The following is a 44,259-nucleotide window of genomic DNA, read 5'->3' on the forward strand; positions in this document are numbered from 1 at the left end:
TCTCCTTTGCTCTTTCACTTGATAGTATAGGTTGTTCAACTTTTTCTGTCCACACTTATATACTAACACCATATTGACAAATACCCGACAGACACAAAGACCTATGCGATCATGAACACAAGACCGGAGGAAAGTGTAAAGCAGGAGGAAACAGAGTGAGGATAGGGCTGATTGATGTGGACGGACACCGTTTCCCCAACCTCTGCCTGATGAAGCTGTCCGCTTACCATAAGGCAAGAGGGGATACGGTGGAATGGTACGACAGTGGGAAATGGTATGACCTTGTTTATATGAGCAGGGTATTTACGGATACTTATTCCAAAGATTATGAAGGGAGCATAAAGGCTTACCATATCATAAAAGGCGGCACAGGGTACGGTCTTGACAATAAGCTGCCGGATATTGTGGAACATATGCACCCAGACTATGGGCTGTACCCGGAATTTGCGGGAACAGCCTACGGCTTTCTTTCCAGAGGATGCCCCCGTGGGTGCGGGTTCTGCATTGTGGGAGAAAAGGAAGGAAGAAAGACAGAAGCGGTGGCTGACCTATCAGAATTTTGGGACGGGGAAAAAGAAATCAAGCTCTTGGACGCAAATATTTTAGCCTGCCTGGATTGGGAGCGGCTCTTAGGACAGCTTGCGGACAGCGGGGCAGATGTTGATTTTACGCAGGGGCTTGACGTGCGGCTGATTACACCGGAAAAAGTGGCGGCATTAAATAAAATCAATACAAAAATGCTGCATTTTGCATGGGATAACCCGGAAGATGACCTGATACCGTATTTTAAGAAGTTTTCAGAGCTGACAACGGTAAAGGACAAACGGAAAAAGCAGGTCTATGTCCTTACAAATTATGGAAGCACCCATGAACAGGACTTATACCGTATTTATACCCTGCGTGATTTGGGGTACAGCCCGTATGTGATGGTGTATGAGAAGCCTTCTGCACCGGAGGAAACCCGGAAGATGCAGAGGTGGGTAAATAACAAGCGGCTGTTTTATTCCGTCAAAGATTTTAAGGATTATGCACCAGGCGGACACAAAAAGGAAGATATTGGATAATAAATAATGGATAAATATGGAGGATTATTGATGGCAGAAAAAAAGAAAAAGCGGGCGGCTGAGTTTGCAAAGGATAAAAATGCTTTTGCGGGCGGCAGTTCCACGAAACGGGGCAGCGATACCAAAAAGGCAAAGCAGAAACAGTCCGGCGTACATCAGCCGAGGGATGCAGATGTAACTTCTGGACATGATGTCAATCCTTCTGCTCAGCAGAAGGATTTGAAGTCAGAACAGTCAAAAACTTTTGGACACGATGCCAGTCCTTCTGCTGTGCAGAAGAATTTGAAATTAAGGAAGAAGCCGGACAGCGGCAGTTTTCAGGAGAATCAGAACAGTTTTCAGCGTGCTGAAAAGAAAACATCAGGACAGAAAACCATGTCCGGTCAAAAAGCAAAATCCGTTCAGAAAAGACGCAAGCCGGGGCAGTTCCAAAAGGAAAACAGTTTTACGGGAAATAAGGAAAAACCGGACAGTGATAATGCGGGAAGTAAAGCGCAGGACGGTTTTTCTAAGGAACAGAATACCTTTACGGAGGATGTCGGAGAGGAACAGACCGGGGAAACAAAAGATTTCAGGGACGATTACCGCCGCAGGGACACTTACCACCAGAAGGACTTGGAGAGCCAGTTACAGATGGCAGAGGATGCGGAGAAAATGAAATTCATTGAGAAGAATAAGATTTCTCTGGACCGCCTGATCCTGCTGAATAAAGTCAGCGAGGAAGAAATTTTAAGCCTGCTCAGGAAAAAAGAGCAGGAGGAACAGCAGACACAGAATATAGAAAGGGAGGCAGCAAGCCATGAACAAAAAAACGAAGTTACGTTATAGGGCGGTGTTATCGCTCATTTTATCCGCAGTATTATTCTGTATGCCTGCAATGGCGTTTTCCATGAACGGGAACAACGCCATTGACGTTAGGGCAGAGGACAGCGGGGAAAGTAGCACAGAGGAAGAAACAGAGAGCAGTACGGAGGAAATCACTACAGAGGAAAGCAGTACAGAGCAGGAAACAGAGGGCAGTACAGGGGAAACTACAGAGGAGCAGACAGAAAGCGGCACAGAGAGCGATACGGAGGACGGAACCGTATCAGGAAATGATGTGCCGGAGCCGGTGTGTACCTGTGAGAAAAAGTGCAGCGCATATGACTGTGACAAGGATTGTGAAGTGTGCGCCGCTGATTACAGGAATTGCGAGTATAAGACACCAAATGTGGTGATCCATATCAACAGTCCGGGCGGGTGGTACAACGAAAAAGCAGCCGTGACATTTTCCGTATCCGATACAGCGCATACAGGCAATTTTGAAGCGGTACAGATACAGGCAAAAGTCGGGCAGAACGGGAGCTGGACGGACGTGACGGAAGATAAAAAACTGGAAATCTCCGAAAACTGTACAGTTTATGTGCAGGTCACAGACCAGAAAGGCAATACATATGAAAGAAGCAGGGCTGTCCGTTGTTTTGACACCACGAAGCCCACGCTCAATGCGGCTGTCAGTGACGGGCTGTTAAGCGTCCAGGTGCATGACACGGATTCCGGTGCAAAGGCGGTCTATGTGAACGGGTATGAGTTTACGGAGCTGACAAACGGCACACTGAATATCCGCTTACAGCAGTTTGACGCAGGGTATGAATATTTTACCATTTCCGCAATGGACAATGCCGGGAATATGTCGGAGGTATATAAGACCAAAAACCCATATTACAAAGACCCTGCGGATGAGAGTGACGAGAACCCGGCAGAGCAGCTCCCGGTCAATGCCGAAGCCACCAAGCCGGGGAACGCCACAGCCACTGTCACGGAGCATACCAAGACAGACGGTGACGGGAATACTGTTTCACAGACACCGGAGGAACAGAAGAAACAGGAATTTGCCAAAGCGGATGCCGCAGAAAAGGCAGAAAGTGGAAATACGGAGAAAGAGCAGTCAGAGCAGGGAAAGGAATTTTATACAATCCAGACCGCATCGGACAAGGTTTTCTACCTGATCATTGACCGTGACGGGGAGGAGGAAATGGTGTATTTCCTTACGGAGATTACGGAAAATGACCTGTTAAATGCAACTTCCGACAACAGCGAAACCCTGCCGAAAAATTCTGCTGCATTAGAATCTGCAATCCCGACAGAAGATAGCGCCCTGCCGAACAATAACGGGGAAAAGCCGGAAGATACAGAGCAGACGGAGGAAGATACCGAAGAAACGGAGAATACGGAAGATACAGAAAGCACAGAGGAAACCGAACCGGAAGAAAAAGCGGAGGAGCCGAACCCGGTCATTTCCTATATCCTCATGGGCGCACTTGCAATAGCCTTTATCGGCGGCGCTTATTATTTCAAAGTAGTCCGCAAGAAAAAAGAGGATTTCATTGAGGACGAAGATGAGGACGAGGAAGATGAGGAGGAATTAGAGAACGAAGATGACGAACCGGAGGACGGTTCCAAAGATGATTTTTTTGAGGATGAGGAGGAGTAGCTGGCAGCATGGGAGAAAAGAAATATTCTGTTATTCTGGCGGACCCTCCCTGGCATTACAGGGTGTATTCTAAAAAGGGTATGGGAAGAAGTGCAGAGAGCCATTATCCCACTATGGACATAGAAGATATAAAGGCGCTTCCGGTTGCTGACATTGCAGACAAGGACTGTGCCTTATTTTTATGGGTAACATTCCCCTGCCTTTTGGAAGGACTGGAAGTGATAAAGGCATGGGGATTTACCTATAAGACAGTAGCGTTTGTATGGGTAAAGCAGAATAAAAAGAGTGACTCGCTCTTTTGGGGCATGGGATACTGGACACGCAGCAATGCAGAGCTTTGTATCTTAGCAACAAAAGGCACACCAAAGCGTGTTAATGCAGGGGTGCATCAGGTAGTTGTGTCACATATTGAAGAACACAGCAGAAAACCAATAGAGGTGCATCACAGGATCAGCCAGCTTATGGGAGATGTGCCAAAGATAGAACTGTTTGCCCGGAGAAAAACAGACGGGTTTGATGTATGGGGAAACGAAGTAGAATGTGATATTGAACTGACAGGAGGTAAAAAAAATGCAGTTAGTGGTAACTGAAAAACCGGGCGTGGCACAGGCAATTTCCCGTGTGATCGGCGCAGGTGAGAGAAAAGACGGGTACATGGAGGGGAACAATTATATTGTTTCATGGTGCATCGGGCATCTGGTTGAGCTTGCACAGCCGGATGCCTATTCTGATACATGGAAAAAGTGGAGTTATGAGAGCCTGCCCATGATACCGGAGGAATGGCAGACAGAAGTAAAAAGCGGTACAGCGGCGCAGTACAAGGTGTTAAAGGGGCTTATGCACAGGGAAGATGTGACGGCTGTGATTTGTGGGACTGACGCAGGGCGTGAGGGAGAGCTTATCTTCCGCCTTGTGTATGAGATGGCAGGGTGTGACAAGCCCATGAAGCGGCTCTGGATTTCCTCTATGGAGGAAAGCGCAATCCGTGAGGGTTTTGAAAACCTGCGTCCGGGAAGCGATTATGATAACCTTTACCATTCCGCACTTTGCAGACAGAGGGCAGACTGGCTTGTAGGACTGAACGGCACAAGGCTCTTTACGGTTTTATATGGCGGAAAAGTATTAAAGGTTGGCAGGGTGCAGACACCGACGCTTGCAATGCTGGTGGAGCGTGAGGAAAAGATCAGGAATTTCAAGAAAGAGCAGTATTATATGGCGCATATCCTGATGGACGGGATTGATGCGGCAACGGAGAGGGTTGATGACAAGGCACAGGCAGAAGCTATTGCTGCAGCGTGTGAAAGCAAAGCCGCCACGGTTCTTTCTGTCATAAAGGAAAAGAAAACGGTGCAGCCGCCGAAGCTCTATGACCTCACTACATTACAGAGGGACGCAAACCGTTTATTCGGCTTTACCGCAAAGCAGACTTTAGAGTACACACAGAGTCTTTATGAGAAAAAGCTGGTCACATATCCCCGTACTGACAGCCAGTATTTATCAGACGATATGGAAGATACGGCAAGGGCTGTGATCGGGGCGGTTTACAAAGCGGTTCTCTTTGAGGAACAGACCGGGGCAGAGCCGGATATAAAAAGAGTAATGGACAGTAAAAAAGTGACAGACCACCATGCAATCATTCCAACAATGGAGATTACAGTCACTGACCTTTCCGCCGTGCCGGAGGGGGAAATGAAGATACTTTCCCTTGCCGCAAACCGCTTACTCTGTGCCACAGGGGAAAAGCATGAGTATGAAACGGTCAAAGCAGAGTTTGGCTGTAACGGCGCTGTCTTTACAGTTTCAGGGAAATCCATAACAAGAAATGGCTGGAAAGACTTTGAAGCAGCTTTCAGACGTTCCTATAAAACATCGGAAGATAAGGAAAAAGAGGAGAAAAAGCTGCCGGAGCTTTCGGAGGGAATGGTCTTTGAAGGAGTGCAGACAAAGGTAACGGAGCATTTCACGCAGCCGCCGAAGCATTTTACGGAAGTGATATGCTGTCAGTGTGGGGCGTGGAAAGCACCCCGAAAGAAAGGAGCAGGATAAAATGAAGAACAAGGACAGCTTAAAAATTACAGCACTTTACGAGAGATTATCAAAAGACGATGAGCAGAGCGGGGAAAGCAACAGTATCACAAATCAGAAGAAGATACTGGAAGATTATGCGGAAAAGAACGGTTACGCCAACCTCTCCCACTACACTGATGACGGTTGGAGTGGGGCGAGTTTTGACCGCCCGAACTGGAAACGCCTTGTTGAAGATGTGGAACAGGGCAAAATCGGCACAGTGATTGTAAAGGACATGAGCCGGGTAGGGCGTGACTACCTGCAGGTAGGATTTTATACCGAGGTATTGTTCCGAGAAAAGGGAGTGCATTTCATAGCAATTTCAAACGGAGTGGACAGCGAAAAAAGGGAAAGTGCGGAGTTTGCGCCATTTTTGAACATCATGAACGAATGGTATGTGCGTGACACAAGCAGGAAGATTACCACTGTCTTACGGGCAAGGGGAATGACGGGAAATGCCCACACATCTAACCACTGCCCTTACGGTTACAAAAAGGACACGCTTGACAGCACCCATTGGGTAATTGATGAACCCGCAGCCGAAGTTGTCCGCAGGATATTCCGATTGTGCATTGCAGGAAAAGGACCGTATGACATAGCGAGGATACTCCATGATGAAAAAGTCGAAAGACCGTCCTACTACATGGGGAAACGGGGATTAGGCACGCACTGCACCACCTATGACACCGAAAACCCTTATATGTGGCGTGGGAGTACAGTTGCCACTATCCTCTCCAAACCCGAATACATGGGGCATATGGTCAACTTCCGCACCTATAAGGAAAGCTATAAGGACAAGAGGGCAAAGAAAACCCCAAAAGAAGAACTTGTAATCTTCAAGAACACCCAAGAGCCGATTGTTGACGAGGAAACATGGAACATGGCGCAGGAACTCCGCAAGACAGTCCGCAGACCAGATATTTTAGGGGAGGCAAACCCACTGACAGGCAAGATGTTTTGTGCTGATTGCGGGGCGAAGATGTATAACCACCGCCACAGGACGGCGAGGTATAGGAAAGACATCTACACCAAAGGCAAAGGACGCTGGATTGCTCCCGAAGATGATTATAACTGCTCCAACTACAACTTAGGCAGGCAGAAATACAGACAACAGTGTTCCTCACATGGAATACAGACAAAGGCGGTCAATGCGCTTGTCCTTGAAACGATAAAGGAAACGTGCAATTATGCGGTAGCCAACGAGGGCGAGTTTAAGGCGGTTATCTGCAAACTGTCCTCTGACAGAAAAGCAGACGCAGGAAAGACCGTCAGACAGCGGATAAAAAAGAATGAAAAGCGTTATGATGAAGTGAACCGTCTGATAAAGAAACTCTATGAGGACAACATCAGCGGAAAACTAAGCGACAAACGTTTTGACGCAATGCTGAATGACTATGAAACCGAACTTGCGGAACTGGAAAACAGCCTTGAAACGGACAATGCGGAACTGGAAGAAATCAACACCGACAGGGAGAACGCAGACCTCTTTATGGAGCTTGCAAAAAAGTATACCGATTTTGAAGAACTTACTCCTGCCATGATTAACGAGTTTGTATCAAAAATCGTAGTCCATAAAGCCGAGGGCATAGGGGCGGACAGGACACAGGAAGTGGAGATATTCTTAAACTATATCGGCAAAATCGAGATACCCCATGAGGAAACTGAACTGACCGAGGAAGAAAAGGCACAGCAGGAAAAAGAGCGCATACGGTTGGAGAAAAAGCGGGCGTGCAACCGTAAATATATGGCGAGAAAACGGGAGGAAATACGCAGGGAACGGGAAAAAGAACTTGCTGAAAAAGCAGATTAACAGAGAAAAGGAACTTCCCCAAAGAAAAGGCTATGACATTAACGGTTATAGTCTTTTTTCGTGCGGTAATTACCGTATGAAATGAACCCCTATTCTCCCAAGCGGAGAAATATCCGTCAATGATATTCCGCAATCCAATCTCCCGACAATTAGCGGGAGAAAATCATTTATCAGCACCGAAACCAATCAATCATATCAATCAATCCATATCACAGGAGGGCAAAGACCATGAATAAAAAGCAGGAACAGCAGATTTTGGGCTATTACAGCACCACCGACAAATATATCCGCAGCAGGACACACTCAAATGCGCATCAGACTGTATTTACCAAAAAAAACGACAAATACCAGTGGCTTGTGTTGGAACAGAAAAGCCAGTGCGAAGTAGAGGTAAGGCAGACCGACAGTCATGGAACAATCACAGCGAGGGATAATTACGAACTGACAAGGAATATCCCTAAGTGCGTGGGCGTGGAGCGTTTATGTGAGGGTGCAAATTTTCAGATACCTTTCAACGCTGATGAAATCAATTTAATCTATCAGTTTGGGGAACAGAGCAAATCGGAAACGTGCGCCAGTTTATCCGCTATTCTTCCGCAGGTAAAAGACAGTAACACAAAGCAGACAGTAAGCGATACATTAAAGAAATTAAATGCTTTGTCAGAGGAAACGTGTGCGGAACTGACCGCCACCACCAAAAGACGGAAACTGACCGAGCGTGACCATTCCATAATGGCAAGGTTAGCCAGAGCAAAGGAACAGGCAAAACAGCCGACAGTTGCCGAGGGAAAACAGCACAGAACCCACAGCAAAGGAAAGGGGGATATGGCATTATGAAACTTTCACGATACGAACAGGAAACGGTTGTCAATTACAATGCAGGAGAACAGACCGCCACCCTCTATACAAGGGATAAAGCGGTTATGAGAAAACTTGACACGCTTACTGCCGACTTCCCCGACACATACAAGCTGACAGGGCAGGACGAGGTATCTAAGACCTATTCATTTCCAAAATCATATGTCAGCTACCGCAAGCCGAGAAAATTGAGCATGGAACAAAGGAAACAGGCACAGGAACAAATGAATAAAATAAATATGAATAACTGAATGATGATTTCATGAAAAATCTTTAATCGTTTCCTTTCTGTTGACTTTCATGCGCATGTTAGTGTATGATATATATGCGCATGAAAGTGAGGTGATAAAGTGGCGCAAAAGAAAATGGGACGTCCACCTAATGGCGATAAGCCCATGAAAGACAGGATATTTGTCTTAGTCGATGATGACACAAAGGAAAAACTGGAACAGTGCAAAAAAGCACTGGAAACCACAACGTCTGATGTTGTCCGTCGTGGTATCGACAAGGTGTATGACGAACTGGAAAAATAACGGAGGCGGCGAACCCCTGTAAAGAATTGCGCCACCTCACACTGCGCCCACCTGCAAGGCAGACCGCGTAAATATTATACACTACACGTTTTTGTCTTGCAAGTGGCGCATGGAGTAAAACAGAAAGGAAACAGATAAAAGTATGGGAAAAATTTTAGACGCATTTTTAGATGACCAGCTTCATGTAAACGCTGTAACCGCAAAAAGAACAAGACACCACCAGTATCTATGTGAACAGATTGAAATACTCCATAACAAACTTGCAGAAAATCTGAATGACGAGGATAAGGCACTGCTACAAAAATTTGCGGACACATACTTTGATGAAAGCTGTTGCGATGCGCATAGCTACTTTGTCAGAGGGTATCGGTTGGGTGTCCTTATGACTATGGGGGTATTTGAGGGGCAGGACAGTTTCTTAGGAAATGATGAATAAAATAAACTGAATATCGGTGCTTATGGTGGCGGTTTATCCTAACGGAAAATCAGCCACCTTTTTATTTTCAGAAATTACCAACACAGCATAGAAAGAATGAGGTATCAGAAATGATTGAAAGCAAAAACGACACAAGCAAAAACTTAGAAAAGGCATTGCAGGCATTGAAACAGGCGCAACAGCGTGTAGCCAACGAAAAGAAAAAGCAGAACGAGAAGAAACGCAAAGCAGAGAACCACCACAAGTACATCATGGGCGGTATTATCGTGAAGTATTTCCCCGACTGTTACAGCTATGACGAGGGCGAATTAAACCGTATCTTATCGGTTGCCTTGCAGACAAGGGAGTGTCAGCAGATTATATCTAAAATCAAGTCAGAGAACCGAGAAACCACTCCCCCACAATCCACTATTGCTAATGCCGAGAACGAAAGCGAGGGCGATACAGAATGACAAAAGCGGGGACACTGGAAAGCCGAGGTAACGTATTCACCCAACTTGTTGGGTGCGCACAGATATACCACCAGAGGTGGTATGTGCGCTCTCCGAGGGGCAAGTTTCACTTGCATGGACTCCTGCGGAGGGCATTGTCTGTCTTGCGACAGCCAAAAGGGGAAACGACAATTCCCCTTCGCAGGCTGCGCCTGCTACCCTTTAGTGAACTTTGCGTTCAGACAAAAGCCAAAGTGCGGCTTTTATCTGCCCACAAAGTCTATGGGTGCGTCCCACTACCCTATCGGCGGAATGTAGGTGCTTTGTATGGGTAATGTCACGAAACAGGCAAGCACACGTTTCTCCATAGTCAAGCGGAGCAAGGGGCAGTCGGCAGTTGAGAAAGCGTCCTACATCAGCAGGAGCGTTCTTGTGAGTGAATATGACGGGCAGACCTACCGCCCGAAATACCATGAAGATTTAGTCCATAGCGAAATCACTCTCCCACCCAACGCCCCCAAAGAATATGCAGACCGAGCCACTTTATGGAACGCTGTTGAACTGTCAGAGAAAGGGCAGAAATCACAGCTTGCAAGAATGTTAAAAGCGTCACTCCCCAACGAATGGAGTTACGAACTTGCAGAGGAAGTCGTGAGGGATTACGTTCAGAGGAATTTTGTTGACAAGGGTATGTGCGCTGATTGGGCAATCCATGACAGCGAGAACGATAAAGGACAGCGCAATCTCCATATCCATGTTTTACTTACCATGCGCCCTATTGCGGAAAACGGGGAATGGGGAGCAAAGACAAAAAAGGTTTATGTCCTTGATGAAAATGGGGAGCGTGTTCCCCTTATTGATAAAAAGACAGGACAGCAGAAAGTGGACAAGCGAAATCGCAAACAGTGGAAGTGTCAGACCGTAGAAAGTACCGACTGGAACAGCCAAGAGAACGCCAAGAAGTGGCGCAAGGATTTAGCCGACACAATCAATGCCACCAATGAGCAGTTGGGGATTGCAGTTCACTGGGAACACCGTTCTTTTAAGGAGCAGGGAATTGACAGAGAGCCTACAATCCATATCGGGGCGGTTGCCAACGCTTTAGAGCGCAAGGGAATACAAACCGAGCGGGGAAATATCAATCGGGGAATCATCAAGAACAATATGCTGTTGGAACAGGCAAAAGAAATGCTCATGCTTGCCAAGCAGGAACTTCACAGCGCACAGTATGCCAAGATTAAAAATACGGCGGTCAGCGTAAAGAATGAAGTCATGGAAATGATTGCAAAAGTGAGGGAGCGTAAAGGCAGGCTTGACTTGCCGATTGTCAGCGGAAAGCACCTAAGAAGAATATCCGATAGAACCGCCTTGCAGTCAGCCGACAATGCGGAGAAATTCATCACGACAAGGAAGATAGACAGTTTTGAGAGCCTTGCGAAATTTACAGCGGATAGGGAGCAGAAATACCAACAACTTGAAACAGTACATCTTTCAAAGGGGCAGAAACTAAACCGATTAAAGGAACTGTCAAAAATGTATGCCCTCTTTGCGCCAATCCAAGCCACCTATAAAGAAAGCCAATCGCTCAAAGGATTTGCGAAAATGAAATACGATAAGGAGCATAAGGACAGCCTATCGAAGTACCCCGAATTAAAAGAGCGTATGCAGAGCCTTTTACAGAACGGCGAGAAGATAACGCCGAAACAGTGGAAAGCGGAAATACAGTCCTTACAATCCGAATATGACAATATCGGCAAAGAGCAGACCAAGACCGTCACAGAGTTAGCCTATGCCGAGGTAATCAGCTATAACAGGAAGAACCTTGAGAGGGAACTTCAGAACGAGAGCCGACAGCATAACAGACAACAAAGCAAGACTAAGCGGAGGGAGGAAGAAATTTAATGAAAATCTGATAGAAAAATGAGTGTGATTGTGGTATTCTATTAGCGATACAAATCGGAATTTATCAGAAAATGAGGAATAGTTGAAATGGAGGCGCTATAATAACATGAAGATTGAAGGGAACCAGAAAGAACTGGATGCAATGGTAGAATTTCATAAGGGAAACCGTGTCGAGGGACTGAGACTGCAAGAAGAATTTGCAGCGGAATTTCGTAAGGAGTATAAAGACAAAGATCACTGTCCTTGCCTGAAAGCCTGTCGTTATCACGGAAACTGTAAGGAATGTGTAGCAATCCACAGAGCGCATCAGGAACATGTTCCTAATTGTATGCGACCATTGATTAATAAAAAATTGAAATTGATGTCAGAATTAACAGAGCATACCTTGGCAAATGAAATAGAAGCTCCACATGAGATTTTAAGAAAATAGGCAAGTCAAATTCCCGTTTATTGGGAAGTCGCAGAGAACGAAAAATCGGAAGTTTACAGCGAGGTGAAAGAGGATATTATGCAGTATTCAAAGGAAGAAAGTAAAGCAATCTGGAATCAAAACGCTGAATTTTGGGATTGTGCAATGGGGGATGAATCAAATGATTTTCACAGAGAAGTTGTCCGCCCCAAAGTAACAGAGCTTCTAAATCCTGATCCAACAGACTATATTTTAGATATTGCCTGTGGAAATGGAAATTATTCTGCATATCTTGCAGAAAAAGCTGTCTCTGTTTTGGCTTTTGATTATAGTGAGAAAATGGTGGAACTGGCAAAAAAGCGCCAAAAACGGTATGCTGATTACATTGAGTTTTGTGTAGCAGACGCCACGAATGAAACAAGTCTGATGGCATTAAAAAGAAATAAGCCGTTTACAAAAGCAGTCTCCAATATGGCGGTCATGGATATTACCGATATTAAGCCGCTTTTTACCTCTGTTTATAAATTGCTTGAGGATAACGGAGTATTTGTATTTGCGACACAGCACCCCTGTTTTGTAACGCTTACAGAAAAATATATGACGCCGCACAGCTATTACGATATTGCGATTGAAGGACAGCCGCAAAAACAATGTTATTATCATCGTTCTTTACAGGATATTTTTAATCTGTGTTTTGATACCGGATTTGTCATAGACGGATTTTACGAAGAATGCTATTTTAATAAAGAAATCCCGGATATTATCATTGTCAGAGCCATAAAAATTGAGAGGTAGATAGTAGATTTGCCATTTCCTGTAATTGTAAAAAACTTAAATGATGGATATTCCGGGGATGCAGGATGAAATGCGCCGTCCCATGATGCTGATTGTATCGGCGAACAAAAAAGTGGATAGATAGAACTAAAACACCTATAAGGTATAAATGGAGGTAATTTATGTTTAAAGAAAAAATTATTATAGAGATGAAAGAAGTATTCAAAGAAATTCCTTTTGGCATAGAGCATACTCTCAAAGTTTTGAAAAATGCAGAAGATATAATGAAAGGAGAAAATATCGGAGAGGAAGAAAAAGAATTCATCAGTATTATTGCTATACTACATGATATTGGTGCGGTTGAAGCACAAAAAAAATACGGTTCTATTGATGGTGTCTATCAAGAAAAGGAAGGACCAGAAGTAACGAAAGAAATATTAAAAAAGGTAGGTTATAACAAAAATATTGATAGAATATGCTTTATAATAGGCAATCATCATACTCCATCTAAAATTGATGGACTTGATTTTCAAATACAATGGGAAGCTGATTTGCTTGAAAATTTAACGGTTATGGATAAAGAAAAAGAACAGGAAAAGATAAAAAAGTGTATAGATGAAAACTTTAAAACAAACACAGGAAAAAGGATAGCTTATAATCGCTTTATTTTAGATTAGTAGTAGATTATTACAGTTATGTATTTTATATCGCAAAGAAAAAATAGTAGTTAAGTTTAACCCTAGGGTTAAATGATGAATATGTTGAGGGCATTTTTGTTTCTGGTGAAATGCAATCGCAGGGTATAGGTAAAATTCTGCTGAATTATGCAAAGGATAAAAGGAATAAGTCGCACTTGAACGTATACCAAAAGAACGCACGGGCAATATCTTTTTATAAGAGAGAAGGATTTGAGATTCAGCATAGTGGCTTAGATGAGGCTACCGGAGAAAAAGATTATGTAATGACATGGCAACACAAATAGAAATTCTTGTTTATCTAAACAACCATTACCACAATCACAACAGAATAAGTAACACAGCGTCAGAGCGTATAGAAAACAAATCTATGCGCTCTATTTTTATGTAAAGGAGCAGAGAATATGACAGAAACTAAAAACGAGCAACAGTCCCATAGTTTCAAGCGGAAGTTGGGGAATACAACTTATACCGTTAAGGTACATTTCAGTAAAGACACCGACAAAACCTTTAAGGACAGAGTGCAAAAGCTGATTATCAATGAGTGCCTTGAAAAAAATCAGAAATAATCCACATCAACACTTTACACCTCTTATCAGAAGATTCTCTTTTATCTGCAATGGAGCGAGCCGGATCAGAGGATATTGGGGCAGACGCAGAGCGCAAGGGGCTTGGCACACCTGCAACAAGGGCAGACGTGATTGAAAAGTTAGTAAAGGACGGCTATGTAAAGCGTGAGAAAAAGCAGATGATACCCACGGAGGACGGTGTGAAGCTCATCACCATACTTCCTGATGTGGTGAAATCGCCTAAACTTACCGCTGATTGGGAAAATGCCCTGACACTCGTTGCAAAGGGCGAGTATTCCATGCAGGAGTTTATGGGCGGCATAGAAGATCTGGTAAACAGGCTTGTGCAGACCTATCGCAGTGTCAGCGATGAACAGAAATCCATGTTCGGAGGCAGTACGCAGGAATCTCTTGGAAAATGCCCGAAATGCGGCGGTGATGTGGTAAAAGGAAAATTCGGCGCTTACTGTAAAAACAAGTGCGGCATGAACGTATCACGAGCAATGGGGGCAGCGCTTACCGACAGCCAGGTAAAAAGTATGCTGGAGGGGAAAAAGACACTCATAAAAGGCTTGAAAGGGAAGAAAGGTAGCTATGATGCCTACCTTATCCCGGAGGGCGTGGAGGACTATTCCTATACCAAAGACGGGAAGGAGATCAAAGGTTTTCAGTATAAGATAAAGCTGGAATTTCCAAAGCGGGAAAAGAAAGGAGAACATTGAAAATGAAAAGGACAGGAAAAATTTTATTTAGCATAGCTGTGGCGGGAGCTGCCATTTCCGCTGCGGCATTTGCCGTAAAAAAGTACAATGACAGATGTGGGAAGCCTGCATCTGACATGGAGCCGGATGACGGATTTTTGGAAGAATATTTTCCCAATCAGGAAGGAAGCGAGCCTTCCGGAAGTGACGGACCCGGTTCTCCTGACGTGGACGGCGAAGAAAATCCTGCGGCACGGGGGATATACCTGACTGCGAACGAAGCCGGATTCCTCAGATATATCCTCGAAGGGATTGAAAATATCGGGATTCTTACGGACAGCCGGATTGCGGGGGTTGAAAGACTTACACGGAAAAGAAAAATATCAAATACAGACCGTATCAGGGAAATTAAAAATGCCTGTGAAGGGTGGAACAGCGACAGGGAGCTTCTTGAGCAGTGTATCAATGATATCCGGGAGGTACTGGAAGGCGGATTCCCGAACGATCTTGTTGAATATATCAACAGCAGCCGGACGGCTGGCAGTGATGCGGATTTATCATAAGCATGATAAAAGCATACAGGAACCACGGGGCATACGGAAAAATCTGTATGCCCTTAGATTTTATGAAAAATGGAGGATATGGCAATGAGTGAAATTATGGAAAATGCAACAGTAAACGTACCTGCAGAAAAGGCAGAAGAAACGAAAGCGGAGAAATTTATCCGTCTTGGGGAGTACCGCATGAACAAGGCGATTGATGCCATCGGCAGGATTGAAAACCTTGCCAACAGGTCGGCTTATGACTATACGCCGGAACAGGTGGATGCAATGTTCTCGGTTCTGGAGTCTAAGGTGGCAGAAGTAAAAGCGAAGTTTACAGCCACAAAAGCGAAAGAAAATACAGCCTTTTCTTTCGGGAACAGGGCAGAATAGGAGGGACTGGCAATGGGAATGGAAATTTTAAGCACAAGCGATAAGATTTTAAATGTGATGAAAGATATGGATATGGGCATACCGGGTTTGGCGGCGCTTTCCGGAGTCCGTGAGAATACACTGCTGGATATTCTGGCAGGTATCCGGGAAGCAGACATAAGCACACTCTGCCAGATTGCAGATGCGCTTGGCGTCTGTGTGCGTGAGCTGTGTCCGGATCAGGAACGCTATGCGGTCCCGGTGGAAAAGAATACCCTTGCAAAGCTGATTGTGGTCAGCGAGATAAACGGCGTGGAGCTGGATACGCTGGTAGCGTCCATTCTGGAAAAAGGCATTGAGGAAAACGGGTTTTATGATTAAGGAGGGTGCGGATGGCTGAACAATATCTTGTTTCAAAGAAATACCATGAAATCTCCCTGCTTGCGGGGGAAACTGCAAGGCAGGTGTCAAAAAACGGGGAGGAGTGGGCGAAGTACCTGACTACTGCCGCAAGGCTGTACCGGTATCCGTTTGATGACCAGATGCTCATCTACGCACAAAGACCGGATGCGAGCGCCTGCGCCACGATGGAAACATGGAATGAAAAAATGTTCTGCTGGGTAAACCGTGGGGCAAAGGGGATTGCGCTTTTTGACCGGGAGAGCGAGCGCCCAAGGCTGAAATATGTTTTTGACGTTTCGGACGTACATAAATCAAGAAGGCTGGGGAAAGACCCGTACCTGTGGGAGATCAGGGAGGAACACAAGGACGCTGTGCTTGCACAGCTTGAAAAAACATACGGTGCAACCGATAAATACAATTCCTTTGAAAGCAGGCTCATGGAGATTGCAGGGAGGATTGCGGAAGATTATTACGGGGAACTGATGCAGGATATGTCCTATGCAAAGGAGGGCAGCTTCTTAGAGGAATTTGACGATCTGAATGTGGGACTGCGGCTTAGGGAAACGCTTTCCGCAAGCATCGCATACACCCTTTTATCCCGGTGCGGCGCTGACATGGACTTGTGGAAAGACGAGCTGAATTTTGATTATATCAGTGAGTTTAACACCACAAAGGCATTATCCGTGATCGGCAATGCCACCACGGATATGTGCAAGCCCATTCTCATGGAGATCGGAAAAACGGTTGCGGCTTATGACCGCCAAATTGCCCGAAATAAGGCAAAAGAAAAGGCGAACGGGGTACAGATTGACAATATAGAAAAAAATCCCCAAAAAGTGCTTGCAAATACACCAGAGCCACGCTATAATGCTTTAAAGCGTGAAAGCGTTTTGCAGACAAGAACGGATATACCAATATATGTGACAGGGGAACAGGCTGTTAAAAATATAGAAACGGAGGGCATTGCATATGGAACTGACATACGAGAAGAACGGGGATTATCTGATACCCAACCTGATACCGGACAGCGAGCCGGAGGAGCCGCTGACCAAGTACGGGCTGATGCACAGGAATTATCTGAAGGAACACCGGAGGGGGATTTACAGCGGGCTTCTGCTGACGGGAGAACTGAAAGCGCACTGTCTGGAGATACAGAAACAGGCAGAGGAGAGAATGGACTTCCTGACAGAGCAGATGGCGAAAGCAGAGGGAGTGGACGAAGCACTGAAAGCGTCCGATCAGATGAAATGGGTGGCGAAGATGAACAGCATCAGGCACTCGGCGGAGGAAAGCGTACTGACGGAGCTGGTTTACAGCCTTTAAGCAGCGGATTACAACAGAATAAGGAAACAGGGAAGCCGGATAATGACCGCACCAGCGGGGAAGATTCATTGTCCGGCTCTTTTTTGGATAATCTGGAGTTTGCAGAGAAAGCGGTAGAGATACAGAAAGGGATTTTGTGTTCTGATGATTTCCTTATCCATAAAAGACCGGAGATTGCAGGATATTTTGCAATGGAGCAGGACACGGTGCTGCAGACGGAATATTTTAAGAACTGTTTCCATTTCGGTACATATTACGGGCTGGAGGTGGCGGGTACTTCCATAGGTTTCCATGCTGATGATGAAGGACTTCACATCAATATGACTGGCAAAGCAGGTACAGAAAATGAAACTCTTTTATCATGGGAGGACGCCCGTTTCTTTGTAAATTCCTATATTGAAGATGGCGTATACCTGCTTCCGGGGGAAAAGGCGGAGCAGATCGACACAAGCGGGATGTACCAGCAGCTTGACCTCTTTTCCATGTTCACGGAGCAGGTAGGCAGCATTGCCATGAAAGAGGCGGAAGCTGGCATTATCCTGGCAGAAAAAGCAAGCCCTGAACCGACAAAAGAAGTAATTACAAAAGAGCAGCTTGACACGATCCTGCGGAGTGGGGGCGGCAGGGAGAACAGCCGCAAGCGCATCTATACCAAGTACCAGCAGGGCAAGACACCGGAGGAAATGGCAGAGTTTCTGAAAAAAGAATACAAAACTACCGGGAAAGGTTTTGAGTTTGAGGGAAAACAGATAGCCGTCTGGTTTGACGGGCAGGGCATGACAGCGGGGGATGGCACATCAGCGATAGAAAATCCTAAGTTTACCATGAGCTGGCAGGAGATTGAAACACAGATACGCTCACAGGTGGAAAACGGCACTTATATGGGTGCAAACGAAGCCTACCTTGTGGATGAGGTGGAACGTGACCGCATTGCTACCTATACTGCATATTTTTTCTATGACGGCATGGGGGAAATGCCGGAGGAAATATTTGAAAAAGTCGGGAACCGTTCGGATGCACACGCAAAAATGGTGGAGCTTTTATCATCGCCGGAGGGGATTGATCTGGTCGCTTCCTGCATGGATAAAGCAATGGCACAGCTTGAAAGCGGCGAAAAGAAACTGCGTTTCCGTTCTGTCATGCCAAAAGAGGAACTCAGGGAAGAACTTGACAACCTGCTCTTACAGAAGAAAACATTTCCGGTATCTGACCGTGTGGAAGTGAAGAAAGAAGATTTTATTACACAGGACGAGATAGACCACAGGCTTGGCAGGGGAAGCGGCTTTGAACACGGCTCTTTCCGTATCTATGATTATTTTATGGAGGGGCATGACAGCAAGGAAGCGGCAGCATTTTTGAAAAAGGAATACGGAATAGGCGGAAGCTCCCATGCGCTTGCCGGAGCTGACCATAGCTGGGAAGATCACGATTCTAAAGGTATCAGTCTGAAAAAGGGAGATTTATCAAAACCTTATGCCGATGTGTTGTTGCCGCGGAAAGCTGTGGAGAAGCGTATCAGGAAACTCATTCAGGAAGATAAATATTTATTCCCCGAAGGAAAAGAAGCCTATGCGGAATATAAAGAGGAACAGGCGCAGAAAGAGCTTGAAAAGGCACAGGCAAAGATAGAACGTGACACAAAGGTTGCCTGTAAAGATGCCGTTGACAGGGCTATCGCAGAAAACTTTGACGGATACCGTCTGCCAAAGGGAACGGCGGAGGGTGTCATAAAGGAATACGGCATAGAGCGTGTAAGCTATGTGCTTGCAAATACCGTCATGCACCGCAGGCAGGAGGAAAGGATTTCCCCGGAAAATAAGGAATGGGCAAAGTCCATTGAACCTTATGCAATGTATGAAAGCCGGGATATTGTTGCCGCTTCCCACCCTGCTGTACTGAATGGTTTTATTAACCAGGCAAGAAGATATATCGAGCATGAGAAGGAGCTTGCGGCACAGGCAGAAGCAGAGCAGGAGCCGGAGAATGATGTACCGGATATTCCTGAAGGAGAATTAGACTGGCATATCGTACATGACATGGACGATGATAACGGACAGCCTGCGGAATGGAGCGCAAAGCTGCCTAACGGGAAATTTCTCTGGATTGATAAGGAAACGGAAGGTTATGCCCTTTATGATACCCACAATACGGATGCAAGCCCGATTTCCGTGTCGGAAACACTGGACGGGGCAAAGGAAAGCGGGGAAGATTATGCTGCCTTAGAGCCTGCCCATGTTGAAGCAGTGGAGAAAACCAAGGTAGCGCTGGAATCATCAGAAGATTTTTCAGAACCGTCGATAGGCTTTTACACCCATCAATATGCCGATGGCAGGGAGGGTATGCGTTACCGCCTTGTGACAACGGCAGAGGACGGGCTTCTGATACCCTATCCGGAACACAGCCGATTTTTCCTCAACCGTGAGTTGGCGCAGGAATACATAGATACCCATGCGGATTTGATTGATGTGATTGGATATGATGAGATGGTATTCAGTTCCATGCAAAAACAGAGCGCATACAAAAGGGAGCAGATACAGGGGGAAACTTCTGGACATGATGTCCAGAAGTCCGAAGATACCATTTTTATTGACGGGCAGGAATGTATAAAAACAGATGAATGGAAGTCCGGCAATGATATATATGTGCTTGGCAATTCCGTAGAGGACAGTGATTTCTTCTATGCAGAGGTAAACGGAAATACACGCTTTGAGTATGACCATAAGCCGGACAGGGCGGAAATAGAAGATGATTTCATAGACATCGAAGCCATGCGGGATATTGACCGCCACGAAGCGGAGGTGTTTTCACGATTTGAAGGAGGCGGGGAAGTATCAGAATTTTATTATGCCATTTCACTTACCTCGGACGCTTTTGCAGACAGTTATTGTATTTCTGTAATGGATGGCAGTACAGGGGAGGAAGTGCAGCCTTACCGTGACAGCCACGGGGATATGCCAACATTTAAAACTGTCGATGAGGCTGTAGATTACTGCCACAAAAACGGCATTGATTTCCAAAATGCGGGTGAGGTGGATCAGTGGCATACCATAGAGATCGAACGTGCAAAGGCAGTTTCCGATGGGCAGATACAAGAGGATTATGCAGAAAAGCCGCTGACCGCAGACGATATACAGAATCTGGTCTTGACTGGCAGGGAATATTTTGCAGGTTCCCGGACTACGGTATATGATTTTGAATGTGATATTCGTGGGGAGCATGATTCCCTGCAATATACTCTGGAATACCACGATGACGGGGAAGGCTTTACCATTCATACGGAAAAGGACGATATATGGGAGCGTATGTCAGAGCCGGAGCTGGAGCGTCTGGAAGGGATTCTTGGCAGGGAAGCGGTGTACTTTAAATACCATGAAAAGATAACCGGGGCAGAAAGCCTTGAAAATTTGAAGGAGATTGAGTATGAAATCATGGAAGATGAATCTCCTTATTTTTCTGCTGTTTCGGAAAGGGTTTGGGAAGCGTACTCACAGAAAGAGCAGGAGCTGTCAGTCCCGGAGCAGGAAACTTCTGGACATGATGTCCAGAAGCCGGATTACCGGGTTGGAGTTACTGTATATCTGGACAATAAGCCTTATGAGATTACCCGAACCGACGATTGGAATGTCGAGATTATGGATCGCTCCCTGTTCAATCCCCCTCGCCGCTTGGAGAGCAGGGAGAACTTTGAGAAGCTGCTGCGGCAGGACGAACGGAATGCACATCTGTTTACGCCGGAAGAAAAAGAGCCTGACCAGACGGGTTACACAACTGAAACTGTGGCGGTCTATCCGGGCGAAAAAAACAATCTGCCCTATGACGTGGTTGTTGAGAAGCTGCATTTTGAAGAACCGGAAAAAGCGGTGCAGACTGACAAGTCCGGGGCTGTTAATTTCCATATCACAGATGATGCCCTCGGTATTGGCGGTGCAAAAGAAAAATTCAAAAGGAATATAGAAGCAATCCGTACCCTTGAGAAGATTGAGGGAGAGAACCGTATTGCCACACCGGAGGAACAGAAGATTTTATCACAGTATGTCGGGTGGGGCGGTCTTGCCGATGCCTTTGACGAAAGCAAAAGCGCATGGGCGGGGGAATATCAGGAATTGAAAAGCCTGCTGTCTGATGCAGAATACGCTTCCGCAAGGGAGAGTACCTTAAATGCCCACTACACAAGCCCGGTCATTATCCGCAGTATCTATGAAGCCTTAGAAAATATGGGCTTTGAAAAAGGGAATGTCTTAGAGCCTGCAATGGGCATCGGGAATTTCTTTGGTATGCTGCCGGAAAAGATGCAGGAGAGCAGGCTGTATGGAGTAGAGCTTGACGGGATCACCGGACGGATTGCAAAACAGCTCTATCCAAAAGCGGATATTAAAATCTCCGGCTTTGAAAAGACAGACTATCCGAATGATTTTTTTGACGTGGTGGTGGGCAACGTGCCTTTCGGTCAGTATAAGGTGGCAGACAGGCAGTATGACAGGAACAACTTCCTGATACACGATTACTTTTTTGCAAAAACTCTGGATAAAGTGCGTCCGGGAGGTGTGGTTGCCTTTGTGACAAGCAAGGGTACAATGGACAAGAAAAGCCCCGAAGTAAGAAAATACCTTGCACAGAGGGCAGAGCTTTTAGGGGCGGTCAGACTGCCGAATACCGCTTTTAAGGAAAATGCAGGGACGGAAGTTACTTCCGATATTTTATTCTTAAAGAAGCGTGACAGGGTTATGGACTTGGAGCCGGACTGGGTACACCTTTCGGAAGATGAAAACGGCATCGCCATGAACAGCTATTTTGCCGGACACCCGGAGATGATCGTGGGTAAGATGGAAATGGTTTCCGGTCCCTATGGCATGGAAAGCACCTGCCAGCCCGACACCACAAGACCCTTTGCGGAGCAGCTAACGGGCAATCCCTATATAAAAGAAAAGATGGACTTGGATATTCAGGTATCCAAGCTAAAGCTGATGAAAGCGAACCATACCAGCCAGAAATACCGCCTTGAGGACAATATCGCAAAGCACTATCCACAGCAGATAGTTATTCTGAAAGAGCGGATCAGCGGAATGACAGCGGACATTCAAACCGCAAAGATAAATCTTCCGGCAGATAAAGAGCAGTTTTTTATGAAAGTCGGGGATAAGGCTTATACGGATAAAAAGGAAGCCGGAGCCGCACTCGTGGAAATGTGCAAGGAGATGAAAACCGTCAATGTGCCTGCCACAGTCGGAGAGTATTCCGGGTTTAAGATGGCGGTGTCCTTCGATTCGTTCAACCACAAATTTGTGATGAACTTAAAAGGGCAGCTTTCCCATAACCTTGAGATTGGCTCAGACCCTCTCGGCAACATTGCCCGTATCAACCATGCGCTGGAATCCATGCCGAAACAGCTTTCCGAAGCGCAGACAAAACTTGAAACGGTGGAGCGTCAGCTTGAAACCGCAAAAGTGGAGGTCACAAAACCATTTGCACAGGAAGCGGAGCTTGCGGAGAAGCTGGAACGCCTTTCCGCTTTAAATGCCCTGCTTAACATGGACGAAAAGGGCGATGATGTGCTTGGCATGGACGATGCGCCGGAGAAAGAAAATGAAGGACAGGAAACTTCTGGACATGATGTCCAGAAGTTGGGGCAGGAGGAAAAACCGGAAACAAGGGAAAGCGTTGCGGATGCACCAACACCGTACCCGGTAGAAAATGCAAGACATAATTATGCAGTGGATAATGGCAATCCGCAGGGGCTGAAACTTACGGCTGGAATGGCTGATAAGCCTGTGCAGAGAGCATCATTAAAGGAAAAGCTGGAAGCGTTCAAAGTGAAAGCTGCCGGGGGAGATGCAGAGAAAGCCATGCCGAAAAAGGCAAAGGAGAAAACAGAAACTTTATAAATTTTTTGAAACGGGCAGCTACGGCAAAGCTGTCCGTTTCCAGAAGGCAGTCAGTGAAAGGCTGTCTTTTATTATGCAGTCAATAAAACAAACGGAGGTAATAAGAAATGGAAACAGCAGAACAGAGTACCAAACAATTTGCGGAGGAAAATGATGTGTTAAAGCAGTTCATGGAGCTGCTTAACCAGCAGAACATGGGAGAGCAGTCACAGGACTTCATGGAGCTTTTCAAGTATGTGGCAGGTATGCAGCTACAGCTTGCGGTGATGGCGGACGAGTTACAGGGTGTCAGACAGCAGCTTGAACAGTTGCAGGAAAACCAGCCGAAATCGGTCAAAGAGAACCTTATGGCTAAAGTGGAGCGGCTTCAGGAGAAAATCACAGATTTATCAGAGCGCCTTTCTGCAATAAAAGACCATTTAGTGGAAACAGCGGCGCAGGCGGTCAATGCCTTTAAGGAAAAAGGGAAATCGGAAATGTGCAGTGTTGTCCAGAAAGGAATTTCCGGTATGAAGTCAGCGCTTGCGGATTACCGTGAGCGGCTGACCGAGGTAATGCTGGACTACCAAAAGACAGCCAACCAGATAGACAGCATCGGTGATGAATTAAAGCAGATCGGGAACAGTGTTTCCAACGTGGGCAGGCTGTTAGCCGGAAAGGGAACGAAGGAAGTATTGGACGAAAAGCCGGGTGTCGGTCTGACAAGGGTAATCAATAAGCCTGTGAAAAAGGCGGTGGAAAATCTGCGGAAAGTGATTGCTTCCGTGGACAGGGCATTTGAAAAGCTGGATCGGCTGTCTGAGCGTTTCAGTGTCGGAAAAGAGGCGGAGAAAGGCAGTCGGGCGTCCTTAAAGGATAAACTTTCACAGATGAAAGCAAAAACAGACCAGCAGAAAAAAGTGCCAGAACCGGACAAGGCAAAAACAAAGAGCAAGGCGGAATGTTTATAAATATCAATAAAAATATCCAGAGCGGGAACAGATAGGGAAACTTATCTGTTTTCTGCTTTTATGGAGGAAAGGGAGAAATAACCATATGGCAGATGCAAAAACAGAAAAGCAGAAAGTAAAAGAGATCACTGACAAGCTGGAGGAGGGCTTAAAGGAGCTTTTTGAGAGCGAGAAATATAAAAGCTACCTCTCTACCATGTCAAAATTCCATAATTACAGTTTTAACAACACACTTCTGATTGCCTTACAGAAGCCCGAAGCAACCTTAGTTGCAGGATACCAGGCATGGCAGAAGAATTTCAACCGCCATGTAAACAAGGGGGAGAAGGGAATCCGTATCCTTGCCCCTGCCCCTTATAAAATAAAAGAGGAACGGGATAAATTAGACCCTGTGACCGGGGAGATTATGCTTGATAAGGACGGTATGCCGCAGACGGAGGAAGTCGAGATTAAAATTCCCGCTTTCCGTGCCGTGTCGGTGTTTGACGTATCGCAGACGGACGGAGAGCCGCTTCCAGAACTGGAAGCAAAAGAGCTTTTTTCCACGGTGGAGGGTTATGAGGATTTTATCAAGGCAGTCACCTATGTTGCCCCTGCTCCAATCGGTTTTGAGGACATTCCCGGTGATTCAAAGGGATATTTTAACATAGAGGAAAACCGGATTGCGGTGCAGGAGGGCATGAGCGAGAGCCAGACATTAAAGACAATGGTGCATGAAACAGCCCATTCCATGCTGCACAATAAGGAAGTAAACAAGGAAGATATGGGTTACCCATTTGGGGGATGACAGGTCGGAGGAAGTAGAGGAATTTCATGTAGATTACATCTATGATACCGACACCCATGCGATAACAGATGTCAAATATGCGATGGAGATGGACAGAAAAGCCAATGAGCCGATTAAGGACAGTGATGTGGTTCTGAAAATCATATACAGGGAAAATGACGGATATGAGATTGACAAGATTACCAACATGACACGGGAGCAGGCGCTTGACCTTGCCCATAAGCTGGCGGCGCTGGAGGAGAATGAGTGGGACGGAAATATTCAGGATTTTATGGAGGAAAACGGTGCTGAGTATGTGCCTATCATCGTAAAAGACGGCAGGAACAGCGGTATGCCGGAATTTTTTGATATTGCGGTAGACCTAAAAGCAGAGGAAGTTTCCCTTGAAAAAGAGTTATCCGGAATGGAATATGCATCATCTATCATACACCGTCTGGAACATGGAAAAGGCGTATTTTCCCCTGATGAAAGAAATTTGATTGTAAATTACGGGTACAAGCTGGACGATTACGAGAAAACAAAAGAGCTGGCGGAGGTACTGGCATACAGGATTGAAAATGAGCCTGCCAATGCAGCGCTGACGGTCATTGACGCACAGGCGGAAATTGATGCACTTCCCGATGGCATGATTGGTCTGTCGGAAATGCACGAATACGGTTATACATGGGAAGAAATGCTCCCGCTTACAAAAGAAACGGCATTAGAACTGTTTGACAGTGACCTTGCCGTGTACCAGCTCCATAAGGACGGTTCGGAAACCTTAATAGAGGATAAAGAACAGATTACGGGGCATGAGGGTATTTTTGGCATTGAAAAGAGCGATTGGGAGAATGAGAGGGGATTGCGCTCCATGCAGGCAGAGCTTGCGGAAAGCGGCGCAAGCAAGGAGGCACCACTTTTATATGGCGATACCGATAAATACGGAATCTATCAGTTAAAAGACAATCCAGAGCTTCGTGATTTCCACTTTGCAGGCACAGAATCCCTAAAGCGCAGGGGCATCATAAAGGACAATCTGGATGCCATAAAATCGGAAAACTATAATCTGGTCTATGTGGGAGAACTGTCGGAATTATCGAAGGACTTCATAAGGTTGCAGACACAGGGGGATAAGCTGGAAGCGCTCTATGAGAAATTCAATATAGACCACCCGGCAGATTATAAGGGGCATTCCCTTTCTGTCAGTGACATTGTGGTGCTGCATGAGAATGGAAAGAACAGCGCACACTTTGTGGATTCGGTTGGGTTTACCATGCTTCCTGATTTTCTGCGTGAAATGGAGGGCATAAAAGAACAGGAGGCGGATAAAGCGGAAAAAGGGCTTACCGACGAAGAAAAACAATTCCTTGAAACAGATAATGCGCCTTTGATTGCGAAAAAGTTTCTTGCATGGGACGAAATTGAAGATTTGGGGTATCGTTTTTTTGAAGATGGATATATCGACAAATTCAAGCCGAGCGAAAAAGCATTGTACGGCGATGGCATGGTGCCGGAGCCAAAGATATATGATTTAGCCCGCCGTATGCAGGGCGGCGAGGATATCCGTGAGGAGCTGGCAAAGGCTCTCATCGGCGGTCATGAGAGGGTAATAGAAGCAGACGAAAATGATGATGTTGCAGTATTATTTGGCAGGGATGCTGTGACTGTTACTTTTGGGAATGCCGAAAAGCAGATTTCCTATGAAGAAATGGGGACGGCTTTTCTCGGTCTAATGGAAAATGAGTACAAAGACATTGAGCAGGCAAGAGCCGCTGAGGAGCAGGAGGAAGAAATTGCGGAAAGCACCACTTCTGGACATAATGTCCAGAAGTTGGAACCGGAACAGACGGAAATGGAACAGACAGAAACAGAAAAAACAGAACCGCAGAAAGAGCAGAGCGAGCCGAAAAAGCCGGCTGAAATGCCGGAATTTGAGGATACAGAGGACGGTGACGAGATCATTGACCTCGGAGATGAAAAAGACCAGGTGCTTGCAGAGATGAAACAGTCCTTAGAAGGCTTTCAGGACACTTCTGGACACAATGTCCAGAAGTTAGAAACGGAACCGAGGAAAGCGGCGGAAACAGAGCTTGCCTTTCAGATAGCAGACCGCTTCATCAGCATACAGGAAACAGACAGCGGTTATGACTATTCCATTATGAATATGGACTATAAGGAGATTGAAAGTGGTGTGTATGAAAAAACCGGTGTGAATATTCAAGAGATAGCTGATGATATCGTAGATGATTTACGAGAAGTTCCATTTGACAATGGTGTAAAGGGCAGCATTGGCGATGATGATGAGCTGATACCGATTGATTATGATGGATTGATGGAAAAGGTGGAAGCGGCAGACCATATCGAACCGCAGGCACCGGGAAATGTGGTTGAAAATTTCAAGGCAAAGACAAACGAGCTGTTCCATGAAATCAGCGAAATGAACCCAGCAGAGATTGAGGAAACTATAAAATGCCATGTGCAGGCACAATTAGATGAACATGGCATAGATGCAGAGATTGTGGATGTGGCAGTAGTCGGGAGTCGGTGCCGGGGCTTGGAGCGTGAAGGCTCTGACCTTGATGTGGTAGTGGAGCTTTCCACGAATGAGCGTGAAGATGTGCTGTTTGATACGTTTAATGAGGACGGGCTTCACATCGGCGGGGTAAAAGTGGATATTAACCCGATCACAGCACAGAGGACGGGAAGCCTTGAAACGTATCTCCCGCAGGTGGAGGACTATCTGGAGGGAGTGCGTGAAGCAAGGGAGAAAGAGCCGGTCAGTATTTTTAATATCCGCATGAATGACGAGGAACGGTGGTTTAAGAACACCAGCGGGCTGGATGCGGAGGGGCTGTGTAAAGCCTATGCGGAATGTGACAAGCCTTTTGTGGAAATGGGAAAATACGGGGAACGGATAGAAGCGGCAGACCATGCTTCTATTGAGCAGGGGGACAGGCTGGACTTCTCCATAGAGTTTAATGAGGAAACTGACCAGATCACCATATTTGACGGGGAAAACTTTGCATACAAAGGTCTGCGGGAAACTTTATTCCCGGAACAGGCAGAGCCGGAAGTGACGCTGACCGTAGCGGAGTGCGGCGAATTTCACACTATGGGAGAATTTTATGAGAATATCCCTACTGTGGAGGAAGCTGTCGCAATCTGGAAGCAGATACCGCCGGATCGCATGAACGGTATCCCTGCAATCGGCATCAATATCCATACACCGGGAACGGAGGCGTTTGAAGATGTGGAAGCTGACATTTTATCAGGGAACAGGATTGACCTTGATATTTTAGAGTTTATCCCTGATATAAAAGACAGTCCGCAGGCGATGGAAGTGATTGCGGAGCTTGTGGCGAAACTGCCGGAAATGGAGATAGACGGCAATATGGGCGAGGAACTTGAAGCGAAGGTATGGGAGAAGCGTATGCCCGGTCTGACACCTGCAGAACAGCTTGCAGTGGAGATTGACCGTTTTACATATGATTACGATGTCGCTCTTTACCATGACAACAGCCAGAGCATGACGGAGAATGTATCAGAGCTTGCAGATACCTTAAAGCAGAGGGATACACATGATATTGCACTGTGGCTTGCTGAGATAGCTGCGGACGGGACAGAGCCGGAGGAAAGAAAGCGGGCTGTGGAGCTGCTTGAAAAGCTGTCAGAATACAAGCCCCTTGCAAAGATTGAGGAAATGGAAGAACAGAATTATAACATGGTCGATAATGTGCTGAATAACGGAGCAGGGGAAAAAGCGGGGAGGGAAGAAAATAAAAAAGAGCAGGAACGCCCTGCGGCAAAGGCTTCCTTAAAAGCCCGCCTTGCAGAGAAAAAGGCACTTGTTTCCGGTCAGGGAAAAGACCATGAAGCACAGGAAAACATAAAAAATAATCAGAGGGAGATGTAAGGATATGAACCATAATTTTACCGTGGAAGAAGTAAATTTAATCTGCGTATTTGCAGGAGAGAGCAGGAGCGAGGTTATAAAGGATATTGAAAGAGCCTTGCCATATTTGGAAGATACGTACATGGAGGAATTGTCCATCAGTGTAGTCAGAAAACTGCATGACATGACCGATGAAGAATTTGAATGGCTTGAGCTGGCAGAAGCCGATTAAAACAAACAAAGAAAAACAGGTTGTCCTGTCCGTTCTATTTGCGGACGGGGAAGCCTGTTTTTTTGTAGCATGAACCAATCAGGGAGTATATCAGCATAATCCGTGTATGCTTTTTTCAGATATGCAGCTATTTAATTTTTTGTAGTTAGAGTTTATTCACTTCCAACATAAGCCGTATGCCATCATGCAAGCCCAATCTGTAAGCAACTTTTCCGTATGCTGTCCCGTTTGCATTTAGAGCGGAGAGTGCCTTGTCAACAATGTGTTTCTGTTCTTTGTTCAGTCCTGCTTTTTGTAGTTCGTCATACGCTCTGTCTTGCTCTTTTAGAGTGGCGCGGTAATACCTGTTTTTTTCAGCCGCTCTGTCCAAGATTTTGTAAGTCCTATGCCTTACAAATAAATCCAACAGGCTTTTTGTTTTTTTCATGTGCTTATCTGCCCTCACTCCCCGAATATATTTCAGACGCAAGCATTGCGCCCAGTCTAAAACCCTGTGCAAATCTTTTATAGTTTGCTATATCCTCATGACGAAAAATCATCATGTTCCATTCTTCAAACCGTTCCTTGTTTTCTTCTGACAATATTCCCTCAAAATAATGGCGTTCCGTCCTGATTTTGTCTAACAGGGAATGATAGTCTGTGTCATTGCAGACGCTTTCTTCAAGGGGGCATAATTCTCCCATATACAGGCGCTCCAAAATGCTCATTTTGTTTTCCACGCTTTTCTGTGCGGTATCCCCAACACCTGCCTTTTCTGCAAAGCGTTTCCTCATATCTGAAAGTTCCTGCTGTTTTTCTGGCGGCAGACATTTCAGTATGTCCTCATAATCCATTTCCTTCATGGGTGTGTCGCTTGCAATATCGAGAAGCTGCGTGTCAAGCCATTCTGCCCAAAGGTCATTGAACAGACTTCTGCTGTCATTGAAGGAAAATGCGTTGTCAAAGCCCATATGAGTTCTGTAATACTGTAATTTTATAAAACCGTACTTGCCAGCATTGACAACGGTTAGATCTTGGTTTTCAAATAATTCTGCAAAAGCGTCCACAACCTTTTGACAGTTTTCTCTTTCCTCGTCAGTGATATAGGTCTGTTTTTTATTCATAGTACCTCCTTTAGCTGATTAATTGCTTTCAAGCTGTATATTCGCTTAAAGAAATGTGTCCTGCGCATAATAAATTTCTGACGTTATCAGAACGCCCAGTCGGAAACCGCGCTCAAATTTTGCCTGTTCAGCACAACAGCTTTCCTCGAATTTTGTTTCCGCTAATTGTGCCAATATCGCCTTTTGTTTGTCGTTCAGCGTTTCGGCTAACTGATTTTGAAGTGCCATGCTTTTTTCACATAGTGCCTTATGTTCGGGAGTGAGCTGTTCCGTTCCGCTGTCTACATGAAGCTGGTCGGTCAAAAATGCGTCCAAAATCTTTCCCATTCTGTTATCCCTCCTTTCCGCTTTTTAAAAAAAATTTTAGTATTTCGAATTTCGTAATCCAATAATACTGATATTATTCAGGCTGCCTATTTACTTATTCAAAATATTTAAGGATGTTTTTTATTATCTGTTTCCTGTCTTTCCTTTTTCCTCCCCAATTCTCTGACACCATATCAAGTAGCATGGAATTGGAAATATCTTTCACGTATTTTTCCTTTCTGTGTACCATTAAAAGTACAAATATAATTTCATACAACTGTTCCTGTGCTAAATGTTTTATCAGCATATTCATCATGTTTATATTCATATGTTCATCATTCGGGGTACAGATTAATTGCCACCAACCGGGGTATTTATTTATCCATTTTAGGAACCGGATTGTTTGTTTATCCCTCTTTGTTATTTTCTTCATGCCCATGCTCCTTTAACGGATTTGATTTGAGGAGTTCAAAAATCAGGTTTGCTCCCAGCCTTATTCCTAATTCTGTGTAAACTTCCTGATTTGTAATTATAGCTTTACTGAGCAGATCGTAAATTTCGTCTTTTCTATCTCCATCAGGATAGAGATTTTCAAGAAGCTCCCATATAGGTGCTTCCCCTTTTTGCAGTCTATCCTCATAGCTTTCCTCAGTCGGTTTATCATTCCAACCTGTAAGGTCAATGCCATCTAACATAAAAGAGCATATTTCTTGTATGTGTACCCTGTTGATTATCTCTTTAAAATTTCTCATTGCATGTTCACCAACTTTCTTATTAACAATTTAAAAAATTTGTCTATGGAATGAATACATTCCAATTTTACTCTATTTCTTCACTAAAATCAATATTGGAATGATATTATTCCAAAAAAATCAGGAAGGAAAACAAGTATGTCATCTGTTATTAATCAGGATATTTCCATAGGTTCTAATTTGAAAGCCTTGCGCCTGCGAAACAAGTTATCTCAAGAGGCTGTCGCTGCACGACTACAGGTAATGGGATTCATTATGAGTCGGGAGATTATTTCTCAGATAGAGTTGGGACATCATAATATTAGGGTAAGCGTCCTCTTGGCTCTTAAAGAACTTTATCACGCTACCTTTGATGAAATTTTCGCTGATTTATCTTTTCGGATAAACGAGTAGTTCACTTTCCAGAATGTCGTTAAAATCAGTAGGAAAAAACAATAGTGAATGATCATGTAACGAAGAATTTGTCTGTGAAAAACGGAGAAAGGCAAAAAGTCAATGCCATCTAACATAAAAGAGCGTATTTCTTGTATGTGTACCCTGTTGGTTATCTCTTGAAAGTTTCTCATTGCATATTCACCAACTTTCTTATTAACAATTTAAAAAATTTGTCTATGGAATGAATCCATTCCGATTTTGCACTATTCCTTCGCTAAAATCAATATTGGAATGATATTATTCCAAAAAAATCAGGAAGGAAAACAAGTATGTCATCTGTTATTAATCAGGATATTTCCATAGGTTCTAATTTGAAAGCCTTGCGCCTGCGAAACAAGTTATCTCAAGAGGCTGTCGCTGCACGACTACAGGTAATGGGATTCATTATGAGTCGGGAGATTATTTCTCAGATAGAGTTGGGACGTCATAATATTAGGGTAAGCGTCCTCTTGGCTCTTAAAGAACTTTATCACGCTACCTTTGATGAAATTTTTGCTGATTTGTCTTTTCGGATAAACGAGTCTGATATAGAGTAGTTTACTTTCCAGAATGCCGTTAAAATCAGCAGGAAACAGCAAAACGATAGTGGATGATCGTATAACAAAGAATGTGTCTGTGAAAAACGGAGAAAGGCAAATGGTGGGAATATTTGTGAGTGAAGTTGACGTTGAGTTATTCTTATTTAATGTTTTCATTTGAATTCTTTCTATAATAACCCAACCATATTGTTGTAGAAAAAAGCAGATTTGTTTATAAAAAATTAGAAAAAATATATTGACAGAATTACTAAAAAATATAAGATATTTCTTGAAAAGGGAAAAAAATGGTATAATGTCTAAAGTTGAAAATTTTTCTTTTATGGATACTTGGATTTGTTTCGTGAATGGTCTTGTTTGGTGTAGTTAAAGGAAGTAAAAGAATAGTATCTGTATGGGAGGGGGTACTGCATTTTATAATTTGTGTGAGTGCAGTATGCCCTTCAATATGTGAGAAGAACAAAAGTATATAAACTATTGTCCGGCATGGCAATCTGCCAATAGTTTTGATATGCTAATGGAGATTGTTATGATAAAGGGCTATAGGAAAGTACGAAAGTGTACAAAGAAAAACGCAGGCGGATTGCCGCACAATAAAATGGTAAATCGTGATGAAGTGGGAGCTTCTAAACGATACACCTTTTTTAATGTCGAATGAAACTGACCAGATCACCATATTTGACGGAGAAAACATTGCATACAAAGGTCTGCGGGAAACTTTATTCCCGGAACAGGCAGAACCGGAAGTTACACTGACCGTGGCGGAGTGCGGCGAATTTCACACTATGGGCGAGTTTTATGAGAATATTCCTACTGTGGATGAGGCTGTCGCAATCTGGAAACAGATACCGCCGGAGCGCATGAACGGTATCCCTGCAATCGGCATCAATATCCATACACCGGGAACGGAGGCGTTTGAAGATGTGGAAGCTGACATTTTATCAGGGAACAGGATTGACCTTGATATTTTAGAGTTTATCCCTGATATAAAAGACAGTCCGCAGGCGATGGAAGTGATTGCGGAGCTTGTGGCGAAACTGCCGGAAATGGAGATAGACGGCAATATGGGCGAGGAACTTGAAGCGAAGGTATGGGAAAAGCGTATGCCCGGTCTGACACCTGCAGAACAGCTTGCGGTGGAGATTGACCGCTTTACATATGATTATGATGCCGCCCTTTACCATGACAACAGCCAGAGCATGACGGAGAATGTATCAGAGCTCGCGGAAGCCCTAAAGCAGAGAGATACACACGATATGGCACTGTGGCTTACTGAGATAGCTACGGATGGGACAGAGCCGGAGGAAAGAAAGAAGGCTGTGGAGCTACTTGAAAAGCTGGCAGAATACAAGCCCCTTGCAAAGATTGAGGAAACGGAAGAACAGAATTACAACATGGTCGATAATGTGCTGAATAACAGTGCAGGTGAGAAAGTAAGTAAGGAAGAAAACAAAAAAGAGCAGGAGCGTCCTGCAGCAAAAACTTCCCTAAAAGCTCGCCTTTCAGAGAAAAAGGCGCTTGTTTCCGGTAAGAGAAAAGATCATGAAATGCAGGAAAACATAAAAAATAATCAGAGAGAGATGTAAGGATATGAACCATAATTTTACTGTAGAAGAAATAAATTTAATCTGCATATTTGCAAGTGAAAACAGGAGCGAGGTCATAGAGGATTTGGGAAAAGCTTTGCCATACCTTGATGATCCGGATATAGAGGAATTATCCCATAGGACAATAGGAAAGTTGCAGAACATGACCGAGGAAGAATTTGAACAACTTGAAATGATCGAGGCGGAGCAAAATGTAACAGAAACAGGCTTCTCTCCCACTTAAAATATGGGCGAGAAGCCTGTTTTTTGTACTTGTTATAGGACGATGTTAATTAGTAAATTATAACCAAGGTTTTAAAATTTGGCATATAGCATAATATGAAAAATGCCGTTATCCAAATAACAACCTACGGTGCCGCCAATTTTTTTAGAGAAGGACAATATGCTCTGCATTCCCCACCCGTGGTTCTCATTCTTTTTACTTTTTGGAAGTTTTGTGATGGAATCCAGAATGATTTCCCCTTCGTATTCGTTTTTTGTCTGGATGAATAATTGATTGTTCATGCAATTGATTTCTATCTCTATATATCTTTTTTCCTTTTCAAAAGGTTTTACGCACTGGATGGCATTTTCAAATAAATTTGCGACAACAATAGTAAGTTCATAATCATTTACTGGTATTTCTTTTGGTATCTTGGCGTTAAGGTCTACTCTGATATCAAGCGAGAGGGCTTTGTCCATCATGTTTGAGAGGATGGTATTGACAATGAGATTACTACAGTATTCCTTTACTTTATTTTCGTCTGCCATATGGCTAATTTGTTCATTTATTTCTTTAATTTCTTCATATCTTTTCTGTTCTAACAGGGAATCAATGATTTGGGAATAATGTCGTATATCATGATGTAATATTTTAAGGTTCTGCTCTGCCTGCTCCACAAGATAATGCCGATTTTCCAGCCCCTGAATATACGATTCCTGAAGTTTATTTTCCCAGTAACTTGCAATTCTTTTTGATTCGCTTTCCATATAACTGAGTACGATGATATAGGATGCAAACATAGTTATAACAATAAATACAGTACCTATGATATTATCTGGATTGTCATAAAGTGTGTGTGGGAAAAATGCAATAAAGGAAACGCTACAGTAAAAAAATATAGGAATCAGACACATCTTCCACCAACCCTTTTCATAGCCTTTTTCCTGAAATCTTAAACAAGGTTTTCTGATTGTGAAAGATAAAAACACTAGGATTCCAAAGTGTACAGCAGTGCTTCCTATTATAGCCAAAATAGAGTTGCCAGTATATATTTTTATGATTGCCGATGAGACAGCTCCTGCTATTACATAACTGGATGCGCTAAGTCCTATAAACAAAGTCTGGTAGTTTTGCCTTCTGGCAGTAAAAAAAGCTGATGTCTGGGTTGCAATGATTTGAAGTATGGTTGAAACAACATAGCATAGGGCGCTGTCAGGGAATAGGATTAACTTGAAGAAATCCAGTATGCATAAAACTGAAAATAATAGGAAGTAAATCAGGAGGGTAGCGATTTGGGAGTAGCGGTGTATCATAAACAGATAAAAAAATAATATCAGAAAAATATGGCTTATGATATAGGAAAAGGCTGTTAAATAATTCATTATGTCTCCTTATGTATATTATTTGAGATGTACAAAAGATATTCCTTTTTAACATCAGGATATTTTTTTTTGCTGATAGGAATGCTTATGCCGCTGTCCATTACTACTGCATGTTGAAGCACTGTTCTTATATAATTCATGTTAATTAGGAATGACTTATGAACATACACAAATTTATGGGAATTTATAAGTTCTTCTATCTCTTTTTCAAAGGATTCCCGAATATAAATGCTTGTTACTATTTCCCCGTTTGTCAAATGAATTTTCAGTTTCCGGGAAAAATTTTCTATATATTCGATTTGGGAATATAGGATAGATTCCAGCCCTGTTTTTGTTTTCACCACATAGACGGAGTCACTTTTAGCATTCATGTGTGATAGGGTGTAATCAAGTGCCTCATTAAAATTATTTTCTTTAATTGGCTTTAGCAAATATCTTAGGGCGTGGATATTGTAGGCGTCCATAGCAAAAACGTCGGATGTAGTAACATAGATAATTGTACTTAGGGCGTTGGTTTTTCTGATTTCATTTCCAAGATCGATTCCTGTTGTTTGTGACATGATAATATCCAATATATAAATATCTGCCGCTTCATTATGTTGTAATTTATGTAACAGTGTAGAGGAGTCAGAAAATTTTTCTATTTCAAAACAAATATCAGACCGGTGGTTTTCATATTTAATAAGCAGACTTTCTAATTCGTTCAAATCTTTTAGGTTGTCGTCACAGATTACAAGTTTCATATGGGTTTGTTGCCTCCAGATTCAAATCATTCTTTGTGCTAGCTGGTTTTCGATTTACTACTGATATCTTTTTTCAGACATTAGTGTTGGCATGAGTGTTGTCTAAAGAAATGATTATACACTATTTCTGAGGAAATGTAAATTGCTTTTTGATAGTGTGACACGATAACACAATTTCAGAAAAATTTCTGCATACTTACTCTGGTTTTACTTTATTTGTTAAAAAATATTCATTCATGCGTTTGTCGTAAAAGGTGTGATACAATAATTCTTTGCGAAAAAAGGGGTGAATATGCGAAAAATTGGGGGGGGTAATGATGTTGTTTTATGATATAATTGAAAGTAGATTTCTATTTATTTGCTTAAAAATATTTGAAATAGAATAAATTATTTACTGAAATAAAGTGGAGGACAGAATATGGGAGAGAAGCTGGTTTGGAACAAGCGATATGAAATCGGAGTGGAGATTATTGATAAAGAGCATAAAAAGTTGTTCAGGATTCTTGGCAGATTGTTTGATTTCGGACAACAAGAGGAGAAAAGCCAGTGGGTTTGTCAGGAAGCAGTGAAATATTTTAAGGATCATGCTCTTAAGCATTTCCAAGATGAGGAAGATTATATGGCATCTATTGGCTATAAAGGGCTTGAAACACATGCACGTCTACACAGAAATTTTCGTGAAACAACGCTGCCGGCACTTGAAAGAGAATTGGAGCAGATGGACTATTCGGAGAATGCGATTGAGCATTTTTTGGGTGTATGTGCAGGCTGGTTGGTCGGGCATGCTTTGGTAGAAGATCAGGCTATCGTAAGTGGAACAGTTCCGGAACGATGGGAAAACCTTCTGCCAGAGGAAGAACAAGCAGTGATGGGACAGGTAATCGTCAGCCAATTACATAGTATGTTTCTGTTGAATCCTCAACAGATTAGTAATTGTTATGGTGGTGAGAAGTTTGGGAACGGAATTTATTACCGCCTGATTTATGAAACTGAGGAAAAAAAGAGATGGGAGTTTTTTCTCATTTTTGAAGAACAATTAATTGTCAGTACCATTGGCGGCGTAATAGACGCAAAAGCAAAAGCTATAGATGCTTTGATAATGAATGCGGCAAGATATACGGCAAGACAGCTTATAGAATACATCAAAGAGCATTTTCCGTCTTTGGCAGATGTTGAGATAAAGGAAGAACAATTGCTGAATTATGAACAATTTCAGAGGATATTTGAGAAACATAAACCGCAGTGCAGCCTGCTATTTGACACTGGAAAGGGATATTTTGCATACTGTATGACGACATCAGATACATTTGAGAGCGAGAGCGGAGCTTCTATTGTTATGGAAAACGCTATGGATAAGGTTGAGAAGTACCTGAGTCATAACAAGGCAGAAAGAGCTACGGCAAGCGAAAAGAAAAAGGTACTTTTGGTTGATGATTCGGAATTTATGTTGATGATGCTACACCAACTGTTAGAAAAGGACTATGAGGTGGTGACAGCAACATCAGGATTATCTGCTTTCAGAAGTATTACACTAAGTAGACCAGATTTAATTTTATTGGATTATGAGATGCCTGTCTGCAATGGAGAACAAATTTTGGATATGATTCGTTCTGAGAAGGGATTTGCGGATATTCCAATTATTTTTTTGACCAACAGGGTAGATAGAGAAAGTGTCAAAAAAGTGATACGGCTTAAGCCACAGGGATATTTGTCTAAATCGCTTTCACCAGAATTAATCAAGAAGGAAGTGGATCGTTTCTTTAACAACGAAGGGAAGGCTAATTCATGATATCAGAGAAAGAATACTAATTATGAAAGGATGCATAGAAACAGTCTGCTAGGAGGATTCAATGCAAAGCGTTGCTAATGGGAAAATAAAAGCAGTGTTACTGATAAGTGGTCTTGTACAACGGGAAGAAAACCTATAAGCAACAAGCGATAAAAAGGAATAAAGCAAGTGGGCAATATTCCTTGTGGATGACGTAAACGCTATCGTTGGTATGGAAGTCCTGAATGAATTTGATGTAAAAGCATAAAGATGACAGTATTTAAGAATTTTATGTGATGAACTGATGCGATTACAGATAGTAAAAGAAAAGCCTATATTTTGGAGGGCGTACTGCGTATCATTAAAAATGTGATTGCAGTATGCCTTTAATATATGGGAAGAAATAGTAGTGTAAAAACTGTTGATTGATATGGAAATATTTCGATAGTTTTGATATGCAAATGGAGAGTATTATGATAAAAGGACATAAGAAAGCACGAAAGTGTACAAAGAAAAGCATCGGCGGATTGCCACACAATAAAAAGTGTATCGTGAGGAAGTATGAACTTCTAAACGATACACTTTTTTTAATGTCGAATTTAGAGGTATTGCGTATTTTTGTCAATCTTTTTGTCGGTAACTTGCTGTTCTGGATTGCGGTCAAGATACTGGTTGAGGTTATCCAGTTTTCGGTTCAGGTCAGCGGCTTCTCTCTCAGCAGATTTATAGGTTTTCTGTAAAGTCTGCTTCTTGGAATAGAGGGTATTATAGTCGCTGCGGAGCTTTTCAACATCAAGATTTTTGGTATCAATGCCAAAGCGTTTCAGCATATTTTCCGCACCGTCATGGAGGATAAGCTCTGTTTCATGGCAGCGTAGGTAGGCATCTTTATCCTTAGATTTTTTGTAGCGTACATGATAGATATGGTTGGCTTTGTATTGTTCCGCATACTTTAAAATCTGCCCTAAATCTTTTAGCTGGCGCTCGGTTTCCACAAGGCTTTCACGGGCTGTTTTTGCCAGTGCGGACTTGGTGGCAACCTGCTTTTCAAGCTCTGCAATGGAGCCTGCCTGACTGTAGCTTGCAGCAGCAATTTTAAGGTTCTGAATATCAGCCCAATGTTTTAAGCCGGGGCTTTGTGCGAACTTATCCTCGGTGGTGTCAATGAGATTTTTCCTTGAATAATCTTTGACAATGGGCTTCTTTCTGGTCGGAAATGGTACATGCTTTTTATCCTTTGTAAGTGCCTTTTCCTCGATGCGTTTCTTGATGCGTTCTTTGGTGTACTCTGCGCCTAAAGACTTTGCACTGCCACGGATAAAACGCTCTTTGTCTAGAGGACGGAATGAGATAAATTTGTGTGCGTTTTCTTCGAAGCCGCTGCCCTTGACCTCGTAACCTTTTGCCCGGATCAGCTCAATACAGTCTTCATAAGTTGCGGCGTTTTTTATAGCTTCGTCAATGTCGGCTTTTAACTGTTCTTTCCATGCAGAACCGTTTTTGCCAGCCTGCCATTCCTTGTAAGTTTTGCCCCGTTTTTCTCCCGGAGTGATAATGGAAAGTTCATGCTCCCGACAGAGGTTATCGCTTAGGCTGCGGATGTTATAATAGGTCTTTTTACAGTCATGATATTTCTCATGGTTGATGTTATCAGCGGCGCAGAAAATGATGTGATTGTGGACGTGTCCTTTATCTATATGTGTGCTGACAACGTAAGAGTATTTCCCCTCTAAAAGTTTGTCTGCAAGCTCCACGCCTATTTGGTGGGCTTCCTTATAAGAAACCTCGCCGGGAAGAAAAGACTGTATCAGGTGATAGGCTTTATTTGGATCGGACTGTTTGGTTTTTGACAGCGCAAATTTGAAATCATATGCAGCGGTTTCGGGACTGCACCCATAAGAGGAAATCAGTATGCCCTCATCGGTTTTGTCGGGGTTGCAGATGTAGTCTACTGCTTTATGGACGGTTGCCGTGATAGCATGGATTTTTGTGTATGCCATACCTTTTGCATCAGCTCCTTTACTTCTTTTACATCGGCTTCATATATGTTGCCTGTGGCATTCATACGCTTTGCAATCTGGTTTAAGTTGTTTCCGATTTTTGCAAGCGTAGAGTTGTATTCCCGCAGCTCTGTATAGTCAATGTCATAGACATAACCATATATGATTAAATGCCGCAGGAAAGAGGATTTGTCTTTCATTCCTGATGCTTTCTGCTTTTGCGTGAGGATATAATCTTCGTTCTCGTTTAGATAAATCTGGATAGGAATTTTGCGTTCTCTGTTTGGCATTTTGAAGTTCCTTTCTTGCAATAATGTTAAAAAAATACAGTCGGTTATGCCGTATCCGGCGACTGGTTTTTTGGCAAAATCTGTCAGCGATGTGTAAGCTGGCACAGCGGCTTTTGCGCTTTTAGGGGGACAGGGGGATATGCCCTCTGCAAGCCAATTTCTTCAAGTTTCCACTTGTAAGAAACTTGGGGAAATTGAAGCCCATGTCATGACATGGGCAGTGCTTGCTATTCTTGTGCAAACTGCCCGTAGGGAGTTTGCGTGTTGTACGAGCTTAGGCGAGTGTCTTACAACACATAAGGGCGTTACCGCCCGTCTTTTGTAAAGTCTTTCTGTATTTGGGCTGTAAGAGGATTACTTTGGCAAATAAAAAACTGCCACAACCAGAACAGGGCAGAATTACCCTGCTTTGGCTCATAGCAGTTTGAGTGTACTTTTAAGAATTCATGATTTTATCCACTAAAAATTTTAACAAGCGGCAGGGGAAAAGTCAACAAAAGATGGCAGGAAAAACGAAAGGTTTGATATAGAGGCTGTCAAAACAGTAAAGCCAAACAGCACTGAAAAAAATTTTTTTAAATTATTTTTTTGAATAAGACGGGTTTTGTCGGGTTCGTTTTTTACAATAGAATTTGAAATTTAGCAGAAGGGGGGTGAAGCATGAATACGACTAACCGCAGAACGGAAATTATGAATATTCTGATTCTACGGCGGCATACAACGGCGAGGGAACTGGCAGACGAACTTGGTGTCACTACCCGCACAATACAGAGAGATATTCAGGCTTTATCCCCCGGCTTCCCGGTCTATACAAAGCAGGGTGGAGATGGAGGAATTTATATAGGGGACGATTACAAGCCATATGTGAATACTCTTTCCGCTGACGAGTTAGATACATTGTGCGAGATTTACAGACAGGCAGAGGGCGTACATAAGAAAATTTTGTTGCAGATTTTACATAAATACGGACCCGATAAGCTGGAGATTTAACCTTGTCATTCCGCTAAAGCACATAATCTTTACAGAACCGTTCATAGCAGACGGAGAGTGCTTATGTGCTTTTTGGGCTGACAAGTCCAGAAATGATTTTATCCAAAACGGACAGAAAATTTTGTCCAGGTGTACCTTGAAAATTGAATATGCAAATACATACGGGACGTGTGGGATATGCGGAGCCGCTATGCGGACACGCCAAGAGCTGCCTGCTTTCATTTTTGTGTGAAAGTGTATGCGAGGGAATATTGAAATCTGGTATTGAAGCTAAGGCAGTGAGCGATGAATGTCTGGCAAAAAGTGTAGCAGTTACATGAGGCAATGAGGCATATCTTTGATAATGATACTTCCGGTTTTTCCGGTCAATATAGAATGACGGTGCGATACCGATGTGGACAGTGTAATGAGCTGTCACCCGTATGTGTTTTTTTAATATCTTCCAATAAAAGCATATCCTAATTATTGGCTGTGTTTTTATTGGCAGATATGCCAAAACCATAGCAAGAGAAAAGGAACAATCTTTAGGAAAGAGGTGGAGAATGGAGGCTAAAATAAAGAAGAAAGAGTTTATAAGATATGACGAGGGGGCGGAACGGTATTCGATGAGTAAGCACAGTTTTATGAAACTTGCGCAGGAAGCTCGTGCCGTGTATAAAATCAACAGAATTACCCTTGTAAGCGTTCCAATCTTTGAGGAGTATTTGGAATCTTTTCGGGTGTAGACAAGTAAGCAGGATGAAGGCAATTTTTTTGTGCGCCAAAAAGTATTGACTTTACGGCGCACAAGTAGTATTGTAATGATAGGATTGTGAAGGGAGGCTGACAGCGGATGGCAAAAATGGGCAGACCAAGATTGGAAAATCCGAGAAGTGAGCGTGTTTTTATCCGCCTCACGAAAGATGAGCATACAGATGTAAGAGAGTATGCTGCCAACCATAATCTTACCATAACACAGATATTCGTTCAGGGCTTCAAAAAGCTGCGTGAGCAGGAGAATGAGGAACAGAACGGGTAAATGGCATTGTGGCTTCTTCCTGCGGTAAAGGAAGGTGGTGCATTATGTCAAAATCACGAAAAGATTCAAAAGGCAGAATACTTAGGAAAGGGGAGGGACAGAGAAAAGACAAACGTTATATCTATCAGTACACAGACCCGAATGGGAAAAGGCACGTTTTATATGCAAACGATCTGCTCGAACTGAGGGCGAAGGAAGATGAACTGGAGCGTGAACGGCTGGAGGGAATAAAGGGATATGCCAGAGGAAAAATGACACTCAATCAGCTTGTGGAGAAATATTTAGCAACGAAATATGACTTGAAAATAAGCACCAGATTGAGATACGAGCGTACATATGAGGCATACGCAATGGATAATATCGGGAAAAGACTGATTAACGATATTAAATATTCCGATATACGGTTCTTTTATTATACGCTGCTGCGTGAGAGAAATATCAAGATAGGAACTGTTGATTCTATTCATTCCGTCCTGCACCCTGCATTTCAAATGGCGGTCAGAGATGATTTGATACGCAATAACCCGACAGACGGGGTAATGGCAGAGGTTAGGAAAAAACATGGAAATGATGCCGTAGTAAGACACCCATTGACTATTGAACAGCAGCGGGCATTCCTAAGTTTTACAGAAAAGAGTTATACATGGAAAAGATGGATGCCCTTATTTACGTTTCTTTTTGGAACCGGATGCCGGATCGGAGAAGCACTCGGACTGCGTTGGGAGGATTTGGACTTTGAGAATAAGACCATTACTATAATCCATTCACTGGGGTATGTGCAGCATAATGGAAGCCGTGAAGTGTTTCTTTCCTCGCCCAAAACGGAGGCTGGCAAGCGTACCATACCAATGGTAGATGCTGTGGAAAAAATGCTTAAGAACGAGCGCCTGAAGCAGCAGAATAATAATATTACTTCATGCACGATTGACGGTTTTAGCGGGTTCGTCTTTGTTGATAAAAATGGAAAGATTTCCTGTTATCAAGATATTAACAAAGCAATCAAGAGAATTTCAAAGGCTTATAATGCTTATGAAACTGTCCGAGCAGAACAGGAGGAAAGGGCTGCTGTGTTACTTCCGTATTTTACCTGTCATTATATCAGGCACACGTTCTGTACAAGGCTCTGTGAGCATGAAACGAATTTGAAAGTAATTCAAAGTATCATGGGGCATACCAGCATTAAGACAACGATGGATATTTACGCAGAAACGACGGAAAAAAAGAAACAGGAAACATTTGAAACTTTACAAAACAATAACGTGTTTTTTTAGGAAAAAGTCCGTGAGTGGATTCGTTCCTGACACATACCTTGAGTACATCAAATTTACATCAAACTAATGCTGCTTGGTGGACTAATGTGGACTGAGCAGCGATTGAAAAAGTATCGAGAAAAGGCGGAAATAAGCCGATTTAAGCCATTTGGACATGAAATTAGATGGCGTGGCTACAAAATGGCAACAGAAAATCAGCAAGCCATAATAAATGATGTAATTGATGTAAAAATGGGTGTGTATTTGCATAAAACTTAAACAAATACAGTTAATAACAACAAAGAACACGCCGAGTTCGCATTTTCCCTGGCGAAAAAGAAAAAATAAAAAAATGTCGAAATATAGTTGACATATTAATATTTAAGTGTTAGTATGATCAAGTTGGCATTGAAAAGAGCCAAAACAAAATACGGAGAAAATAGTGAATAGACAATTTTCTCGAAAATAATTTAAAAAAGTTGTTGACAGACAGCGAAAGATGTGATAATCTATTAAAGCTGTCGCAGAAAACAACAGCAGAGAACCTTGATAACTGAACAGTGAAATAACCTTGAAAGATTTTGAGAATCAATGAGAAAAGTTGGATTGAGGGTTATGCAGCGTGACAAATTTTATTTGTCTAAGCGGCAGAAACCGAAAGACTATTTGGCGAAGCCAAATCAGCGAGAAGAAGCAAAGCGGATTCGAGCTGGCTTTTCGCAAAACAAAACGAACAAGGCAAGAGATGCAACCTAAAACAGTAAACACTATGAAAATAGTGAGGACAAGGAAAA

43 protein-coding genes and 3 pseudogenes are annotated in these 44,259 nt (G+C 43.5%); 37 read left to right on the forward strand and 9 right to left on the reverse strand.

Annotated elements, in window-relative coordinates:
• Window positions 1-155 precede the first annotated feature (155 nt).
• The 26 genes and pseudogenes from D7Y06_RS14190 to D7Y06_RS14325 all read left to right on the forward strand — a co-directional run bounded on the left by D7Y06_RS14190 (window position 156) and on the right by D7Y06_RS14325 (window position 29,083).
• Window positions 156-1,064, forward strand: a complete 909-nt coding sequence (locus D7Y06_RS14190; protein WP_120408436.1) for a hypothetical protein — start codon at window positions 156-158, stop codon at window positions 1,062-1,064.
• Window positions 1,065-1,094: 30 nt separating this feature from the next.
• Entirely contained in the window at window positions 1,095-1,892 is a 798-nt protein-coding gene (locus tag D7Y06_RS27110; RefSeq protein ID WP_243119330.1) for a hypothetical protein, read from the forward strand.
• Window positions 1,864-3,537, forward strand: coding sequence for a CD1107 family mobile element protein (locus D7Y06_RS14200; protein ID WP_120408437.1), 1,674 nt, complete (start codon window positions 1,864-1,866; stop codon window positions 3,535-3,537). Before D7Y06_RS27110 ends, D7Y06_RS14200 begins: the two co-directional genes overlap by 29 nt.
• Before the next feature lie 8 nt (window positions 3,538-3,545).
• Complete coding sequence (locus D7Y06_RS14205; protein ID WP_120408438.1) at window positions 3,546-4,127, forward strand: MT-A70 family methyltransferase; 582 nt, start codon at window positions 3,546-3,548, stop codon at window positions 4,125-4,127.
• Window positions 4,108-5,583 carry a DNA topoisomerase gene (locus D7Y06_RS14210; RefSeq protein ID WP_120408439.1) on the forward strand — a complete coding sequence of 492 codons (1,476 nt, stop codon included), beginning with the start codon at window positions 4,108-4,110 and terminating at the stop codon, window positions 5,581-5,583. The genes D7Y06_RS14205 and D7Y06_RS14210 overlap by 20 nt, the downstream gene beginning before the upstream one ends.
• Before the next feature lies 1 nt (window position 5,584).
• Complete coding sequence (locus tag D7Y06_RS14215) at window positions 5,585-7,414, forward strand: recombinase family protein (RefSeq protein WP_120408440.1); 1,830 nt, start codon at window positions 5,585-5,587, stop codon at window positions 7,412-7,414.
• Window positions 7,415-7,642: 228 nt separating this feature from the next.
• Window positions 7,643-8,251, forward strand: coding sequence for a transposon-transfer assisting family protein (locus D7Y06_RS14220; RefSeq protein WP_120408441.1), 609 nt, complete (start codon window positions 7,643-7,645; stop codon window positions 8,249-8,251).
• On the forward strand, window positions 8,248-8,523 hold the full coding sequence (locus tag D7Y06_RS14225) for a hypothetical protein (protein WP_120408442.1): 276 nt from the start codon (window positions 8,248-8,250) through the stop codon (window positions 8,521-8,523). The genes D7Y06_RS14220 and D7Y06_RS14225 overlap by 4 nt, the downstream gene beginning before the upstream one ends.
• 99 nt (window positions 8,524-8,622) lie before the next feature.
• Window positions 8,623-8,805, forward strand: coding sequence for a CopG family transcriptional regulator (locus D7Y06_RS14230; RefSeq protein ID WP_120408443.1), 183 nt, complete (start codon window positions 8,623-8,625; stop codon window positions 8,803-8,805).
• Window positions 8,806-8,947: 142 nt separating this feature from the next.
• The gene (locus tag D7Y06_RS14235; RefSeq protein WP_120408444.1) at window positions 8,948-9,241 is read left to right on the forward strand and encodes a DUF6809 family protein; all 294 of its coding nucleotides are present in this window, start codon (window positions 8,948-8,950) and stop codon (window positions 9,239-9,241) included.
• A gap of 110 nt (window positions 9,242-9,351) precedes the next feature.
• Window positions 9,352-9,693: a hypothetical protein gene (locus D7Y06_RS14240; protein WP_120408445.1), complete on the forward strand. Its 342-nt coding sequence runs from the start codon at window positions 9,352-9,354 to the stop codon at window positions 9,691-9,693.
• A 306-nt stretch (window positions 9,694-9,999) separates the two neighbouring features.
• Window positions 10,000-11,574 (forward strand): MobA/MobL family protein, encoded by a 1,575-nt coding sequence (locus D7Y06_RS14250; protein ID WP_120408447.1) that lies wholly within the window; start codon window positions 10,000-10,002, stop codon window positions 11,572-11,574.
• A 106-nt stretch (window positions 11,575-11,680) separates the two neighbouring features.
• A complete protein-coding gene (locus D7Y06_RS14255) occupies window positions 11,681-12,004 on the forward strand; it encodes a hypothetical protein (RefSeq protein WP_004613237.1) in 324 nt (107 codons plus the stop codon).
• Window positions 12,005-12,082: 78 nt separating this feature from the next.
• Complete coding sequence (locus tag D7Y06_RS14260) at window positions 12,083-12,778, forward strand: class I SAM-dependent DNA methyltransferase (RefSeq protein WP_120408448.1); 696 nt, start codon at window positions 12,083-12,085, stop codon at window positions 12,776-12,778.
• 161 nt (window positions 12,779-12,939) lie between these two features.
• Window positions 12,940-13,434 carry an HD domain-containing protein gene (locus tag D7Y06_RS14270; RefSeq protein ID WP_120408449.1) on the forward strand — a complete coding sequence of 165 codons (495 nt, stop codon included), beginning with the start codon at window positions 12,940-12,942 and terminating at the stop codon, window positions 13,432-13,434.
• A gap of 83 nt (window positions 13,435-13,517) precedes the next feature.
• A pseudogene (locus D7Y06_RS14275) lies at window positions 13,518-13,739 on the forward strand (GNAT family N-acetyltransferase); the annotation flags it as partial.
• 117 nt (window positions 13,740-13,856) lie between these two features.
• Entirely contained in the window at window positions 13,857-14,021 is a 165-nt protein-coding gene (locus D7Y06_RS14280; RefSeq protein ID WP_120408451.1) for a transposon-encoded TnpW family protein, read from the forward strand.
• 5 nt (window positions 14,022-14,026) lie between these two features.
• Entirely contained in the window at window positions 14,027-14,743 is a 717-nt protein-coding gene (locus D7Y06_RS14285) for a DNA topoisomerase (protein WP_330566469.1), read from the forward strand.
• A 2-nt stretch (window positions 14,744-14,745) separates the two neighbouring features.
• Window positions 14,746-15,285, forward strand: a complete 540-nt coding sequence (locus tag D7Y06_RS14290; RefSeq protein WP_120408453.1) for a hypothetical protein — start codon at window positions 14,746-14,748, stop codon at window positions 15,283-15,285.
• Between the two features lie 84 nt (window positions 15,286-15,369).
• A complete protein-coding gene (locus D7Y06_RS14295) occupies window positions 15,370-15,657 on the forward strand; it encodes a hypothetical protein (RefSeq protein ID WP_120408454.1) in 288 nt (95 codons plus the stop codon).
• Window positions 15,658-15,669: 12 nt separating this feature from the next.
• Window positions 15,670-16,017: a helix-turn-helix domain-containing protein gene (locus D7Y06_RS14300; protein WP_120408455.1), complete on the forward strand. Its 348-nt coding sequence runs from the start codon at window positions 15,670-15,672 to the stop codon at window positions 16,015-16,017.
• Between the two features lie 11 nt (window positions 16,018-16,028).
• Window positions 16,029-22,262, forward strand: a pseudogene (locus tag D7Y06_RS28600) (DUF3849 domain-containing protein); the annotation flags it as partial.
• A gap of 1,088 nt (window positions 22,263-23,350) precedes the next feature.
• The gene (locus D7Y06_RS14310) at window positions 23,351-24,193 is read left to right on the forward strand and encodes a DUF6674 family protein (protein WP_120408457.1); all 843 of its coding nucleotides are present in this window, start codon (window positions 23,351-23,353) and stop codon (window positions 24,191-24,193) included.
• Between the two features lie 85 nt (window positions 24,194-24,278).
• Window positions 24,279-24,950, forward strand: a pseudogene (locus D7Y06_RS28605) (ArdC-like ssDNA-binding domain-containing protein); the annotation flags it as partial.
• A 19-nt stretch (window positions 24,951-24,969) separates the two neighbouring features.
• Window positions 24,970-28,872: a YodL domain-containing protein gene (locus tag D7Y06_RS28610; RefSeq protein WP_120408458.1), complete on the forward strand. Its 3,903-nt coding sequence runs from the start codon at window positions 24,970-24,972 to the stop codon at window positions 28,870-28,872.
• Window positions 28,873-28,876: 4 nt separating this feature from the next.
• Window positions 28,877-29,083, forward strand: a complete 207-nt coding sequence (locus tag D7Y06_RS14325; protein WP_120408459.1) for a transposon-transfer assisting family protein — start codon at window positions 28,877-28,879, stop codon at window positions 29,081-29,083.
• 145 nt (window positions 29,084-29,228) lie between these two features.
• Here D7Y06_RS14325 and D7Y06_RS14330 read toward each other — a convergent pair whose 3' ends face one another.
• The 5 genes from D7Y06_RS14330 to D7Y06_RS14350 form a co-directional block, all read right to left on the reverse strand.
• Window positions 29,229-29,510, reverse strand: coding sequence for a hypothetical protein (locus D7Y06_RS14330; RefSeq protein ID WP_120408460.1), 282 nt, complete (start codon window positions 29,508-29,510; stop codon window positions 29,229-29,231).
• 4 nt (window positions 29,511-29,514) lie between these two features.
• Window positions 29,515-30,186 (reverse strand): DUF6809 family protein, encoded by a 672-nt coding sequence (locus tag D7Y06_RS27985; RefSeq protein ID WP_330566468.1) that lies wholly within the window; start codon window positions 30,184-30,186, stop codon window positions 29,515-29,517.
• Window positions 30,187-30,231: 45 nt separating this feature from the next.
• Window positions 30,232-30,513, reverse strand: coding sequence for a DUF6809 family protein (locus tag D7Y06_RS14340; protein ID WP_120408461.1), 282 nt, complete (start codon window positions 30,511-30,513; stop codon window positions 30,232-30,234).
• Window positions 30,514-30,607: 94 nt separating this feature from the next.
• A complete protein-coding gene (locus D7Y06_RS14345; protein WP_120408462.1) occupies window positions 30,608-30,925 on the reverse strand; it encodes a hypothetical protein in 318 nt (105 codons plus the stop codon).
• Window positions 30,900-31,244, reverse strand: coding sequence for a hypothetical protein (locus tag D7Y06_RS14350; RefSeq protein WP_120408463.1), 345 nt, complete (start codon window positions 31,242-31,244; stop codon window positions 30,900-30,902). The genes D7Y06_RS14345 and D7Y06_RS14350 overlap by 26 nt, the downstream gene beginning before the upstream one ends.
• Window positions 31,245-31,382: 138 nt before the next feature.
• Between D7Y06_RS14350 and D7Y06_RS14355 the strand changes: the two genes are divergently transcribed.
• The 4 genes from D7Y06_RS14355 to D7Y06_RS14370 all read left to right on the forward strand — a co-directional run bounded on the left by D7Y06_RS14355 (window position 31,383) and on the right by D7Y06_RS14370 (window position 34,045).
• Entirely contained in the window at window positions 31,383-31,637 is a 255-nt protein-coding gene (locus D7Y06_RS14355) for a helix-turn-helix transcriptional regulator (protein ID WP_120408464.1), read from the forward strand.
• A gap of 311 nt (window positions 31,638-31,948) precedes the next feature.
• Complete coding sequence (locus tag D7Y06_RS14360) at window positions 31,949-32,215, forward strand: helix-turn-helix transcriptional regulator (protein ID WP_120408465.1); 267 nt, start codon at window positions 31,949-31,951, stop codon at window positions 32,213-32,215.
• A gap of 611 nt (window positions 32,216-32,826) precedes the next feature.
• A complete protein-coding gene (locus D7Y06_RS14365; RefSeq protein WP_120408466.1) occupies window positions 32,827-33,801 on the forward strand; it encodes a DUF4316 domain-containing protein in 975 nt (324 codons plus the stop codon).
• Window positions 33,802-33,805: 4 nt separating this feature from the next.
• The gene (locus D7Y06_RS14370; protein ID WP_120408467.1) at window positions 33,806-34,045 is read left to right on the forward strand and encodes a transposon-transfer assisting family protein; all 240 of its coding nucleotides are present in this window, start codon (window positions 33,806-33,808) and stop codon (window positions 34,043-34,045) included.
• Between the two features lie 71 nt (window positions 34,046-34,116).
• Here D7Y06_RS14370 and D7Y06_RS27125 read toward each other — a convergent pair whose 3' ends face one another.
• Window positions 34,117-34,791 carry a sensor histidine kinase gene (locus D7Y06_RS27125; RefSeq protein ID WP_243119333.1) on the reverse strand — a complete coding sequence of 225 codons (675 nt, stop codon included), beginning with the start codon at window positions 34,789-34,791 and terminating at the stop codon, window positions 34,117-34,119.
• 614 nt (window positions 34,792-35,405) lie between these two features.
• Window positions 35,406-36,149 carry a LytR/AlgR family response regulator transcription factor gene (locus D7Y06_RS14380; protein WP_120408469.1) on the reverse strand — a complete coding sequence of 248 codons (744 nt, stop codon included), beginning with the start codon at window positions 36,147-36,149 and terminating at the stop codon, window positions 35,406-35,408.
• Between the two features lie 418 nt (window positions 36,150-36,567).
• On the opposite strand from D7Y06_RS14380, the gene D7Y06_RS14385 reads away from it, so the two are divergent.
• On the forward strand, window positions 36,568-37,938 hold the full coding sequence (locus D7Y06_RS14385) for a hemerythrin domain-containing protein (protein WP_120408470.1): 1,371 nt from the start codon (window positions 36,568-36,570) through the stop codon (window positions 37,936-37,938).
• A 578-nt stretch (window positions 37,939-38,516) separates the two neighbouring features.
• Here the strand turns inward: D7Y06_RS14385 and D7Y06_RS14390 are convergent.
• Window positions 38,517-39,917 carry a relaxase/mobilization nuclease domain-containing protein gene (locus tag D7Y06_RS14390; protein WP_120408471.1) on the reverse strand — a complete coding sequence of 467 codons (1,401 nt, stop codon included), beginning with the start codon at window positions 39,915-39,917 and terminating at the stop codon, window positions 38,517-38,519.
• Complete coding sequence (locus tag D7Y06_RS14395) at window positions 39,866-40,207, reverse strand: MobC family plasmid mobilization relaxosome protein (RefSeq protein WP_120408472.1); 342 nt, start codon at window positions 40,205-40,207, stop codon at window positions 39,866-39,868. The genes D7Y06_RS14390 and D7Y06_RS14395 overlap by 52 nt, the downstream gene beginning before the upstream one ends.
• A gap of 660 nt (window positions 40,208-40,867) precedes the next feature.
• Between D7Y06_RS14395 and D7Y06_RS14405 the strand changes: the two genes are divergently transcribed.
• The 6 genes from D7Y06_RS14405 (at window position 40,868) to D7Y06_RS25995 (ending at window position 43,744) form a co-directional block, all read left to right on the forward strand.
• Window positions 40,868-41,197, forward strand: coding sequence for a helix-turn-helix transcriptional regulator (locus D7Y06_RS14405; RefSeq protein WP_120408474.1), 330 nt, complete (start codon window positions 40,868-40,870; stop codon window positions 41,195-41,197).
• A gap of 143 nt (window positions 41,198-41,340) precedes the next feature.
• The gene (locus D7Y06_RS25990) at window positions 41,341-41,517 is read left to right on the forward strand and encodes a hypothetical protein (RefSeq protein WP_158591377.1); all 177 of its coding nucleotides are present in this window, start codon (window positions 41,341-41,343) and stop codon (window positions 41,515-41,517) included.
• Window positions 41,518-41,739: 222 nt separating this feature from the next.
• Window positions 41,740-41,922: a DUF6462 family protein gene (locus D7Y06_RS14410; RefSeq protein WP_120408475.1), complete on the forward strand. Its 183-nt coding sequence runs from the start codon at window positions 41,740-41,742 to the stop codon at window positions 41,920-41,922.
• Window positions 41,923-42,029: 107 nt separating this feature from the next.
• Entirely contained in the window at window positions 42,030-42,215 is a 186-nt protein-coding gene (locus D7Y06_RS14415; RefSeq protein WP_120408476.1) for a CopG family transcriptional regulator, read from the forward strand.
• A gap of 44 nt (window positions 42,216-42,259) precedes the next feature.
• Window positions 42,260-43,486, forward strand: a complete 1,227-nt coding sequence (locus D7Y06_RS14420) for a site-specific integrase (RefSeq protein WP_120408477.1) — start codon at window positions 42,260-42,262, stop codon at window positions 43,484-43,486.
• An 84-nt stretch (window positions 43,487-43,570) separates the two neighbouring features.
• Entirely contained in the window at window positions 43,571-43,744 is a 174-nt protein-coding gene (locus D7Y06_RS25995; RefSeq protein WP_158591378.1) for a hypothetical protein, read from the forward strand.
• Window positions 43,745-44,259 lie beyond the last annotated feature (515 nt).

Source organism: Roseburia sp. 1XD42-69 (assembly GCF_003612565.1).
GTDB lineage: Bacteria > Bacillota > Clostridia > Lachnospirales > Lachnospiraceae > Roseburia_B.

What these genes read in the sequence shown, in the direction of transcription:
- D7Y06_RS27110 (WP_243119330.1), top strand. Translation starts at nt 1,095, where the DNA reads ATGGCAGAAAAAAAGAAAAAGCGGGCGGCTGAGTTTGCAAAGGATAAA.
- D7Y06_RS14200 (WP_120408437.1), top strand. Translation starts at nt 1,864, where the DNA reads ATGAACAAAAAAACGAAGTTACGTTATAGGGCGGTGTTATCGCTCATT.
- D7Y06_RS14205 (WP_120408438.1), top strand. Translation starts at nt 3,546, where the DNA reads ATGGGAGAAAAGAAATATTCTGTTATTCTGGCGGACCCTCCCTGGCAT.
- D7Y06_RS14210 (WP_120408439.1), top strand. Translation starts at nt 4,108, where the DNA reads ATGCAGTTAGTGGTAACTGAAAAACCGGGCGTGGCACAGGCAATTTCC.
- D7Y06_RS14215 (WP_120408440.1), top strand. Translation starts at nt 5,585, where the DNA reads ATGAAGAACAAGGACAGCTTAAAAATTACAGCACTTTACGAGAGATTA.
- D7Y06_RS14220 (WP_120408441.1), top strand. Translation starts at nt 7,643, where the DNA reads ATGAATAAAAAGCAGGAACAGCAGATTTTGGGCTATTACAGCACCACC.
- D7Y06_RS14225 (WP_120408442.1), top strand. Translation starts at nt 8,248, where the DNA reads ATGAAACTTTCACGATACGAACAGGAAACGGTTGTCAATTACAATGCA.
- D7Y06_RS14235 (WP_120408444.1), top strand. Translation starts at nt 8,948, where the DNA reads ATGGGAAAAATTTTAGACGCATTTTTAGATGACCAGCTTCATGTAAAC.
- D7Y06_RS14240 (WP_120408445.1), top strand. Translation starts at nt 9,352, where the DNA reads ATGATTGAAAGCAAAAACGACACAAGCAAAAACTTAGAAAAGGCATTG.
- D7Y06_RS14250 (WP_120408447.1), top strand. Translation starts at nt 10,000, where the DNA reads ATGGGTAATGTCACGAAACAGGCAAGCACACGTTTCTCCATAGTCAAG.
- D7Y06_RS14255 (WP_004613237.1), top strand. Translation starts at nt 11,681, where the DNA reads ATGAAGATTGAAGGGAACCAGAAAGAACTGGATGCAATGGTAGAATTT.
- D7Y06_RS14260 (WP_120408448.1), top strand. Translation starts at nt 12,083, where the DNA reads ATGCAGTATTCAAAGGAAGAAAGTAAAGCAATCTGGAATCAAAACGCT.
- D7Y06_RS14270 (WP_120408449.1), top strand. Translation starts at nt 12,940, where the DNA reads ATGTTTAAAGAAAAAATTATTATAGAGATGAAAGAAGTATTCAAAGAA.
- D7Y06_RS14280 (WP_120408451.1), top strand. Translation starts at nt 13,857, where the DNA reads ATGACAGAAACTAAAAACGAGCAACAGTCCCATAGTTTCAAGCGGAAG.
- D7Y06_RS14290 (WP_120408453.1), top strand. Translation starts at nt 14,746, where the DNA reads ATGAAAAGGACAGGAAAAATTTTATTTAGCATAGCTGTGGCGGGAGCT.
- D7Y06_RS14295 (WP_120408454.1), top strand. Translation starts at nt 15,370, where the DNA reads ATGAGTGAAATTATGGAAAATGCAACAGTAAACGTACCTGCAGAAAAG.
- D7Y06_RS14300 (WP_120408455.1), top strand. Translation starts at nt 15,670, where the DNA reads ATGGGAATGGAAATTTTAAGCACAAGCGATAAGATTTTAAATGTGATG.
- D7Y06_RS14310 (WP_120408457.1), top strand. Translation starts at nt 23,351, where the DNA reads ATGGAAACAGCAGAACAGAGTACCAAACAATTTGCGGAGGAAAATGAT.
- D7Y06_RS14325 (WP_120408459.1), top strand. Translation starts at nt 28,877, where the DNA reads ATGAACCATAATTTTACCGTGGAAGAAGTAAATTTAATCTGCGTATTT.
- D7Y06_RS14330 (WP_120408460.1), bottom strand. Translation starts at nt 29,510, where the DNA reads ATGAAAAAAACAAAAAGCCTGTTGGATTTATTTGTAAGGCATAGGACT.
- D7Y06_RS27985 (WP_330566468.1), bottom strand. Translation starts at nt 30,186, where the DNA reads ATGAATAAAAAACAGACCTATATCACTGACGAGGAAAGAGAAAACTGT.
- D7Y06_RS14340 (WP_120408461.1), bottom strand. Translation starts at nt 30,513, where the DNA reads ATGGGAAAGATTTTGGACGCATTTTTGACCGACCAGCTTCATGTAGAC.
- D7Y06_RS14345 (WP_120408462.1), bottom strand. Translation starts at nt 30,925, where the DNA reads ATGAAGAAAATAACAAAGAGGGATAAACAAACAATCCGGTTCCTAAAA.
- D7Y06_RS14350 (WP_120408463.1), bottom strand. Translation starts at nt 31,244, where the DNA reads ATGAGAAATTTTAAAGAGATAATCAACAGGGTACACATACAAGAAATA.
- D7Y06_RS14355 (WP_120408464.1), top strand. Translation starts at nt 31,383, where the DNA reads ATGTCATCTGTTATTAATCAGGATATTTCCATAGGTTCTAATTTGAAA.
- D7Y06_RS14360 (WP_120408465.1), top strand. Translation starts at nt 31,949, where the DNA reads ATGTCATCTGTTATTAATCAGGATATTTCCATAGGTTCTAATTTGAAA.
- D7Y06_RS14365 (WP_120408466.1), top strand. Translation starts at nt 32,827, where the DNA reads ATGAAGTGGGAGCTTCTAAACGATACACCTTTTTTAATGTCGAATGAA.
- D7Y06_RS14370 (WP_120408467.1), top strand. Translation starts at nt 33,806, where the DNA reads ATGAACCATAATTTTACTGTAGAAGAAATAAATTTAATCTGCATATTT.
- D7Y06_RS27125 (WP_243119333.1), bottom strand. Translation starts at nt 34,791, where the DNA reads ATGGAAAGCGAATCAAAAAGAATTGCAAGTTACTGGGAAAATAAACTT.
- D7Y06_RS14380 (WP_120408469.1), bottom strand. Translation starts at nt 36,149, where the DNA reads ATGAAACTTGTAATCTGTGACGACAACCTAAAAGATTTGAACGAATTA.
- D7Y06_RS14385 (WP_120408470.1), top strand. Translation starts at nt 36,568, where the DNA reads ATGGGAGAGAAGCTGGTTTGGAACAAGCGATATGAAATCGGAGTGGAG.
- D7Y06_RS14390 (WP_120408471.1), bottom strand. Translation starts at nt 39,917, where the DNA reads ATGGCATACACAAAAATCCATGCTATCACGGCAACCGTCCATAAAGCA.
- D7Y06_RS14395 (WP_120408472.1), bottom strand. Translation starts at nt 40,207, where the DNA reads ATGCCAAACAGAGAACGCAAAATTCCTATCCAGATTTATCTAAACGAG.
- D7Y06_RS14405 (WP_120408474.1), top strand. Translation starts at nt 40,868, where the DNA reads ATGAATACGACTAACCGCAGAACGGAAATTATGAATATTCTGATTCTA.
- D7Y06_RS14410 (WP_120408475.1), top strand. Translation starts at nt 41,740, where the DNA reads ATGGAGGCTAAAATAAAGAAGAAAGAGTTTATAAGATATGACGAGGGG.
- D7Y06_RS14415 (WP_120408476.1), top strand. Translation starts at nt 42,030, where the DNA reads ATGGCAAAAATGGGCAGACCAAGATTGGAAAATCCGAGAAGTGAGCGT.
- D7Y06_RS14420 (WP_120408477.1), top strand. Translation starts at nt 42,260, where the DNA reads ATGTCAAAATCACGAAAAGATTCAAAAGGCAGAATACTTAGGAAAGGG.
- D7Y06_RS25995 (WP_158591378.1), top strand. Translation starts at nt 43,571, where the DNA reads ATGTGGACTGAGCAGCGATTGAAAAAGTATCGAGAAAAGGCGGAAATA.